Source organism: Faecalibacterium prausnitzii (assembly GCF_003287405.1).
Taxonomy (GTDB): domain Bacteria; phylum Bacillota; class Clostridia; order Oscillospirales; family Ruminococcaceae; genus Faecalibacterium; species Faecalibacterium intestinale.
This window is the reverse complement of sequence record NZ_PRLD01000008.1, coordinates 57,194-114,864: the sequence shown is the minus strand read 5'-3', so window position 1 is coordinate 114,864 and position 57,671 is coordinate 57,194. Positions and strand designations below refer to the sequence as shown.

The following is a 57,671-nucleotide window of genomic DNA, read 5'->3' as shown; positions in this document are numbered from 1 at the left end:
CGGATAAACGGAGGAACACCGATGAACACAGACTGGAACAGCCCGCAGGGCGATTTTGATACTGCTGAAAAGCAGGGGGAACTGCTGATGCTGCTCAGCCGACAGCAGGTCACCGTGCACACATGGGACGACCCGGACTTTGACTATATGGAAGAGCAGGATCTGGCGCTGGTGGTGCAAAGCCCCTCCGGCACAGAGGATCTGCTCATTGAGCTGTGCGGGGAGTTCTCGGTGTTTTTTGAAAAGTGGCATGGCGAGTACGCCGCCACCGCCGAGGGCTACGCGCAGCTGCAGCAGGACATCACCGCCATTCTGGACGGCAAAGCGGGCGCGCTGAGTCTGTACACGGAGAACGGCTGGCAGGGCACGGTGCTGTGCACCGAGCTGCCCGGCGCAGAGGACGCCGGAGCCGCTGCGGTGCTCAAGCGCTGCTGGCAGACGGCAAAGCCGGACACCGCCCTGCCTGCGGGCAGTCGGCTGGAACTGGTGTGCTGGGACCCGGCACAGAACCGGAAAGCGCAGCTCCCGGCGGAGGAATAATTTTAAGTGGGACGATTTGGAATATCCGCCGCTTGTGCTCTGGATATTTTCAGCGGAAAAATTATTATAAAATAGAACAAGCCCGGAAAGTCTGCGGACTTTCCGGGCTTGCATTTTCACAGGAGGGGTCGCAGAGGGAAACGGCAGTTGCAATAAAAGACATACGAATTTTTATACGATTCGTTGTTTCTCTTTGTGATTCGCCACATAGTTTGCGATTGCGGAAGCCGCAGCGCCCAAAACGATGCCCAGCACTGCGCCGCCGAGGATATCGGTGGGGAAGTGCACATAGAGGTACAACCGGGTAAAGGCGATAAAGGCTGCCAGCACCAGCGCGGGTGCGCCCAGCTTCCGGTTTTGCAGCCAGAGCGCGTAGGCTGCCGCCACCCCGGAGGCAGTGTGCCCGGAGGGGAAGGAGTGCCCGTGCGGACGCGCCACCAGCATGGTGATGGAGGTGTTGAGATCACAGGGGCGGGGGCGGGCGAACAGCGGCTTGAGGAAGAAGTGCCCCGCCGCCATGTACAGCACCAGCGCCACCGCCATGGCAAAGCCCGCTTTGCGGGTGCGCCGGAAGAGCAGAAGCAGCAGGGTGAACGCGATCCAGATCTCGCCGTGAGCACCGGCGTAATCAAAAAAGATGGAAACTGCGTTCATTACCGGGTTGCGGAACTGGTACAGCCAGTCCAGAAAAGCAAACTCAAAGGGCATGGGTTCCTCCTTTTGGGCGGTGAAAGAGCGGATTTTTTATACAATATAGCATATAAATATTAAAAAATACAGAATGCGCTGTAAATTTGCCTTTATGGCAGGGAAAAATCGGCCTCCGGCTGCTCCATCTGCTCCAAGGTGGGGTAGCTGTCGATGGCGCCGTGGTGCTGCACGCTGATAGCGCAGAAGCGGTTGGAAAAAATCAGATACTCGGTCAGGCGCTTGCGGGAAAGCTTTGGCAGCTCGGCGGCGGTCACGCCGTCCCGCTGCAGCTGCCACAAAAACGAGCCGATAAAGCCGTCTCCCGCGCCAGCGGTGTCCACCGCCGCCACCTTGGGGCTGCGGGCATGGGCGCTGGCGGTGCGGGTATAGGCGCGGGCACCCTTGCTGCCGCAGGTGTACAGTACCAGCTGCACATCTCCGGTAAAGAGCGCGGGCAGCGCGGCTTCAATATCCTCCGTGCCGGTGAGGAAGGGCAGCTCCTCGTCCGAAAGCTTCAGGATATGGGTCAGGGGGAGAAACTGCCACACGGTCTGGCGCAGCTGCTCCCGGTCCGGCCAGAGAGGGAAGCGGAGATTGGGGTCAAAGCTGAGGATGGCTCCCGCCTCCCGCGCGGCAGTAATGGCAGCCAGATGGGCGTAGCGCATGGGACTGTCCACCAGCGAGACGCTGCAAAAATGCAGGGCAAAGGCCTGCGAGAACCAGCCCGGATCGATCTGCTCCGGGGCGTACAGCAGGTCTGCGGAGGGCTTGCGGCAGAAGCTGAAGGTGCGCTCGCCGTTTTCTGCTAAGCTGACGAAGGCCAGCGCGGTGCTGGCTTTGCTGGTAAATTCCAGATGGGAAAGCTCCACGCCGCATCCAGCCAGCGCCCGGGCAATCTTGTGGCCAAAGGGGTCGTCGCCCAGCTGGCTCAGCAGCGCACTGCGCCCGCCCAGCCGGGCAGCGGCGGCACAGACATTGGCCGGAGCGCCGCCCACCCGGGGGCTGAAGGCGGGTACTTCGTCAAAGCTGCACCCCACCCGGGAGGGGATCATATCGATCAGCGCTTCGCCGATGGAAAATAAGATCCTGTCGGACATAGGGCTTCTTCCTTTCTGCATACAGGTGTGCCGCAAGGTGCGGCAGTGTACAGTATACACCCGCAGGGCGCTGTGCGCAACTGCTTCTTTTATACGGTAATGGGCGGGTTTTGCGGTTGACTTGCAGCGGCAGATATGCTACAATTTCCAGACGTATGCAACAACAGGAAAAGGAAAAAGTGTATGGATCTGACAAAACAGTTCTTTAAATATGTCTCGCAGAATATTTTCGGCCTGCTGGGCACTTCGTGCTATATTCTGGCCGATACCTATTTTATTGCGCAGGCTGCCGGCACAGACGGCGTTACCCTGCTCAACCTCTGCCTGCCCATCTACAACTTTATTTTTGCCATTGGCTCCATGATCGCGCTGGGCTCGGCGACCCGCTACGCCATTGCCAAGGCACAGAACGATGCCCGGGGACAGCGGTATTTTTCCAACGCCATCCTGTGCGCTGTACTGGCGTCCATCCCGTGGATGCTGGCGGGTGTCTTTGCGCCCGGGACGCTGCTGCGGCTTATGGGCGGCGATGCGGGCATCGTGGCACTGGGCATCCCCTACGCCCGCATTTTTCTGCTGTTCACCCCGTTTTTTATGTGCAACTACATCGTGTCGGCCTTTGTCCGCAACGACGGCGACCCCTCCCTTGCCATGGTGGCGACGTTGAGCGGCAGTCTGTTCAACGTGGTGTTCGACTATATCTTCATGTTCCCCCTAGGGCTGGGGCTGGCCGGTGCGGCGCTGGCAACGGCGGTGTCGCCTATCATCAGCATCACCATTTGCAGTCGTCACTTCTTTAAAAAGGAGAACACCCTGCAATTCGTGCGGCAGCTGCCCTCGGCAAGGCTGCTGGGGCAGAGCTGTCAGCTGGGCATCTCCGGCTTTGTGGGCGAGCTTTCCTCCGGCGTGACCACCACGGTGTTCAACTTTCTGCTGCTGGGGCTGGCGGGTAACGTGGGCGTAGCAGCCTACGGCGTGGTGGCAAACTTTGCGCTGGTGGCTACCGCCATCTTCAACGGCGTGGCGCAGGGCGCACAGCCGCTGGTGAGCCGCTGCTACGGTCAGAACGACCACGCCGGGGCGCGGAAGCTGCTGCTGCTGGGCAGCGGCACTGTGCTGGTGCTGGCGGCGGTGCTGTACGCTGCGGTGTTCGGCCTGACCGATACCTTTGTAAGCTGGTTCAACAGCGAGAACTCGGCGCAGATGGCGCAGTACGCCCACACCGGGATGCGGATGTACTTTGTGGGCTACTTCTTTGCGGGCTTCAACATCATGGCGGCGGGCTATCTGAGCGCCATGAACCGCCCGGCGGAGGCTTCCATCACCTCCATCTGCCGGGGCATGGTGGCCATCGTGGCCTGTTCGCTGGTGCTCAGCGCGGTGTTTGGGATGCCGGGCGTATGGGCGGCATTCCCGGCTTCGGAACTGCTCACCGCGCTGCTGACCCTGTTTCTGCTGCGCAGAAAAGAGAGCGGAAAAGCTTAAATATACATCTCCTGTTCCCGCATGGTCTCCTCGGGTGTAAGCCCGGCCTGTGCGGCGCGACCGGTCAGTGCCCGCCATTGTGCAGGGGACTGGCCGGTTTCTTTTTTGAATACCCGGCACAGGTAGTTGGCCCCGGAAAAGCCGCACAGGCTTGCCACCACGTCCAGCGTGTACTCCCGGTGCAGCAGCAGCCGCTGTGCGGCTTCGATGCGCACGGTGGTCAGGTACTTGCCCGGCGGCACGCCTACGGCGGCGGTAAAGGTGCGCACCAGATGGCTTTTGGAGACGCCCAGCCGCTCGCTGAGCTCCTCCACGCCGTACAGCCCGGCATAGTTGGCGCGGATATCCTCAATGGCGGCCTGCACCAGCGGCGGCAGGGCTGGCGCGGCGCTGTCGGCATCCGCCAACTCACACAGCAGGGCAAAGGCCAGCTGGCTGCGGGCACGGCTGTGGGTGGGCTTTTCCTCGGCAAGCCGCCCCATCAGCTCAGCGGCGGCAGGGCAGGTCTCGCCTTTGGCAAGGTAGGGCAGCTCCCGCAGGCCGTTTAAAAACTGCGTGCTGGCCTGTCCGGTCAGCTGGACGCACAACAGGTGGCAGTTGTCCTCCGGGGTCAGGGTGAGCGGGGCACGGCTCAAGATCAGATGCCCCGCCGCAGCGGACTGCGGCGGCAGCACCAGCACAGAGCCGGCGGGCGCGGCAGACGCCCCGGGCAGGGAAGCCGTGCATCTGCCGCTGGAAACAAGGCAGACCCACAGCCCCTCGCCGGTCAGGGTGCGGGGCGCGGAAAGCTGCACATCCAGCAGCGCAGCCGGTGCGGCGATGGTGTTCCAGTCAAACAGCAATATCTGACACCTCTAATCAATAAAATGCTATTTTATATCACAAAATTATCTGTTATTATAGTACCAACGAAACAACACGCCGTCAAGGGCGTGAAACACCAAATATTTACGGAGGATAACGATTATGGCTTCCATTAGCTGCCAGCACATCTACAAGATCTATCCGGGCGCAACTGCCCCGTCTGTTACCGACTTCAACTTGGAGATCCAGGATAAGGAATTCATCATCTTCGTCGGCCCTTCTGGCTGCGGCAAGTCCACCACCCTGCGTATGATCGCCGGTCTGGAGGAGATCTCCAAGGGCGAGATGTACATCGGCGGCCGTCTGATCAACGACGTTCCCCCGAAGGATCGTGATATCGCCATGGTGTTCCAGAGCTACGCTCTGTACCCCCACATGACCGTTTACAAGAACATCGCTTTCGGTCTGGAACTGCGCAAGACCCCGAAGGACGAGATCGACAAGCGCGTGCACGAGGCTGCTAAGATCCTGGAGATCGAGCACCTGCTGGACCGCAAGCCCAAGGCTCTGTCCGGTGGTCAGCGTCAGCGTGTTGCTCTGGGTCGTGCAATGGTTCGTAACCCGGCAGTCTTCCTGCTGGACGAGCCCCTGTCCAACCTGGATGCTAAGCTGCGTACCTCCATGCGTACCGAGATCATCAAGCTGCACAAGAAGCTGGCTACCACCTTCATCTACGTTACCCACGACCAGACCGAGGCTATGACCATGGGCGACCGTATCGTTGTCATGAAGGACGGCATCATCCAGCAGGTCGATACCCCGCAGAACCTGTACGATATGCCCTGCAATATGTTCGTTGCAGGCTTCATCGGCAGCCCCCAGATGAACTTCCTGGACGGCACCCTGATCAAGAAGGGCGATCTGTACGGTGTTGATCTGGGCGGCGACGTGATCCCCCTGCCCAAGGAAAAGACCGCCGACGGCAAGCTGGATTCCTACGTTGGCAAGAAGATCAAGATGGGCGTCCGTCCCGAGGATATCGACGACGAGCCCGAGTTTATGGCAAAGCACACCGACTGCCAGCTGGATGCTCAGGTCGATGTTTCCGAAATGATGGGCGCTGAGATCTACCTGTATCTGGAGTACAAGGGCAACAAGATGACCGCCCGCGTTGCTCCCACCTCCAAGGCTCGCAACGGAGACACCGTCCGCGTCGCTTTCGATCCCCACAAGATCCACCTGTTCGACATCGAGACCGAGCTGACCATCCTGAACTAAGACTTAGCAAAGATCATTTTTGATCCTCCTATCATACGAAAGACCGCCGAAGGGAAACCGTCGGCGGTCTTTTGTTTCGGTGCAGCCTGCCTGCCCCAAAACCTTGCGCTGTCCTCTTGACAATCGGTGCGGGCACGGTTAAAATATGTACTGTATCAAACAGTTTCACATCGAACAACTTGAACAGAGGAAAAACATTATGTGTACACAGCACCCTATTGAAGAGCACTGCAAGCTGGACCCGCCGTGGGATGGGCCGCAGGTCATTCCCGCCCAGCTGCGCCGGGTGGATAACCTGATCTTCCGCAGGCTGAACCAGTTTTCCCGCGCCAACGGGGTAGAGCAGACCACCCCCATGCACGGGTGGATCATCGAGTATCTCTACCGCCACCGGGACGAGCCGGTGTTCCAGCGGGACATCGAGCGGGAGTTTTCCATCACCCGCTCCACCGTGACCAACATTTTGCAGCTGATGGAGCGCAAGGGCTACATCCAGCGGCTGAACGTGCCGCAGGATGCCCGGCTCAAGCAGCTGGTTTTGACCGAGGAGGGCATCCAACGGCACGAAAAGACCCTGCTTTCCTTCCACCAGACCGACGATTATGTGGCCGGACTGCTGACCGAGGAGGAGAACGCAGAGCTGCTGCGGCTGCTGAACAAGCTGCGGGAGGCGTTAAAATAACGACCTTTTCCGTCAAAGCGCCGAAAAAAGGCTTGTTAGATTAGTAATTATGAACATTTTACGAAACGTCTTGACATTTAAATTGTTTTGTATAAAATTGTTTTGTAACAAACAAATAAATTCAAACAGGAGGGAACTCAGATGATCAAAAAGCTTGTGTCGCATCTGGGCGAGTATAAAGCCGCCTCGATCAAGACACCGCTCTTTGCGGCTCTGGAAGCCATTATGGATGTGCTGCTGCCCACCATCATGGCCTTTATCATCGACCAGGGCATTGAAAAGGGCGATATGAACGCCATCATCCGCTATGGCCTGCTTACCTTTCTGGTGGCAGCCATTGCGCTGGTGCTGGGCGTGCTGGCGGGCAAATACGCCGCCGAGGCATCCACCGGCTTTGCCGGAAATCTGCGCGATGCCATGTATGAAAATATCCAGCATTATTCTTTTTCCAACATCGACAAATTCTCCACGGCAGGTCTTGTCACCCGCATGACCACCGACGTGACCAACGTGCAGAACGCCTTCCAGATGATTTTGCGGATGTGCGTGCGCGCTCCGGTGCATCTGGTGTTTGCCATGTTCATGGCCGTGGTCATCGGCGGCCCGCTGTCGCTGGTGTTCGTGGTGGCGGTGGTTTTTCTGGTGGCGGTGCTGGCTGCCATTATGATCCCCACCTTCCACATCTTTGACCGGGTGTTCAAGAACTATGATAACCTCAACGCCTCGGTGCAGGAGAACGTTTCTGCCATCCGCGTGGTCAAGAGCTTTGTGCGCGAGGGCTTTGAAAACGAAAAATACACTGCCGCCTGCGAGAGCCTGTATAAGCAGTTCGTCAACGCGGAAAGCCGCCTGAGCTTCAATAACCCCGCCATGCTGGTGGCAGTGTACGGCTGCAACATCGCGCTGAGCTGGTTCGGCGCAAAGTATGTGCTGCACGGTGCCATTACCACCGGCCAGCTGAATGCCCTGTTCGGCTATATCATGAACATCCTCATGGCACTGATGATGCTGAGCATGGCCTTTGTCATGATCGCCATGTCCGCCGCCTCTGCCAAGCGTATCGTGGAGGTGCTGGACGAGCACACCGACCTGCCCCCGGCAAAGCAGCCGGTGCAGCAGGTAGCAGACGGCAGCATCCAGTTTGACCATGTTACCTTCAAGTATAAGCACGGCAGCGGCCAGCCGGTGCTGAACGATATCAGCTTTACCATCCAACCCGGCGAGACGCTGGGCATCATCGGCGGCACCGGCAGTGCAAAATCCAGTCTGGTGCAGCTGATCCCCCGTCTGTACGATGCCGAGAGCGGCACCGTGCGGGTGGGCGGCGTGGACGTGCGGGATTATAACCTTGACGTGCTGCGCCGCGAGGTCTCCATGGTGCTGCAGAAGAACGTGCTGTTCAGCGGCACCATTCTGGACAACCTCCGCTGGGGCGATGCCAACGCCACCGAGGAAGAGTGCATCCGCATGGCAAAGCTGGCCTGCGCGGATGAATTCATCCAGCGCTTCCCGGATAAGTACAATACATGGATCGAGCAGGGCGGCTCCAACGTGTCCGGCGGCCAGAAGCAGCGCCTGACCATCGCCCGCGCCCTGCTGCGCAAGCCCAAAGTGCTGATCCTTGATGACTCCACCAGCGCCGTGGACACCGCGACCGATGCCAAGATCCGCAAGGCCTTCCGGGAAGAGATCCCCGGCACGACCAAAATCATCATTGCACAGCGTATCTCCTCGGTGCAGGATGCAGACCGCATTCTGGTGCTGGATAACGGCCAGATCAACGGTCTGGGCACCCATGCGGAGCTGCTGGCGACCAACGCCATCTATCAGGAGGTCTACAACAGCCAGACGCAGGGCGGCGGCGATTTTGACAAGCAGGGAGGTGCGCAGTAATGGCAGTAAAAGAAGTACATGGCCCCGGCCCGCGGGGCGCACGGGGGCCGCGCCCCAAGGTGGAAAACCCGGGCAAGCTGCTGAAGCGCATTATGGATGAGGTGTTCCGCAACTATCTGCCCCACTGCATCCTTGTGCTGATCTGCATTGTGGTCAGCGCGCTGGCCAATGTGCAGGCCAGCCTGTTCTTGCAGACTTTGATGGACGATTACATCGTGCCCATGACCCGCCAGCAGGACCCCAGCTTTGCACCGCTGGCCGGTGCACTGGTGCGGATGTGCTGCATCTACCTTGTGGGCATTCTGGCCGCATGGGCCAACGCCCGCATCATGGTCAACGTAACGCAGGGCACGCTGCGCAATCTGCGCACCAAGCTGTTCACCCACATGGAAAGCCTGCCCATCCGGTATTTTGACACCCATCCCCACGGCGATATCATGTCCGTGTACACCAACGATGTGGATACCCTGCGCCAGATGCTCAGCCAGAGCATCCCGCAGCTGGTGTCCAGCGTCATCACCATCGTGTCGGTGTTCTTCAGTATGTGTATGCTCAGCTGGCAGCTGACCATCGTTACCATGCTCATGGTGGCGCTGATGCTGTTCTGCTCCAAGCAGATCGCAAAAAGCTCTTCCAAGTACTTCATCCAGCAGCAGCGGGATCTGGGCAAGGTGAACGGCTACATCGAGGAGATGATGGAAGGCCAGAAGGTGGTCAAGGTGTTCACCCACGAGCAGCAGACCCTTGCCGGCTTCCGTGAGTTGAACGACCAGCTGAAGGAAAGCGCCAAGCAGGCCAACGCCTTCTCCAACATTATGATGCCGGTCAACGCCCAGCTGGGCAACATCAGCTATGCCATCTGCGCACTGACTGGTGCAGCCATGGCTGTGGGCGGCGTTAGCGGCATGACCCTTGGCACCGTGGTGGCTTTCCTCAGCCTGAACAAGGGCTTCAATATGCCCATCAGTCAGGTGTCCATGCAGGCCAACAGCGTCATCATGGCACTGGCCGGTGCCGAGCGCATCTTCAAGATGATGGACGAGCCCAGCGAGACCGACGAGGGCTATGTGACGCTGGTGAACGCCAAGTACGACCGCAACGACCAGCTGGTGGAGACGAACGAGCGCACCGGCATCTGGGCGTGGAAGCACCCCCACCACGATGGCACTACCACCTACCACAAGCTGGCGGGCGATATCACCTTTACGGACGTGGACTTTGGCTATGTGCCGGAAAAGACGGTGCTGCACGACATCAACCTGTACGGCCGTCCGGGGCAGAAGATCGCCTTTGTCGGCTCTACCGGTGCGGGCAAGACTACCATCACCAACCTGATCAACCGTTTCTACGATATTCAGGAGGGCAAGATCCGCTATGACGGCATCAACATCCATAAGATCAAAAAAGCCGACCTGCGCCGCTCACTGGGCATCGTGCTGCAGGACACCCACCTGTTTACCGGCACGGTGATGGAGAACATCCGCTACGGACGGCTGGAGGCCACCGATGAGGAGTGCATCGCCGCCGCCCGTCTTGCCAACGCCGACGGCTTTATCAAGCGTCTGCCGGAGGGCTATAACACCATGCTGACCGGCGATGGCGCCAACCTCTCACAGGGACAGCGCCAGCTGCTTGCCATTGCCCGCGCAGCCGTGGCAGACCCGCCGGTGCTGATTTTGGACGAGGCGACCTCCTCCATTGATACCCGCACCGAAGCGCTGGTGCAGCGCGGTATGGACGGCCTGATGTACGGCCGCACCAGCTTTGTCATCGCGCACCGCCTGTCCACCGTCCGCAATGCAGACTGCATCGTGGTGCTGGAGCAGGGCCGCATCATCGAGCGCGGCAGCCACGATGAATTGATCGCCAAAAAGGGCAAGTATTACCAGCTTTATACCGGTAATCTGGCCGAAAACTAAGCAATTTCCAACCTTCTCACAAAGCCGCCGCACAGCTATGCCGCCGTGTGGCGGCTCTTTTTATCTCCCGTGAAAATGTTTTTTTTAGCGTGCTCGCCCTCTCCGTCATCGCTATGCGATGCCACCTCTCCCAAAGGGAGAGACCTTGGCAAAGAGATGAAGTTTGCGAGGACTGCCAAAGGCTCTCCCTTTGGGAGAGCTGGCGCGTAGCGCCTGAGAGGGCGAGGATGCTTCACACCGCGGCGGCCATTCAAAATCGTCCGCTCCCCGGTATACAAACGCCCCGGGCTGTGCTAGAATGGAGCAAACGAGTAGAAAAGGCTGGTGAGTGTATGCACCCTCTGACGGAATATCCCCGCCCGGCCATGCGCCGGGACAGCTACGAGAACCTGAACGGCCCGTGGCAGTACGCCATCACCGCTTCGGCACAGCGCCCGGCGGGCTGGGACGGTGAGATCTTAGTGCCCTACGCGCCGGAGTGCCGCGCCTCCGGGGTGGGGCGCATATTGCAGCCTGGGCAGTGGCTGCACTATCACCGGTACTTTGCGCCGCCCGCCGGGACGGGCGGACGGGTGCTGCTGCATTTCGGTGCAGTGGACTACGCCTGTGCCGTGCAGGTGAACGGCCATCTGGTGGGCGGTCACCGGGGCGGCTACTGGCCCTTTACGCTGGATATCACCGCGCAGCTCAACGGCACAGGCCGCAACAGCCTGTGGGTGGCGGTGCAGGACCCCACCGGCCACGGCACACAGGCGCGGGGCAAGCAGACCTTGCAGCCCGGCGGGATGTTCTACCCTGCGCAGAGCGGCATCTGGCAGACGGTCTGGCTGGAGCGTGTGCCGGAAAATTACATCCAGTCTCTCACCGTTACGCCGGACTACGATGCCCGCACCGTGACCGTGAAAGCCCATACCTCTGCGCCCGGCGGCGCGGTGAACCTGTGGGCGGTGGTGCGCGCCGGGGGTGTGACCATTGCCGAGGACTGGGGCAGCGACGAGGCCGACCAAGACGGCACGGTGACGCTGCATATTGCGGACGAGTATTTCTTCCCATGGAGCCCGGACACACCCTTTTTGTACGATTTGACCGTGGGCACCACGCAGGGAGAGGAAGAGCAGTTCGACACTGTGCACAGCTACTTTGCCCTGCGCAAGTGGAGCTGCGCACCGGACGCAAGGGGCGTGCTGCGCTTTTGCCTGAACGATAAGCCCATCCTGCTCAACGGCCTGCTGGATCAGGGCTACTGGCCGGAGGGGCTGTACACCCCGCCTTCGGATGCGGCGGTGGAGCGGGAGCTGAGCGAGGTAAAGGCGCTGGGCTACAACCTGCTGCGCAAGCACGCAAAGCTTGAGCCGCAGCGCTGGTACTACCACTGCGACAAGCTGGGTCTTGTGGTATGGCAGGATATGGTCAACGGCGGCAGCAAGTATAACCTGTGGTTCGTCACCTACCTGACCAATGTTTTGCAGCCGCTTATGCGCCGCCTGCCGGACAAGGCGGCGCTGTGGGGACTACTGAGCCGGGGCAGCGAAAGCAGCCGGGAAGAATACCGCCGGGAGCTGGCAGATACGGTGCAGGCGCTGCGCTGCCACCCCTGCGTGGGCTGCTGGGTGCCCTTCAATGAGGGCTGGGGACAGTACGATGCCGCCGGGGCAGTGCAGGCAATCCGTACGCTGGACGACACCCGCCTTGTAGACGAAGCCAGCGGCTGGTACGATCAGGGCGGCGGGGATGTATACTCCCTGCACAACTACTTCTACCCTTTGCGGGTGCGCCCGCAGACACGCACCGTGGCGCTGAGCGAGTACGGCGGCATTGCGTGGCCTATGCCCGGGCACGAGCCGCCCCGCAGGACCTACGGCTACGGCACAGCCAAAAGCCGGGAGGAGCTGACCGCCCGGTACAAAAAAATGCAGCTGGGCACGGTGCTGCCGCAGCTGCAAAAGGGGCTTTCGGCGCTGGTATACACCCAGCTGACCGACGTGGAGGACGAGGTGAACGGGCTGTTCACCTACGACCGCACCGCCATCAAGCCGGACGCTAACGCCGTCCGCTCGGTGAACGCCGCCCTTGCCGCAGAGTTTGCAAGGGTAGTAAAATAAAAGCCTTTGGCGCGGGACGATTGGAAATGGCCTCAGCTATCGGGTTGCGGCACCCAGCATCCGCTTCGTGCCTTGGGTGGCACTTGCGTCTTGCTGGCCGCTGCCCCAACAACTCCTCCCTGTTTCCGCCACTGGCGGCGGTCGTTGTCGTTGCACTCTGGCAATCTTCAGCGGAAAATATATTCTTATGTTTGGGGCTGTTGCAAAATAAAAATGCGATAGCAACTAGCACAAAGAAATAGTGCAAAAACAGAGACCCGGAACCCTTTTTGAGCCATTTTGGCCCTGAAAAGGTTCCGGGTTTTGTGCATATTTTTTCAGAGAGCTATTTTACAACGGCCCCTTTTTGGCAGGATGGACTTCGTCATTTTTGACAAACCCCGACAGCCCGGCTTAGAGCCTTCTCCAAAGTTTTTGGCGCATTCTTGACAGTGCTTTTCTGATATATTAATATATTAACGACAACTCTCATCTGATATGGTGAGGGATTTCCGTACGGCATTCACAAACTGTATTCATTTTTTCGACTAAGAAAAGGAGAAAAGACCATGGAACTGAGCAGACGTGACTTTATGCGTAGCACCGCCGCCTTTACAGCTGTTGCCAGTGTGCTGGGCACCAGTGGCATCGCCTTTGCCCAGGACGCCGACCAGAACTGTCTGGTCAAGGTGGACAGCCCCGACCGCAATGCGCTGGCCAAGCGTTTCAAGGCCGGCAGTGCTGCCGGGGTGGAGTACTATGCCTACAACCCTCGCCGTTACGCCCCTGCCCTGAAGGGGAAGCTGCCCCTGATCGTTTTCCTCCACGGTGAGGACGGTGTGGGCCCCAACGGCACCCAGCTTACCGCCAACGACGGTGCCACCTTCTACATTTCTGACGAAATGATCCAGAAGAACCCCACCTACCTGTTTGCACCCCAGTGCCCCGGCAAGAACTGGACCGACCCGGACACCGTTACGGCCTTGAAGTCTGCTATCGACAGCTATGTGGCTGCCCACCGCATCGACCCGGACCGTATCTACATCGAGGGTATGTCCATGGGCGGTACCGGTGTCTGGAACATGATCCTGGCCTACCCCTACTACTTTGCCGCTGCCATCCCCATGTGCGGCATGGTGCCTGCCCAGTGGTACAACGTCCCCGGCGCCTTTGAGGCCATCAAGAACACCCCTGTCTGGGCCTACCACTGCAAGGATGACCCCGAGATGCCCGAGGCTGAGACCGCCAAGGCTGTGCAGGCCCTGAAGGATGCCGGCTGCTCCTGCGTGAAGTACGAGGGCTTTACCGCCGGTTCCATGCCGGAGCCCCACAAGGTCTGGGAGCGGGTGTACAGCATCGGCACCCCCTATAACTGGATGTTCACCCAGTCCCTCACCCGGACCCAGCACGGCAAGCTAAACCCCAACATGATGTTCAGTCACTACCCGGTAAAGTACAACATCACCCGTGTTATGGACTTTGGCATGGACACCCTGTGGGTGCTGGATCTGGGCAAGGAAGCCCTGGTCATTGACACCGCCATGGGCGGCTCCGGCGCAGCAGACCTCTACGCCTACCTGCGGGAGAACGTGCTGACCAACCCTGACGCAGAGCTGGATATCCTGCTGACCCATAAGCACGGCGACCACATTCTGGGCATTCCCTCCCTGCTGAAGTCCGGCAAGGTCCGCCGCACCTATATCCACCCCGATGACCGGGAGGACCTGATCTCCAGCATGCAGAAATTCTTCGGTCTCACCGCCGAGGACCTGAAGCTGGTGAACATCGTAGATGGTGACACGGTCCGCATCGGCTCTGAGGAGCTGGAAGTGGTGGACGTGCCGGGCCACACCAAGGGCTCTGTGGTGTTCTTCTACAAGGACTACATCTTTACCGGTGACGCCGTTGGTTCTGGCGACCTGTTCATGATGGAAGCTGCCACCGACACCTATCTGCCGAGTCTGGAGCACTTCATGGCAGAGGTGCTGCTGCGGAACGAGGATGTGGACTACGAGCTGCTGACGGGCCACTGGGAGAACCTGAACCCCTTCAGCGTGGAGTACCTCCGCCATATGCTCATTCTGGTTAAGGGCGTCATCCGGGGCGATATTCCCATCGGCTACTACACCCGCAAGCCCGGCCGCTGGGCAGGCTACTTGGATGCCAACATCTTCTACCCCTACGCTGTCCTCAGCTACGAGAACGAGAAGTGATGTACGCTAAGACTCTGTTTCCTTGGCGGCATTCCCTGACTTTCTAACATATAAAGCAGACCCGGCACCGGCTCCGAAAGAGCCTGCCGGGTCTGCTTTGTAGTTCTATAATAAAAAATGGGGTCGGGATTTTTCCCGACCCCATTTTGCGATTTTTATACTGTTATCAGCTGTTGGCGCTGGTGGCGTTCACGATCTTGGCGGCGGGCAGTTTGCTCATGGCAGAGCTGCTCAGGGTGCTCGCCAGCTGGGCACCGTAGGCGGCAAGGGCGTCGTCCAGCTCCTCGCCCTTCAGGTCGCTCAGGATCTGGCTGCGCAGAGCATCCAGCGTGGAAACGCCCAGCGGGTCCAGACGGACGGCCAGCATCAGGGCATAGCCGGAGTACTGGATGGCGGCTGCCTGCCCATAGGCAAGGCCGCGCAGGGTATCGGCGGCACCCTCCTGTGTAAAGGCGTCGGTCAGGTCGCTTTCGCTCAGCAGGTCGGTCTGCAGGGTGCTGGTGGAGGGAACCTCTGCATCCAGCACAGCACAGATCCCGGTCAGTGCGCGGCTTGCGATGCTGTTAAAGGCGGTCAGCTGGCTGGAAGTGTCCTCCGGGGCGCTGGCGTTGTAGCTGTCCGCAGCTTTCTGGGCAAGGGAGAGCATCTCGGCCTTCTGGTCATCGCTGGCAAAGGCGAAGGTGCTGGTGTTGTACAGCGGTACGGTGATAAAGCCGATCTCGTACATGGTGCTGTCCAGATGCTCGGTCAGCTCGCCGTCCTCCACAGGGGTCTCGCCGTTTTTACCGTAGACAAGATCCAGCAGCAGGGTGTGCTTGTACTGCAGCTGCTGGAACAGCTTCAAAGTCTCCAGCCCGATGCCGTTGGCGGTGTAGGTGTCGCCGTAGTTATCCATCAGCTGCTGGGCGTAGCTGTCGGCGGCGGACTTCTGCTCCTCGGTCAGCTCGCCGCCCAGCTCGGTAAAGCGGGCATCCACAGCGGCAAGGGTCTGCAGGGTCTCAAGGGTCTTTTGCGCCACATAGTCCTTTACCACGGCGGTCTCGCCGGTGTCGGCATCGGTGGTGATGGTGGCCTTAAGGAAGGACTTTACCTTGCTGGCGTCCTGCTCAGAGCCTGCCAGCTGTGCAGCCTGCTGATAGGCATCGTACTGCGCCAGCAGATATAAGCCGCTGGTCACCTCAAAATCGCCGATCTTGCCCACGGTGTCCGGGGTGGAGAATACACAGCCTACAAGGCTGACGGTCAGTGCAAGTGCGCATACCAGCGCAAGCAGTTTCTTTTTCATTGGTTTGGCTCCTTGTTGTTCAAAATGGCATCCATGGCTTTCAGGATGCTTTGCAGCAGTTCCAGCGGCTTTTCGTCCGGCTGCAATACCACCGAGAGATAGGGCTTTGTGCCCGCTCCGGCGGTGACACGGCCATTGAAAGCCTGCAGCAGGCCGCGGATCATGGCAAGTTCCAGCGTTTCCAGATTCAGCACGAGGGTGTCCTTCTTCTGAGTCACCTCATACACGCCCACGGCGGCGGCCTGCACGCGGACGAGGGAGACGTTGACCAGATCGCTCACTGAGGGCGGCGGGTCACCGTAGCGGTCAATGAGCTCGTCCAGCACATCGGCGGCGTCCTCCGGGGTCTGGATGGCGGCAATGCGCTTGTAAGCTTCGATGCGCCCCGCGCCGTCCGGGATATACTTTTCCGGGATGAAGGCGTCCACCCGCAGGTCCACAAGACAATCGCTCTTGTCCCGCTGGACAGGCTCGCCCCGTGCCCGGGAGATGGCCTGTCCCAGCATTTTGACGTAGAGGTCGTAGCCCACGGCTTCCATGTGGCCGTGCTGGCTGTGCCCCAGCAGACTGCCCGCGCCGCGGATCTGCAGATCCCGCATGGCGATGCGGAAGCCGGAGCCGAAAGCGGTAAACTCCCGGATGGCGGAAAGCCGCTTCTGGGCGATATCGGTCAGGGTCTTGTCCCGGCGGAAGGTGAAGTAGGCGTAGGCCTTGCGGCCGGAGCGTCCTACCCGCCCGCGGATCTGGTACAGCTGCGCCAGACCCATGCGGTCGGCATCCTCAATGATGAGGGTGTTGCAGTTGCGCACATCAATGCCGGTCTCGATGAGGGTGGTGCAGACCAGAATGTCGATCTCGCCGTTCAGCAGGTGCTGCCACACGGGGTTCAGCTCTTCTTCGGTCATCTTGCCGTGGGCAATGCCTACCCGCGCACCCGGCACCATCTGGCTGACATGGGCGGCGCAGGATTCAATGTTGTCCACCCGGTTGTGCAGGTAGTACACCTGCCCGCCCCGGGCAAGCTCTTTCTTCATGGCTTCGGCAAGGATAACGTCGTTATATTCCAGCACAAAAGTCTCCACCGGCTGCCGCTCGATGGGCGGCTGCTCGATGGTGGAAAGATCCCGGATGCCGCTCATGGCCATGTTCAGGGTGCGGGGGATGGGGGTGGCCGACAGGGTGAGCATATCCACCCCGATGAAGTTCTCCTTCAGCTTTTCCTTGTGCTTCACCCCAAAGCGCTGTTCCTCATCAATGATGACAAGGCCGAGGTCGTGGAACTTTACGTCTTTAGAGAGCAGCCGGTGGGTGCCCACCACGATATCCACGCTGCCGGCCTGTAAGCCGCGCAACGTCTCCTTTTGCTGCTTTGCGGTGCGGAAGCGGGACAGCATCCCGATCTTCACCGGAAAAGCCTCCATGCGGGAGAGCAGGGTGTTGTAGTGCTGCCACGCCAGCAGGGTGGTGGGTGCCAGCAGGGCGCACTGCTTGCCGCCCATGATGCACTTGAAGGCGGCGCGCAGCGCCACCTCGGTCTTGCCCACGCCCACATCGCCGCAGAGCAGCCGATCCATGGGGTAGCCTTTTTCCATGTCCTGCTTGATCTCGGCGGTGGCGTGCAGCTGGTCGTCGGTCTCGTCGTAGTCAAAGCGGGTCTCAAAGTCCCGCTGCCAGTCGCCGTCCGGCGGGAAGGCGTAGCCCGTGGCCTGACGGCGGCGGGCGTAAAGCTCGATCAGCTCCTGCGCCATCTCCTCGGTGGCCTTTTTCACCTTGGCGCGGGTGCGCTGCCACTCGGTGCCGCCCAGCTTTGCAAGCTTTACCTTTTCCTCGTCGCCGGGGGCGGTGTAGCGGCTGAGCAGGTCCAGCTGGGTCACCGGCACATACAGCACGTCCGAGCCGGAATACTGCACCTTGAGGTAGTCCTTGGTAGCGCCCTGTACCTCTAACCGCTGGATACCGGCGTACATCCCGATGCCGTGGCTCTGGTGCACCACATAGTCCCCGGGCTTGATATCCGAAAGGCTGGACAGGGCGTTTTTATTCTTCTTGCGCTTTTTGGCTTCGGCGGCGGCTTCCTCGTCCAGCCCGTGGCGGCGGCTGGAAAGCACCGCTGCGTGGGCAAAGGGGAAGGTACACCCGGCGGTCAGGTGTCCGGGCAGCACCTGCAAAATGCCCTTGGCGGGGCGCACATCCCGGCTCATGCTCACGGAATAGCCCTTGTCGGCAAGGTCGCGGGTCAGGGCAGCTGCGCCCTTGGGCGTACCGGCAAACAGGGTAACGGCGTAGCCTTGGGCGATGAGCGGGTCGAGATCCTCCCGCAGGGAGGCAAGGTCGCCGTTCCAGTTGGGGGCGGCAAAGGCTTCGGCGTTGATGAGATCCTTCAGCTTGAACTCGTTCATCCCGCGCAGGAAATTCTCGCACAGCAGGGTGCTGTGGTTCTGGGCGGCAATGACAAGATCATCCATGGTCTGGTACAGCACATCCAGCCCGGGGCAGAGCACGCCCTCCTCCAGCAGCCCGGTCAGCTCCTCGCTGCGGCGGAACTCGGTGGCTTTCTGGGCATCCCGGATGCCGCCCACTTCGTCCAGAATGAACAGCGGTGCGTCCAGATGATCCAGCAGCGTGGCCGGGGCAGGGTAGCGGATGCCGTAATATTTATCCATGGATTCCGGCATCATGCCGGAATCCAGCTGGGAAAGGTCGGCTTCGGTGGCCTTTTCCAGCGCGGTGCGGCGCTTGCCGCGCGCCTTTTTGATGGCATTGCGCAGCGCCTCGGCGGTCTCGGCAGTGCTGCCGAACAGCACCTCGCGGGCAGGGGAGAGGTATATTTTTTCCAGTGCGCCGTCCCGCCGCTGGGTCAGCAGGTCAAAGGAGGACATGGAGTCGATCTCGTCGTCCCAGTACTCCACGCGGGCGGGCTGACGCATATCCGGCGCGTAGATATCCACGATATCGCCGCGCACGCTGAACTGCCCCGGGCCGTCCACCTGACTGCGCCGCACATACCCGGCGGCAAACAGCCGCGCCACCAGCGCTTCGCGGTTATACACCATGCCGGGCTTTAAGGTGAGGGTGTTCTGGATGAATTCTGCCCGGGGCACGGTGTACTGCAAAAGGGCTTCGGCGGGCACGCAGACGGCCTGCAGCCGCCCGCCTGCCAGTGCACCCAGCACCGAAAGGCGGCGGTACTCGTATTCGCGGCCTGCACCCTCCACCGGGCGCAGCATAAAGTCCCGGGGCGGGAACACCGCAGCAGTAAGCCCCAGCGCCTTGAGGTCGTCCGCAAAGTGGGTGGCTTCGGCCTCGCCGGGGGTCACGATGCAGAGCGTGCGCCCAAGGTCCTTTTGCAGGGCGGCATACAGCAGCGCCCGGCCTGCGGGCGGCAGACCGAACAGCGCCGCCGGCCCTGCCGAGCCAAAGCTTGCGGCGACCTTCTGATATTCCGGTGTGGCTTTGAGTAAGGCTTCGTACATGGAAAAACCTCCTTTCCTGCTAGGATGACCATTAAAAATGCGCTCCGCGTTTCTCTGCGCATAATCAGCGGAAAAATGATTTATATTTTGCAATTCAGGAAAATCTGCGGATTTTCCTGAATTGCTTTTTCACGGGTGGGGTCGTAAAGGCAAACGGCAGCTGCCGCGCTGGTTTCCTGCGGAAACAGTCGCGCGGCGATTAGCGGGCTCGCCCTCTCCGTCACGGCTTACGCCATGCCACCTCTCCCAAAGGGAGAGGCCTTGGCAGGCCGGTATAGTTCCTGGTTCAAGAGCAAAGTATACGGTTTCGCCAGAGGCTCTCCCTTTGGGAGAGCTGGCAAAGTCGTCAGGCTTTGACGGAGAGGGCGAGGACGCTTGCGGGAAGCAAACCATCTCAAGGAGAGATTTTACCCGTTATACTTGCTCTGTGCCAGACTGAGCTTACCGTCCATGATAAGCTTTGCGGCGGCTTCAAGGTCGGGGTAGCGGTCGGTGATGGCCTTGGCGTCCTCCGGCGGGAACTTGCCCAGAACCCATGCGGCAAGGTCGTAGTCCGGGTGGGGCTTTGCGCCGATGCCGATGCGGATGCGGGGGAAGTTCTCCCCGCCCAGCCGGGCAATGATGCTTTTCAGGCCGTTATGCCCGCCCGCAGAGCCGGAGGGACGGATGCGCAGCTTGCCGGGTGCCTGCGTAATGTCATCGCACAGCACCAGCACATGGTCGGCGGGAATCTTGAAAAAGCCTGCCATGGGGGCGATGGAATCGCCGGAGAGGTTCATGTAGGTCAGGGGCTTCAGCAACACCACCTTGTGGCCGTCCACCTCGCCCTGTCCCCACAGACCTTGGAACTTGGTCTTGCCCACAGAGATGTTCCACTTATCAGCCAGCGCGTCCAGCGCGGCAAAACCGGCGTTGTGGCGGGTGCCATCGTACTTTGCTTCGGGGTTGCCCAGCCCTGCAATGAGCCAGATATCGTTTTCATTCATGATATGATAATACCTTTTCCTGATAATAGTGTGATACAACATCTAAGTATAACATACGCGCGCGCAAAAAGATATACATTATAAGCAAAAAATGCCCCCGTGCCGCAGGGCACAGGGGCAAAAGGGCTTGTTACAGGTTCAGCGTGATGGCAGCAGCCTTCCAGCGGCCGTCCTCCTTCACCATGGTGATGGTGCCGGACACCTGCGCGGCGGCAGTGCTGTCCGTGGCGGTCAGCAGGGCGGCGGAAAAGTCGTAGCAGTTTTCTGCCCCAGCGCGCTTTTTCAGGGTGAGGTCAGCAGGTGTCAGCTTGCCGCCGGACTGCCCGGCCAGCGCAGTGATGCGGGTGGGCAGGCGGTTCGCCATGACCTTGTCAAGGCAGTCGGCTGTCATGGCATCGCCCAGCTGCGCCTGAAGAAAGGCGTACAGCCCATCAGTATCTACCGCAACAAGCCCCGGTTCACTGCCGGCGGGCGCGGCGGCATCCACGGCCTGCTCCACGGCAGAGGAGCAGGAGAGCAGCTGCTGCACCACGAACTCCGCCTGCTTTTTGGCGGGGTCGCTGCGCAGACGGGTCAGGGCGAACACGGCGGCAACAGCCGCGAAGAAAAGGACAAGGCTCAGCGCCTGCTTGCGAAAACTTTCAGATTTCATACGTGGCTCCTTTCCGGCAGAGGGTTACTTGCTCTGCTCGTTTTCCAGCTTCTGCTTTTTGGCGATGTAGGCTTCCATCTTGGGCTCTGCCCAGCCGTCCAGATTGGTCTGGCGCTCCCGGGCGATGCCCAGCGCCTGTGCGGGCACGTCCTTGGTGATGGTGCTGCCGGCGGCGGTGTAGGCACCATCGCCCACCTTGACCGGAGCCACAAGGTTGGTGTTGCAGCCGATGAAGCAGTAATCGCCGATCTGGGTGCGGAACTTATCCTTGCCGTCGTAGTTGCAGGTGACGGTGCCGCAGCCGAAGTTGCAGTACTTGCCCACATCGCTGTCGCCGATGTAGGTCAGGTGGCTCACGGTGTTGCCGCGGGCAAAGTTGGAGTTTTTGGTCTCCACATAGGCGCCCAGATGCACGCCGTAGTCGGTGACGGTGTTCACCCGCACATGGGTGAAGGGGCCGATGTTGTTGTGGGGGCCGATGTGGCTGCCGTAGATCTGGCTGGCATTCACGGCAGTGCCCTCGTCCACGGTGCTGTCCTCGATGAGGGTGTTGGGGCCGATGACGCAGCCCGCGCCGATGACCGTCTTGCCCCGCAGGATGGTGCCTGCAAGGATCACAGCACCCGGGGCAATGACCACCTCCGGGTCGATCTGCACGGTGCGGCTGTCAATGACCACGCCGTTTGCAATGTGCTGCACAAGGATGTCCTCACGGGCAGCTTCGGCGGTGTCCAGCTGTGCCAAAGCAGCGGCGCGAGCCTGTTCAGAAATAGGATTCGGCATGAAAAAATCTCCCTTCCCACCAAAGCGCGCGGCGGAAGAGAGACAGAAAAGGCGACCGGAAAATTGTTGCCTGTCCGCCCCAGCATACCCGCTGCGGAAAGCTTTGTTCCGACAAAATAGAATTTGAAAAGTTACAAGGATAGAAAGTTGTATCCAACAGGACGAGAAATCGCGTGTATAAACAAAAAAACTCTCGAACTTTCTCCCATTCTATACTACCTTAAAACTTGGCAAATTTCAAGGGATTTGCATAAAAAATAACAGACAAATTCGGGATTTTGCATGGTGGAAAGGAATGGATTTTCTGGTATAATAGTTTAGCATTCACAAAACAATGTTCATCGTACGTAAAAGACAAGGCAAACGATGAGACCACGGCTGCCATGCCGCCGGTCACGAATGGGAGGTAAACAACGCATGAGCAAAAAGTATCTGTACTACTTCAGCGAAGGCAATGACGCTTTCGGCGGTGACAAGGTCACCATGAAGAACACGCTGGGCGGCAAGGGTGCCGGTCTGGCCGAGATGACCGCAGCCGGTATGCCGGTGCCGCAGGGCTTCACCATCACCACCGACGCCTGCACCCAGTACTATGCAGACGGCCGTCAGATCAATGCCGACATCACTGCTGACATTTTTGAGCACCTCAAGGGTCTGGAAGAGATCACCGGCAAGAAGTTCGGCGACAACACCAACCCCCTGCTGGTCTCCGTCCGTTCCGGCGCACGTCAGTCCATGCCCGGCATGATGGACACCATCCTGAACCTGGGCCTGAACGATGAGGCTGTTGAGGGTCTGGCAAAGAAGACCGGCAACGCCCGTTTTGCATACGACTGCTACCGCCGCTTTGTGCAGATGTTCGCTGACGTCGTTATGATGGTTCCGAAGAGCCTGTTCGAGGTCGAGATCGACAAGATGAAGGAAGCCAAGGGCGTCAAGAACGACGTTGACCTGACTGCTGACGACCTGAAGGAACTGGTCGGCACCTTCAAGAAGATCTACGAGGAGAATGAAGGCCGTCCCTTCCCGCAGGATCCCCGTGATCAGCTGATCGAGGCTGTCAAGGCCGTGTTCCGCAGCTGGGATAACCCCCGTGCAAACGTCTACCGTAAGATGAACGAGATCCCCTACGAGTGGGGTACCGCTGTCAACGTGCAGCAGATGGCCTTTGGTAACTCCGGCGACCGTTCCGGCACCGGCGTTGCATTCACCCGTGACCCCGCCACCGGCGCTAAGAAGCTGATGGGCGAGTACCTGATCAATGCACAGGGCGAGGACGTTGTTGCCGGCGTGCGCACTCCTTCTCCCATCAGCCACCTGAAGGATCAGATGCCTGAGGTGTACGATCAGTTTGTCGAGATCGCTACCCGTCTGGAAAACTACTTCCGCGATATGCAGGATATGGAGTTCACCATTGAGGACGGCCACCTGTATATGCTGCAGACCCGTAACGGCAAGCGTACCGCACAGGCTGCTCTGCAGATCGCCTGCGATCTGGTGGACGAGGGCATGATCACCGAGCAGGAGGCTGTTCTGCGCGTGGAGCCCAAGCAGCTGGATACCCTGCTGCATCCCCAGTTCGACGCTGCTGCCCTGAAGGCTGCAGAGGTCGTCGGCAAGGGCCTGGCAGCTTCTCCCGGTTCTGCCTGCGGCCAGATCGTCTTTACTGCTGAAGAGGCAGAGGAGATGGTCAAGTCCGGCAAGATGAAGAAGGTCGTTCTGGTGCGTCTGGAGACCAGCCCCGAGGATATCGTGGGTATGCAGGTCTCTCAGGGCATCCTGACCGTCCGCGGCGGCATGACCAGCCACGCAGCCGTTGTTGCCCGTGGTATGGGCACCTGCTGTGTTTCCGGCTGCGGCAACGACAACGAGGTCAAGATCGATGAGGAGGCAAAGACCTTCGAGATCAACGGCCACAAGTTCGTCGAGGGCGACTGGATCTCCATCGACGGCTCCACCGGCAACATCTACGGCGAGCAGGTCGCAACCGTGGCCGCTACCGGCAACAAGAACTTCAACCGCTTCATGGGCTGGGCAGACGCAGCTCGTCAGCTGCTGGTCATGACCAACGCTGATAACCCGCGTGACGCACAGCAGGCAGTGGATCTGGGTGCTGAGGGCATCGGCCTGTGCCGTACCGAGCACATGTTCTTCGCTGAGGACCGCATCAAGGCTGTCCGCGAAATGATCTGCGCACGCACCGTGGAAGAGCGCGAGGCTGCTCTGGCCAAGGTCGAGCCGTTCCAGCAGGGTGACTTCGAGGCCATGTACCGCATCATGGGTGAGCGCCCGATGACCATCCGTTATCTGGACCCGCCCCTGCACGAGTTCCTGCCCACCAAGGACGAGGACATCAAGGAGCTGGCTGCCGATATGGGCATGACCTACGAAGACCTGAAGAACGTGGTTGCTTCTCTGCACGAGTTCAACCCCATGATGGGTCACCGTGGCTGCCGTCTGGCTGTTACCTACCCTGAGATCGCTGCTATGCAGACCCGCGCCGTGATCAAGGCTGCTCTGAACGTCTCTGCTGAGACCGGCCATGTGATCACCCCGCACATCATGATCCCGCTGGTCGGCGAGGTCAAGGAGCTGAAGTTCGTCAAGGACGTTGTTGTCAAGGTTGCTGACGAGCTGATCGCTGCTGCTGGTGTTGACATGAAGTATCAGGTCGGTACCATGATCGAGATCCCCCGTGCAGCTCTGACTGCCGGCGAGATCGCTAAGGAAGCTGAGTTCTTCAGCTTCGGCACTAACGACCTGACCCAGATGACCTTCGGCTTCAGCCGTGATGACGCTGCCAAGTTCCTGGGCGCATACTACGAGAACAAGATCTACGAGAGCGATCCGTTCCAGCATCTGGATCAGATCGGCGTCGGCAAGCTGGTCAAGATGGCTGCTCACGACGGCCGCGAGACCCGCCCCGATCTGGGTCTGGGCATCTGCGGCGAGCACGGCGGCGACCCCACGAGCGTGGAGTTCTGCCACAACGTCGGTCTGGACTATGTCAGCTGCTCTCCCTTCCGTGTGCCTATCGCACGTCTGGCTGCTGCTCAGGCTGCTATCAAGAACCCCCGCAAGTAATTGCGTGAGCGCTTGAAAAAGCACAAATAAAGCAAACGAACCGCCCCGGTTTCCACAGCAGGAAGCCGGGGCGGTTTTTGCATTGCGGCATCCACCCGTGCGGGCGTTTATTTGCAAACTGTTCAAAATTACCACAAAGAATTGCCACGATTATCTGGCATAATAAGGGTGCACTCAGGGAGAACGGAACGGACATCCCCCATAACCTCCGAAAGGTTCTCCCTGCAAATGCCCATGCAGGCACATTTCCCTGCGGGTGCAGCCGCAGCAGCGGTGCACAGCAGGCCCATAAAAACTGTCTCCCGTTTCTATGCGAGGCAATAGCCAGAACGGCGGACAGACTACCAAATCCCTCCTGATCAAGCCGCAATGTTCAGGGGTTCCTAATACAGCAGGCAGTGTCGCTTTCCTCCTCCTTTCCACGACACTGCCTGCTTTTTGTTTGTATATTTATATCGACAAAACGAAAATACCGGAGCATCTGCAGATGCTCCGGTATTTTATATTGCTTGGTCGTTTTGATCTGTTACTGCCCGGCGGGGAGTTCCTTCTCCCGCTCTTCTTTCAGGATGGCGGTGGCGCGCTGCATGGTGGCAGCGGCGCGGCGCAGTTCTTCATCCCCAAGCTCGGCGCGCATCCGGCGGTAGCAGCGCTGCAAAAGCGCCTGCTCCTCTGCCATCAGCTCCACCGCCTTGCTGGAAAGTTCCACATAGGTGCGCCCGGCCTCACGGTCGGTCTTCCATGTCACAAAGCCGCTGTCCTGCAGCTTCTCAATGCCCTTGGAAAGCTCGGTCATCCGCACTCCCATAGCGGCGGCAAGGTCCGCAAGATAGAGCTTTTCGCCGGGGTGTTCCTCCTGCTCTACCTTGATATAATACAGGATGAGATAATCTGCCCGCTGGATGGTGCTGAACACCTTATCCACGTTGAGCTCGTGGAGGAAGAACCACTCCCCCTGATGCTGCTGCATTTTTTCCATGCCGATGCCCTCCCTTTATGCCCGCTGGCTGCGCGGGATATAATCGTGGGTGCCGCCAAGGCTCTTGTAGGCCGGGCGGATGATCTTGTTGGCGCTGAGCAGCTCCTCGATGCGGTGGGCGCTCCAGCCCATGACGCGCGCGACGGCAAACAGCGGAGTGTACAGTTCCATGGGGATGCCCAGCATCTCGTATACAAAACCGCTGTAAAAGTCCACGTTGGGGCTGACGCCCTTGAAGATCTTGCGCTCCTGCGCGATAAGCTGGGGTGCCATGCGCTCGATGCGGGTGTAGAGGGAAAGCTCCTTGTCCCGGCCCTTTTCGTGGGCCAGCTGCTCCACATAGCCCTTGAACACCACCTCGCGCGGGTCGCTGAGGGAGTAGACGGCGTGACCCATGCCGTAGATCAGCCCCTTGCGGTCAAAGGCTTCGCCATGGAGCAGCTTTTTCAGGTAGGCTTCCAGCTCCTCGTCGTCCTCGATGTCGTGGAGGTTGTCCCGGATGTTCTGCATCATATGCATGACCATCAGGTTGGCACCGCCGTGGCGCGGACCCTTGAGGGAGCACAGCGCCGCCGCCATGGCCGAGTAGGTGTCGGTGCCGGAGGAGGTGACCACGCGGGTGGTAAAGGTGGAGTTGTTGCCGCCGCCGTGCTCGGCGTGCAGCAGCAGCGCCACGTCCAGCACGCGGGCCTCCAGCGGGGTGTACTGCATATCCGGGCGCAGCATCCGCAAAAAGTTCTCTGCAGTGGAAAGGCTGGGGTCCGGGCGGTGGATATACATACTGGCGTCTTTTTCGTAGTGGTTATAGGCGTGGTAGCTGTACACCGCCAGCATGGGGAAGATGCCCGCCAGCTGGATGCTCTGGCGCAGCACGTTGGAGGTGTCCAAGTCCGCCGCCTTGGGGTCGTAGGACGCCAGCGTCAGCACGCTGCGCGCCATGCTGTTCATGATATCATGGCTGGGCGCTTTCATAATGACATCGCGGGTAAAGTTGGTGGGCATGGTGCGGCACTCGCCCAGCACCGCGCAGAACTGTTCCAGCTGCTCCGGGGTGGGCAGCTGGCCAAACAGCAGCAGATATCCCGCCTCCTCAAAGGCAAAGCGGCTGCCGCGGCTGCCGTTGATCAGGTCTTTTACGTCATAGCCGCGGTACAGCAGCTGACCGTCTGCCGGGTGCTTGACCCCATCCACATACTGGAACGCCCGGATATCCGAGATGTTGGTCAGACCTGCCAGCACGCCCTTGCCGGTCTCATCGCGCAAGCCTGCCTTGACCCCGAACTCCCGGTAGAGGTCCTTGGGGATGCGGTCGTGCTCTGCACAAAGGGGCTGCTGCTGGTCGAAGTAGCTTAATATATTCTGCAAATGATCCATGTGTCTGGCTGCTCCTTTCCTGTTCGTTCGTATCAGTTTCTCGTTTTATAATAACTTTTATATTACAGAACGGATATTTCAGTGTCAACCAACCATTTGTAAACAAAAATAAAACAATTCAGCCGTAGGGGTCGTACAGATCGTACTCCTCGGTCTCCTGATGCTTTTCTTCCAGCACCCGGATGGCCTGTTCCAAGGCGCTCTGAGAGCAGCCGCTCTCGCTTACCAGCGCATGGACGGCGGCGGCAAGGTCGCCATCAAACAGGGTGTCCAGCCGCTGCCGCATACAGTACACGCCGTACGCCCGCCGGGTGACCAGCGGCACATACACATTGCAGTTGCCCTGCTTTGCCGACCTGACCCAGCCTTTTTCCTCCAACCGGTAGAGAAAATTCAGCACCGTAGCTGCTGCCCAGCCGGTAGCCTTGAGTTTCTGGCTGATGTCCCGCCGCGCCGCCGCGCCCGGGCACGCCCACACCGCCAACATCACCTGTTCTTCCGCCGCCGAAAGCGGCCGCAGGGTATCCGGTAAACCGTACATCTGTTGTACCTCCGTAAATTTTACGAACTCCCCCAGTCACGGCTACGCCGTGACAGCCCCCTCGGAGATGGGGCCTTTGGCATAGCGGTAAAGTTTCCAGCTGAAGCGCAAAGTATCCGGTTGCGCCAGAGGCTCCCTCTCCGAGGGAGCTGGCAAAACCGTCAGGTTTTGACCGAGGAAATCTTCTTTTACATTTGTCTTAGTATTCCCAGTATACCGCATTTTCGCTAAAGGTGCAAGGGGGGAAAATCCGCATGAAACCAAGGGATAGTGCATATCTTTTACAATTGTCTCATATTTTGTCCCCGCACGGCGTACATTTGTGTGCTTTGTGCCATCAGGCGGGGTGCAGGGGCAATATCTTTGTGCAAAGATGCTCTTGTTTTCGGCATGGAAAAACCGGTATACTACGGCTACGGAAAGTAACAGACACACCGCAAAAACGGCGGTGCTGCGTGATAGGTGTATCACAGGAAAAGGAGAGGTTGATTATGGCACGAGTATATAACTTCAGCGCAGGTCCCAGTATGCTGCCCGAAAAGGTGCTGCGGCAGGCACAGGCCGAGCTGCTGGAATACGGCGACAGCGGCCAGAGCGTCATGGAGATGAGCCACCGCAGCAAGTGGTTCGACGCCATCATCAAGGACACTGAAGCCACGCTGCGCCGGGTAATGAACATCCCCGATAACTACAAGGTGGGCTTTTTTCAGGGCGGCGCTACCCAGCAGTTTGCCATGGTGCCGCTGAACTTTATGACCACCGGCAAGGCGGACTATATCGTGTCCGGCAACTTCTCGGGTCTGGCTGCCAAGGAAGCCGCCAAGTTCGGTGAAGCCAAGATCGTAGCGTCCAGCAAAGATAAAAACTTCACTTATATCCCGGATGTAAACGCCATTGACTACGACAAGGACGCCAGCTACATCCACATCTGCCAGAACAACACCATTTTCGGCACCCAGTTTGTAGAGCTGCCGCAGGTGGAAGGCGTGCCGCTGGTGGCAGATATGAGCTCCATGATCCTTTCCAAGCCCGTGGATGTCAGCAAGTACGGCTGCATCTACTTTGGCGTGCAGAAGAACGTAGCCCCCGCCGGCATGGCCATTGCCATCATCCGGGACGACCTGCTGGGTCATGCCGCAGACAACGTACCCACCATGATGAACTACACCACCCTGCTGGCGAAGGACAGTATGTACAACACCCCGCCGTGCTGGTGCATCTACATGACCGGTCTGGTGCTGAAGTATCTGGAAAACGACATCGGCGGTCTTGCCAATATGCAGAAGATCAACGAAGCCAAGGCCAAGGTACTGTACGACTATCTGGACGGGCAGGAGTTCTTCACGAATCCTGTGGAGCACCGCTACCGCAGCACCATGAACGTCACCTTCACCAGCCCTAACCCGGACATGGACAAAAAGTTCTGCGCCGAGGCTGCCGAGGCGGGCTTTGTGAACCTGAAGGGCCACCGTCTGGTAGGCGGTATGCGCGCTTCCATCTATAACGCCATGCCTGCCGAGGGCGTGGACAAGCTGGTGGACTTCATGGAGAAGTTCCGCAAAGAGAATGCATAAAGATCAGCATCCTCGCCCTCTCCGTCATCACTTTCGTGATGCCACCTCTCCCAAAGGGAGAGGCTTTGGCAGTCCATGCAAACTTCATCTTTATGCCAAGGGCTCTCCCTTTGGGAGAGCTGGACGCGAAGCGGCCTGAGAGGGCGAGCACGCTTACAATTTACAGCTGGAACGAGGTTTTTTTATATGTACACCATCAAAACGCTCAACGCCATCAGCCCGGTAGGGCTGGCAAAGCTGCCCAAGAACCAGTTCGATGTCTCGGTGGATGCCGATGCTCCGGACGGTATTCTGGTGCGCAGCGCCGACCTTTTGAACACCACCTTCAACGATAATCTGCTGGCTATCGCCCGCGCCGGTGCGGGTGTGAATAACATCCCGCTGGAGCGCTGCAGCGAGCAGGGCATCGTGGTGTTCAACACCCCGGGTGCCAACGCCAACGCCGTGGCAGAGCTGGTCGTCGGGATGCTCATTGCGGGCAGCCGCAACGTGGCAGCCGCCGCCCAGTGGTGTCAGGGATTGGCTGGTGACCCCGCCATGGCCAAGAGCGTGGAAAAGGGCAAAAAGCAGTTTGTGGGCAACGAGATCAAGGGCAAGACCCTTGGCGTCATCGGTCTGGGTGCCATCGGCTCCCGGGTGGCAAACTGCGCCATCGAGCTGGGCATGGAGGTCTACGGCTACGACCCCTACATCTCCATTGAAGCCGCATGGAACCTGAGCAGTCAGGTGCACCACTGCGTAAACCTGAACGATATGCTGCCCCTGTGCGACTACATCACCATCCATGTGCCCTACCTGCCCACCACCAAGGACACCATCAACGCCCAGACCCTTGCCCTGTGCAAGGACGGCGTCAAGATCCTGAACTACGCCCGCGGCGAGCTGGTGAACACCGCCGCCCTGCTGGAAGCCATGGACAGCGGCAAGGTGTCCGGCTACATGACCGACTTCCCCTCCGAAGCCATTCTCGGCCGTCCCGGCATCGTGTGCACCCCGCATCTTGGCGCTTCCACCCCGGAAGCCGAGGACAACTGCGCCGTTATGGCGGCGCAGGAGCTGAGCGACTACCTGCGCAACGGCAACATTGCCCACTCGGTCAACCTGCCGGAGGTGCACCAGCCCCGCGCCGGCGGCAAGCGCATCTGCATCATCCACAAAAACGAGCCGGGCATGATCAGCCAGATCACCGCCCTGACCACCGAAGCCGGCCTGAACATCGAAAACATGGTGAACAAGAGCAAAAAGAACATGGCCTACACCATGCTGGACGCCACCGGTGCCGTGGATGCCCGCCTGAGCGAGAAACTGAGCAGCATCCCCGCCGTGATCCGGGTACGCATCCTGTAAGCGGGAAAGCAGCGGACAGGCTGCGAACCATAGAATAAAGATCCCCCTGCAAGCCTTTAAGTGCCTGCAGGGGGATTTTTGTGCTCCTACTATTCCGCGTTACACCCCAAAGAACTCTTTGGCGATGTCGGCGCTGCGCTTGGCGTCCTTGGCGTACCAGTCCGCGCCGATCTTCTCGGCGTATTCCGGGGTCAGCACGGCACCGCCCACCATGATCTTGCAGTCCAACTGCGCCGCGTGCAGGGCGGCGATGGTCTCCTCCATGCTTTTCAGGGTGGTGGTCATCAGGGCGGAAAGCCCTACCAGATGCACGTCCTTTTCCCGCACCGTGTCCACCACCGTCTCCACCGGCACATCCCGGCCAAGGTCCAGCACCTCAAAGCCGTAGTTTTCCAGAATGACCCGGACGATGTTCTTGCCGATGTCGTGCACATCGCCCTTGACGGTGGCAAGGACGATGCGTCCCTTGCTGGCGCTTCCTTCGCCCTTTTGGGCAATGGCGGTCTTGATCTCCTCAAAGGCGCTCTGGGCGGCGCTGGCGGCCTGCAGCAGCTGCGGCAGGAACAGGGTGCCTTTTTCGTACTTAGCACCTACGATGTCCAAGGCGGGAATCAAGGCTTCGTCCACCACCTCCAGCGGCTGCTTTTCCGCCAGCAGGGCGCGGGTATGGGCGGCGGCGTCACCCTTCAAGCCCTTTTCCACCGCTTTCATCAGGGCAGCGTAGGGGCCGGTATGTTCTGCTTCGGCGGCACTGGCGGCAGGCGCGGCCTTTGCAGCCTGTGCCAGCGCGGTGCTGGCGGGCACACGGTCGGCAAAGCGTGCAATGTACTTTGTGCTCTGCTTGTCCCGGTTGGTCAGCACGTTGTAGGCGTACACCGCCGCCATCATCTCCTCGCTGGAGGGGTTCATGATGGCAAGGTCCAGCCCGGCGTACATGGCCATGGTCAGGAAGGTGGTGTTCAGGTAGGTGCGGCAGGGCAGACCAAAGCTGATGTTGGACACGCCCAGCACGGTGCGCACTCCCAGCTCCTTTTTGCAGGCTTCCAGCGCCTGCACCGTGGCAAGCACATCCTCCTGCTGGGCACTGGCGGTCAGGGTAAGGCAGTCGATGTAGATATCCTCCCGGGGGATGCCCGCTGCCAGTGCCGCTTCGGTGATGCGGCGGGCAATGGCCACGCGGTCTGCGGCCTTGGGCTGGATGCCTTTTTCGTCGATGGCAAGCCCCACGATGGCGGCTCCGTACTTTTTGCACAGCGGCAGGATGGCGGCAAGTTTTTCCGGCTCGCCGTTGGTGGAGTTGACGATGGGCTTGCCGTTGTACACCCGCAGACCCCGCGCCAGCGCTTCCACGTTGGAGGAATCCAGCTGCAGGGGCAGGCTGGTCACGCTTTGCAGTGCCTTGACCACCTGCTCCATCAGCACCGGCTCATCCACGCCGGGTGCGCCCACATTCACGTCCAGGATCTGCGCCCCGGCTTCTGCCTGACTGACGGCCTGTTCCAGCACATAGTTCATGTCGCCCTCCCGCAGTGCCTGCTGGAAGCGCTTTTTGCCGGTGGGGTTGATGCGCTCGCCCACCACCGTGATGCCGTCCACCGTAACGGTGTCCACCGGGGTGCACAGCACTGAGGGCATCCGGTGCGCGGGACGCCCCGGGGTGCAGCCTGCAAAGGTGCCGTTGAGCAGCTTGATGAACTCCGGGGTGGTGCCGCAGCAGCCGCCGGCGGCAAACAGGTGCAGCTCCCGGTAGGGCTTCATTTGCAAGGCGAACAGCTGCGGGGTGATGTCGTAGCCGCTGCCGTCTGCCCGGGGCAGACCGGCGTTGGGCTTGACGAACACCGGGAAGTTGCCGGGCACGGCTTCTGCCAGCCGCTTTGCCATGGGGAAGATCTCCTTGGGACCCAGTGAGCAGTTGATGCCCACGGCGTCTGCGCCCAAGCCCCGGGCGGTGGCGGCAAAGCTTTCCACCGTGCAGCCGGTAAAGGTGCGCCCGCCCGCTTCAAAGCTCATGCTTGCCAGAATGGGCAGGCGGGTATTCTCTTTGGCAGCCAGCAGGGCGGCTTTCAGTTCGTACAGGTCGGTGTAGGTCTCAAAAAAGATCAGGTCTGCCCCGGCGGCTTCGCCCGCCTTTACGATGCGGGCATACTCGGCCACAGCATCCTCAAAGGCCAGCGTTCCGCTGGGCTCCAGCAGCTCGCCCAGCGGGCCTACGTCCAGCGCGGTCAGCGCACCGTAGGGCGCACAGGCGCGCTTGCAGTTTTCGATACCTGCTGTGATGATCTGCTCCAGCGTGTAGGCGCTGCCCGCCAGCTTGTGGGCAGAAGCGCCGAAGGTGTTGGCGTTGACGATGCGGCTGCCCGCCGCAGCGTACTGCGTATGGATGCCCTCAATGAGCGCAGGGTCGGTGATGTTCAGCTCTTCCGGGCGTGCACCCAGCTTGAGCCCGGCGGCTTGCAGCATGGTGCCCATGCCGCCGTCCAGCAGGATAGTATTGCTCTGCTTGAAAAGTTCATTCACTTGCACAGGTCTTTCCCCTCTTTCTGTATTCGCAGCGGGTGCGCAGCACACAATGGCCGCACCCGGCCAGTTGTCCTTTTACCGGGTGGTCGCTGACCCCCAGCAGGGCGGTCACGCTCTTGCGCGGGGTCATCAGGTTGGTGTCGGTGACGCACAGCCCCGCCTTGCGCACCGTGTCCAGTGCTGCTGCCACCAGCGGCTGCACCGCGATGTCCCAATCGCCGTAGCCGGGCGAAAAGCGCCCGGTCAGATACTTTCCCTCAGTGGCCGCCCACTGGCGCAGCTGTGTCTCGGCGGCATCGGCGGTCTGCTCGGCCAGTGCGCTGCCCAAGGCATCGGAGGCCACCCCGGCGGCGATGTCGCCCACGCCCGCCCGGCGGATCTGGGCATCCACCCCGGGGCCCAGCGTTACCGCCAGCAGAATGGCCTGCCCGCAGCCTTTCAGGTGCTTGTGCACGTCCTCGCCGGGCAGAAGTCCGGCATCGGTCAGGGCGGGGGTATCTGCCAGCAGCCACACCGCCCGGGGCGTCGCTGCCGCCAGCAGCGGCACCGCGCACTTTTGCAGCAGTGCCAGCGTGGCAGCGTCCGGCTCGCCGTGCGCGCCGAAATACCGCGCCGCCTGCGCCAGATCTACTGCCTGCGGCTTTTCCAACGCCAGCGGGCGGGGCACACCGATCGCCATGAGCCGCACCTCCTTACTTCTCTTAAATAAAGTACTATTCAGTATACCGCACTTGTGGGCTTTTATCAATCCCGCAAAAAGGGAGAAATAAAAACTCCCTCGGTCATGACCGGGGGAGTGCGCTTTTTATTTGATGCAGCTTGCGCAGGGAGTATAGCCTGCGGCAATGGCTTCGTCATAGCTGGAAAAGCGGATCTGGTTCTTTTCCGCAGGCAGGTTGGCGCAGGTGGGCAGGTGGAACTTTTTGCTGTTCACGTTGCCGATGTAAGCCTGCTGCGCGGTGCTGGAGGACGACGGGTCGGTGGGGTTCAGCTGGCTGTCCGGTACAAAGTGCTCGGTGCCCACGGTGAAGTTCTGACCATCGCTGCCAATGGTGATGGTGCCTTGCAGGTCAGTGCGGTAGACGTCCACCTTTGCGTCCCGCAGGATGCTCAACGTCTCCTCGTGCGGGTGACCGTACTTGTTGCCCGTGCCGCAGGAGATGACGCCCATTTCCGGCAGAACGGCGTTCAGAAACAGGTAGCCGGTGCTGGTGCTGGAGCCGTGGTGCCCCACCTGCAAAACATCGGCTTTCAGGTTGGCACCGCTGTTCACAAGGTCGGTCTCGGCGGTCTTTTCCATGTCGCCGGTCAGCAGAAAGCTGGTGTTGCCGTAGTCGATGCGCAGCACCAGCGAGGTATTGTTGGTGTCGCTGTACTGCGTTACCGGGCCAAGCATGGTGACGGTGGCGCTGCCCAGCGGCCAGACCGTGCCCACGGAGGGCACTTCCAATTGCAGACCCTGCTGCTGCGTATACTTGACAAAATCGTTGAAGCATTTGGTGCTGCTCTCGGTCACCGGGCTGTAAGCGTGCTGTGCCGGGAACTTTGCCATCACGGCGGCAAGCCCGCCAACATGGTCCTCGTGAGCATGGGAGCAGAACACATATTGCAGCTGCTGCACCCCCTGCTTTTGCAGGTAGGAGACTACCAGACTGCCGTCGTCCACGTTGCCGCCGTCGTAGAGCATGAACTGTCCGTCACACTCTACCAGCACGCTCAGTGCCTGCCCTACGTCAATGAAGTGCATCTCAAAGGGCTGGCTTGACCCGGTGGATGGCTTGACGATATGGCCGCCGTCGCCGGGCAGGCTGTCACAGGCGGTAAGTCCCAGCGCCAGCACAGCGGCCAGCGCCAGCGCAGCCAGCCGCAGGAACAGGCGGCGGGGGAACAGGGTTACTTTTTCTTCTTTCCAGTTTTCCACGTTGCGTTCTCTTTCTGTTGATTATTCTTAGGTTTATGGCCGGGCGCAGAGTTGGGCGCAAAGCGTGCGCCCGGGCTGGGCTGACGGCCTGCCGGGGCGGCGGTGCGGGCATTTTTGCCGGTGCTGCGCCCCTTCTGACTGGAATGTACGGTATAAGTGCCGTCATTGTGGATGGTCACCTCGGCGCTTTCTGCCCGGCGTGCGGTGCGCTGCACGGCGCGGCGGCCTGCGGCGGGCACCAGCAGGGGGATGAGGTCCTCCCGGTGGGTCAGCTGCAAGGCCTTGACCACCTTTTCGGCGTTGCGGGGCTCGTAGTATTGCAGCAGTGCACGCTGCAAAGCCTTGCCCTCGGGGGTCTTTTCCACAAACACCGGCTTGAGGGTGTAGGGGTCAAGGCCGGTATAGAACATACAGGTGCTCACCGTGCCGGGGGTGGGGTAGAAGTCCTGCACCTGCTCCGGGCGCATATGGTTCTTATAGAGGTACTCGGCCAGATAGACCGCGTCCTTCAGGGTGCTGCCCGGGTGGCTGGACATGAGGTAGGGCACCAGATACTGCTTTTTGCCCGCCTTCTTGCTCAGCTCGTAGAACTTATCCTTGAACTTGTTGAAGGTCTCGATGGGCGGCTTGCCCATGTAGGCAAGGGTGTTGGGGGCGCAGTGCTCCGGGGCGACCTTCAGCTGGCCGGACACATGGTACTCCACCAGTTCCTTAAAAAAGGTATCGTCCGGATCAGCCATCAGGTAGTCGAACCGGATACCGCTGCGGATGAACACCTTTTTCACGCCCGGCAGCTCCCGCACCCGGCGCAGAATTTTAAGGTAGTCGCTGTGATCCACGATCATGTGGGAGCAGGTAGTGGGGGCAAGGCAGTGCTTGCCGCCGGTGCACATCCCGCGCAGCATCTGCTCGCGGCAGGAGGGAAAGCGGAAGTTTGCGGTGGGGCCGCCCACATCGTGGATGTAGCCCTTGAAATCCGGCTCGTGGGTCATGCGCTCGGCTTCCTCCACGATGCTGTCGGCGCTGCGGCTGGTGACCCGCCGCCCCTGATGCAGCTGGATGGCGCAGAAGTTGCAGCCGCCGAAGCAGCCGCGGTTCTGGATGATGGAGAACTGCACCTCGCGGATGGCGGGCACACCGCCCATGCTCTCGTAGATGGGGTGGTAGCGGCGGGTGTAGGGCAGGGCGTACACCTTGTCCAGCTCTCCGCGCACCAGCGGCTTTGCGGGGATGTTCTGCACCAGATACTTTTCGCTCTGCTTCTGTACAATGATCTGGCCGCTGACCACGTCCTGATTGTCCATCTGGATGCGGCAGGCCTTGGCGTAGGCTGTCTTGTCGGCGGCAACCTTTTTAAAACCGGCGCACTCCACATACCGCTGAGGCAGGTGGTCGAAATCGGTCAGGTAGCAGGTGCCGTTCACGTCCGTGATGCTCTCCACCGGCTCCCCGGCGGCCAGACGGCGGGCGATCTCCACGGTCTGGTGCTCGCCCATGCCAAAGCTGATGATATCCGCGCCGGAGTCCTCCGCGATGCTGGGCAGCACGGTGTCCAGCCAGTAATCGTAGTGGGCAAACCGGCGCAGGCTGGCTTCCAGACCACCTAAGATCACCGGCAGGTCGGGGTAAGCCTGCTTGGCAAGCTTTGTGTACACGGTGGCGCTGCGGTCCGGGCGGGCACCGGACTTGCCGCCGGGGGAGTATTCGTCCTCGGCGCGGGGAATTTTTGCCACGGAATAGTGGCTGACCATGCTGTCCACGTTGCCGCCGCCGATGAAAAAGCCGTACTTGGGCTTGCCGAACCGCTTGAAGTCCTCGCAGTCGGTGTAGCGGGGCTGCGCCAGCACGCCCACCTTGTAGCCCTCGGCTTCCAGCAGGCGGCTGATGATGGCAGTGCCAAAGCTGGGGTGGTCCACATAGGCGTCACCGCCCACCACCACAAAGTCCAGCTGCTCCCAGCCCCGGGCTTCCATGTCCGCCCGGCTGATGGGAAGAAATTCGGTGTAGATCTGGGGAGAAGTGTTGTCCATTTACTGATATCCTCATTCTTGGTTGAACACGGGCAGCGTCCTCGCCCTCTCAGTCCGCTTCGCGTCCAGCTCTCCCAAAGGGAGAGCCTCTGGCGAAACCGGAAACTTTGCCGGACTGCCAAGGCCTCTCCCTTTGGGAGAGGTGGCAATGCGTAAGCATTGACGGAGAGGGCGAGCGCGCTTTTGTTTTATTCCTCCGGTTGGTTCATCTGCATTTCCAGCCACTGCTGGCGGCTGATGAGCACGGCGCGGGGCTTTGCGCCCTCGTAGGGGCCAATGATGCTCTTTTGCTCCATCTCGTCCATGATGCGGGCGGCGCGGGCGTAGCCCAGCTTGCAGCGGCGCTGCAAAAGGCTGGTGGACGCCTGACCGGCGTCGATGACCACATCCACGGCCTGCTTGAACATGGGGTCGGAGCCTGCGTCCTCCTCGGCGTCGGCACCGCCGCCGCCCTTTTTGCCGTCCTGAATGGCGTGCTTTTCCATGGCCTCGATCATGGCTTCGTCGTACTGCACGGTGGCGCTGGACTTGATGAAGTCCAGCACACGGCTGATCTCTTCATCCCGCACAAAGGTGCCCTGGATACGGGTGGGCTTGGGTGCGCCCACGGGCATAAAGAGCATATCGCCCTGACCCAGCAGCTTTTCTGCACCGGCACCGTCCAGAATGGTGCGGCTGTCCACCTGACTGGACACCGCAAAGGCGATGCGGCTGGGGATGTTGGCCTTGATCAGGCCGGTGATCACGTCCACGCTGGGGCGCTGGGTGGCAACGATCAGGTGCATACCGGCGGCACGGGCTTTCTGAGCGATGCGGCAGATGGAATCTTCCACATCCTTGCCCACCACCATCATCAAATCGGCCAGCTCATCGATGATAATGGCGATGTAGGGCATCTTTTCCAGCTCCGGCTGCTCGGCAGCCAGCTTGTTGAAGGACTTGATGTCGCGCACGTTGTTCTCTGCAAACAGGCGGTAGCGGCGCTCCATCTCCTGCACCGCGCTGCCCAGTGCACCGGCGGCCTTGCGGGGCTCGGTGACAACGGGCATCAGCAGGTGGGGGATGCCGTTATACTCGGCCAGCTCCACCACCTTGGGGTCGATGAGCAGCAGCTTCACGTCCTCCGGGCTGGAGCGGAACAGCAGGCTCATGATGATGCTGTTCACGCACACGGATTTACCGCTGCCGGTGCTGCCCGCGATGAGCAGGTGGGGCATCTTGCACAGGTCGGTCACCTGCGCCACACCGGCAATGTCCTTGCCAAGGGCGATGCCCAGCGGCGAGGTCATGCGCAGAAAGCTCTGGCTCTCAAAGATGCTGCGGATGGAAACGGCGGTCTTTTTGTGGTTGGGCACCTCGATGCCCACGGCGGGCTTGCCGGGGATGGGGGCTTCCATACGCACGTCAGCCACCGCAAGGTTCAGGGCGATATCGTCTGCCAGCGAGGTGATGCGGCTGATCTTCACGCCTGCCATGGGCTGCAGCTCGTACCGGGTGACAGAAGGTCCGCGGGAGATATCCAGCACCCGGGTGCGCACGCCGAAGCTTTCCAGCGTGTCCACCAGCTTCTGGGCGTTGGCTTTCAGCTCCTCCTGTGCGCCGGGGTCGCTTTCCTCCTGCGTTTTTTCAAACAGCTCGATGGGCGGGTACTGGTACTCGTAGCTGTCCACCGGCTCGGCTTCCTCGGTGGGGGCAGTAGCGGCTGCCTGCTCGGAGACGGCGGGTTTTTCCATGGCCGCTGCCACCAGCGAGTTGATGTCCTTTTCCTCCACCGGTTCGGCGGTGATGCTGATCCAGCCGTCCTCGTCCGGCGCAGAGCGGAACGCCACGGCGTTCTCGGCGCTCACCCGGGGCACGGCGGGCTGGATGGGCGCAGCTTCCGGCTGCGGCGGCATCTGCGGCTGCACTACCGGCGCTGTCGGCTGGACGATGGAAGTATCAAAAGCGGGGGCAGGGGCAGGCTCTTCCGGCTGGGGGGCATCTTTGGCAAAGAAATCTGCCGCAGCGGTGACTACCGGGTCTGCCACGATGGGCGGCGGCGTGGGTTTGGGTGCAGGGTGCAGCGGATCCTGCCCGAAGGTGCCGCCCGGCCCAACGATCAGCGGCTCAATGGGCTCGCTGCCACCCTCGGAGAGAGCAGTGTGGTCGGGGCCAAGGTCTACGTCAAAGGCGGCGCGGGGATGCGCAATGCTGACCCGCACCGGGGTGATGGGCGGTGTGGCAGGTTCCGGCTGGGCAGGGGCGGCGGGCGCAGCTTCGGTGTCCGCCGCGTCTGCTTCCATCTCCTGCGTTACCTTATGCCCCCAGCGCAGCACGCCGGACATCCAGTCCGGCACCCCCAGATGCAGCACGGCAGGCTCGTCCTCCTCGTCCAGCGGCTCGTCCTCGGTTTCGTCGTATTCCTCGTCGATCTCCCGCTCTGCCTGCCGGATGGCGGCACGCTCGGCGCGGCGGGCGGCGCTTTGCTCTGCAAAGGCAGAGCCGCGGGCGTGGATGCCGCCGGTGACGGCGCACAGCCAGACCCAGACCTCGGCGGGGGTGATATCGAAAATGTACAGGCTGCCGCACAGCAAGAGCACGATCATGATGAGGTTTGCCGCCGGGCGACCGCACAGCAAAAGCAGCACGCCGCCCAGCACAAAGCCTATTGCGCCGCCGGACAGCCATGCGTTGACGCCGTTGGCGTAGCAGGCAGAAAGCATTTGCAGCGCCGACAGCCCCTGCGGCTGGATATCGGAAAACACGATGACCGTGCCGCAGACAAAGACAAGCCCTAGCACCAGCTTGAGGATGCGGGACAGCAGCTCCTCGCCCCGGGTGTACAAAACGGCCAGACAGCACACGGCCGCACCCAGCACAAAGCTGCCGCAGCCGAACAGCCCGAACAGCACATCATGGAGCACCCGCCATACGGAATCGCCCTGCACAAAGGCCAGCACCATCAGCAGCAGGCCGCCAAACAGTGTGCCAAGCCCTGCCGGGAGCCGCTGTTCTGCCTTTTTACGGCGGGCAGCAGTACGCCGTTTCGTTGATTTTCGTTTTTTCGTTGCCATTCTACTCTGTTCCCCAACTTCCCATAGACACAATAATTGATTCTACTATTGTACCACGCAAGGGCAAAAATGGCAAACCATAATGTTGTTTTTCTTGAGGAAAATGGAACGAGCCCAGCCCCTCTCGTGAAAAGGCGTTTGGAGCGCTCCGCAGAGCGCGACAAACGCGAAATAAAAAATAATTTTTCCGCTGTTTCTGCGCAGAGCAACGCGGAGCGCAGTTCAAATCGTCTGGCTGAGGGAAAGCTGCAAAGCTTCACCCCTGCTCAATTTCCTTATACAGCCACGCCAGCGCGTCCGAAAGACCGCCCAGTTCATCGATCAGCTTTTCCTTTACGGCGCGGCACCCGTCCAGCACCGTGCCCATGTCCATGACCAGCTCCCCGGTGTGGAGCATCAGCTGGGTGTAGCGCTTTTCGGGCATACCGCTGTGGGCGGCTACAAAGCCGGTGATGCGCTGCTGCATCTGCTCAAAGCAGTGCATGGTCTGCGGTACGCCCAAGATCAGCCCGGAGTGTCGCACCGGATGCACCGTCATGGTGGCGGTGGGCACAATAAAGCTGTGCCGCGCGCTGACCGCCAGCGGGATGCCGATGGAGTGCCCGCCGCCCAGCACCAGCGTGGCGCTGGGCTTGGAGATGCTGGCAATCAGCTCTGCCAGTGCAAGACCGGTCTCCACATCGCCGCCCACCGTGTTCAGCAGCACCAGCAGCCCTTCGATGCGGGGGTCCTCCTGCACCGCCACCAGCTGTGGGATGACGTGTTCGTACTTGGTGGTTTTTTGCCCCTGCGGCGCTTCGGTGTGTCCTTCGATCTGGCCGATGACGGTCAGGCAGTGGATGACATGACCGCCCCGGCTCAGGGTGACCGTGCCCAGATCCTCGATATCCTCTTTTTCCATCCGGTGCTGCTCTGCGGGGGTGTCTTTTGCCGTATCCATGCGCGTTCTCCTTCCGTAGCGGGGTCTTTGTGGGGTCAGTATCCCCCGGCAACCGGGGAAGTATACAGGAGAAAAGAAACAAAAAACTTTGTGAATTTTTTGCTTTTTTATAAATAGGTATTTGACATTCGCCTTTCATGCTGTATACTTTAAATAATATAATAGGATAAAATGGAACATCTCTCTGCGCGCAAAGAAGCCCCTTGCATGGCGGCAGAAGCTGCAGCGCGTTGGGCAGAAAGGAGAATTTTGCTATGAACACCCCCCAAAAAGCATCGATCCCTGTGATCAAGCGTCTCCCCAAATATTACCGGTATCTGCGCTCCTTGCAGGCCGACGGCATTACCAGCATCTCCTCCCGGGAGCTGGCCTCTCAGATGGGCACCACCGCCTCACAGGTGCGGCAGGACTTCAACTGCATCGGTGACGTGAACGGCCGACAGGGCATCGGCTACTCGGTGGAGAACCTGCTTTCCATTCTGGAAAGCCTGCTGTTCGGCAACGGCGACCGTCTGCCCACCATTCTGATCGGCTGCGGCCGTCTGGGCAAGGCGGTGAGCCGCTTTATCACCACCGATACCAACGGCTACAAGCTGATCGCGGCCTTTGACGTGGCCGAGAGCGAGGTGGGCAAGGAGATCAGCGGTATCCGCATCCGGCACATTGACGAGCTGGAAGCCTTCTGTGAGGAAAACAAGCCCAAGGTGGCGGTGCTCTGCGTCCCCCGCGATGGTGCACAGCAGGTCAGCGGACGGCTGGTGGATCTGGGCATCGAGGGCTTCTGGAACTTCTCCCACTATGACCTGTCGGTGTCTTACCCCAATGTGGTGGTGGAAAACGTCCATCTGGGCGACAGCCTGATGAGCTTGGGCTACCGTCTGCGCAATCAGGAGTGACGGCATGGCAAAATTGTATTTCCGCTACGGTGCCATGAACAGCGGCAAGAGCACGGCGCTGATGCAGGTGGCACACAACTACGAAGAGCAGGGCATGAAGGTGCTCATTTTAAAGCCGCAGGTGGATACCAAGGGCGGCGGGGAGCTGGTGAGCCGTCTGGGCGTGCGCCGCAAGGCAGACCTGCTGATCCCGCCGGAGCTGAACGTGTTCGAAGCCGTGAAGGCGGCAAACGATGCTTCTGGCCCGCTGGCCTGTGTGCTGTGCGACGAGAGCCAGTTCTTTACCCCGGAGCAGGCTGAGCAGCTGTTCATGGTCACGGTAGATCTGAACATCCCGGTGATCTGCTACGGTCTGCGGGCAGATTTTTCCCTCAAGGGCTTCCCGGGCTCTACCCGTCTGCTGGAGCTGGCGCACACCATCGAAGAGATGAAAACCATCTGCACCTGCGGGCGCAAGGCCATCTGCAACTGCCGCAAGGTGAACGGACAGTTCGTCTTTGAGGGCGAGCAGGTAGCCATCGACCTTGAAAACGATGTGCAGTATGTCAGTATGTGCCCCCAGTGTTACTTCAAAGCGCGGCGGGCGTTCTACGCTGCAAAGAAAAACTGAGATACTTTTATGTTGTATACAAGCCGCTGCGCCGCGTTGGGTGCAGCGGCTTTTTTGCGTGGATTGCGGAAGAGTTACCCCCTCAGTCTCGCTACGCTCCGCTTCACGGGGGAAGATTCTGCTTGCCGCAAGCGTGCAGGGACGCTCCGCTGGGCCAAAGGTAGGGAGGGGTGTTCCGACTCCCCCCTCCCTACCTCTGGACTCCACCCACCCCGCAACGGGCCAAGGGCTGCTCGCCCTTGACAATCCTAAAGAAGAAGTCGAAGCACAAAAAAGCTAGCGCTGCGCCAGTCGGCGCTATCGCTTTAACGCTTTTTTCGCTTCTCCATCCATAGCCCCTCAGTCGCTGCGCGACAGCTCCCCCAAGGGGGAGCTGGCACGCCCGCAAACTTTACGGTTTAACCGAGAACTTTGCCGCTATGCCAAGGGCTCTCCCTTTGAGGAAAGACTTCCCCCGTTCCGGGGGAAGATGTCGCGCAGCGACAAAAGGGGGAGTCTGTCACCGCAGGTGACTGAGAGGGCGAGGACGCTGCCCTTGGGGAAGGTGGCTGCGAACACAGTGAGCAGACGGAAGGGGTATCCCCAACAGGCTGTATACAGATTGATATATTAATTTGCTGTGTTTCGCGGCCACTGATATATCAACTGGGCGAAATACGCACGTTTTTTGCGCTATTGATATATCAGTTCGGGCTGGGCAATTACTCGACGGAGGGGGGAGGGAGTGGGAAAAGAAGAGAGCAGCGGGGGGCGGCAGAGCATAAAAAATTACAGGCAGAACGGTAAATGTAACAGGAATTATTGAAATTTTTGCCGTTCTTCCCATGTTGCATCCCAGATTTTTATGCAAGTCATTGAAGTATACAAGTTGCACAGTTTTTCAGCGCAAGTTTATTCATTTCGGCAAGGACGTCGAATCTCTTTCAAAAACAAGAGCAATATTTGTACGTTTTTATCCCGTATCACTGTAAATTGCATCTTTCTTTTTTCGGTGGCTTTTGTTATCATAATTGTATACAAGGGGGATATGTGCAGACCCCCTACATGAAGATGTTTTCTATTAGGAGGAGAACAAAAATGAGCAAGGCAATTTCTCGTCGTAACTTCCTGATGGCTACCGGCGCTGTCGGTGCTGCAGGTCTGCTGGCTGCCTGCGGCAGCAAGCCCGCTGCTTCTTCCACCGCTTCTTCCGCTGCTTCTCAGGCCCCCGCTGCTTCCGCAGATGAGAGTCTGGCTCTGTCTGACGGCCCCGTCAACCTGAGCATCAGCTGGTGGGGCGGCGACAGCCGTCACGCTGCTTACCAGAGCGCTCTGGAGGCTTTCCAGGCTGAGCACTCCAACATCACCGTAGAGCCCACCTTCGCCGCATGGTCCGGCTGGGAAGAGAAGATGGCTGCTGCCTTCATCGCAGGCAACGCACAGGATGTCTGCCAGGTGAACTGGAACTGGCTGTACAACTACTCTGCCGACGGCAGCAAGTTCGTGGACCTGAACACCACCTCCAAGTTCATCGACCTGACCCAGTGGGATGCCGCTGCTATGGACGCTTGCTATGTGGCCAACAGCCAGCAGTGCGTGCCCGTCTCCATGACCGGCCGTATCTTCTACTGGAACATGACCACCTTTAATAAGGCTGGCATCACCGAGGTCCCCAAGTCTCTGGACGATCTGATGGCTGCCGGTAAGGCTTTCCAGGAGAAGCTGGGCAACGATTACTACCCCATGCACCTGGGCGCATACGACCGTATGATCCTGATGGTGTTCTACCTCGAGTCCAAGTACGGCAAGGACTGGGCAGATCCCGTTACCTCCACCCTGAACTACACCGAGGACGAGATCGCTGATGGTCTGGCCTTCATCAAGAGCCTGGTGGACAACCACGTCATGATGAACCTGAAGACCTACTACTCTGCAAACTCCGATACCGCTACCCACCAGTCCAACGAGTGGATCACCGGTAAGATCGCAGGCATCTTCGAGTGGGATTCCGCTGCTACCAAGTACGCTTCCGCTCTGGACGACAGCAACAAGGACGGCTTCACCGTCGGCGAGGAGATCAAGTTCGGCGACAACAACGGCGGCTTCTCCAAGGTGTCCATGGGTCTGGCTATCACCAAGACCTGCAAGAACGTTGCCGAGGCTGCTACCCTGATCAACTTCCTGCTGAACGAGGAGAAGGGCGCTTCCATCATGGGTTCTGAGTGCGGCATCCCCGCTTCCAAGGCTGGCCTGAAGTTTGCTCAGGACGCCGGCGCTGTCAAGAGCCTGGTTGCTGACGCAAATGCCAAGGTCATGGCATTCACCACCAACAAGCTGGATCCCCTGTTCGAGAACAACGACCTGAAGGCTTCCGGCACCGGCATCTATCAGGAAGTGTTCGACAACATCGACTACGGCGATCAGACCCCCGAAGAGGCTGTCGAGACTCTGCTGGACGGCATGGAGTCTGTTGGCTACACCGTCGGCTAAGCTTATTGCACTGACAGCAGCCTGAACCGGCAGCGATACTCTGAATGAAATAGGGGCATCTGCCGCCCGTACGACAGATGCCCTTGTTTTATCGGTGAATGGTTATCAAACCTTGAATGAATTGTTGCCGGTCTGTGACCTGCTGCACTGTCTGCTTCAAAATCCTGTAAAAGGAGGACTTCGGATGAAAAAAAGTAATGCGCCCGCAGGCGCACGAACTCCGTTCCAGAAATGGGTCGATAAATATCAGGGCCTGTTTTATCTGATCCCCTGGATCATCGGCTTTCTCGTCTTTAAGGCGTTCCCCTTCGGTCAGTCGCTATATTACAGCTTTACCGATATGAACTTCTTCAAGGACGGCACCAGCTTTGTTGGTCTGGCCAACTACATTACCGCATTCCACACCAAAAAGATCACCAAGGCGCTGATCATCACCTTCAAGTACGCCTTTATCACCGTGCCCCTGAAGCTGATCTTCGCGCTGTTCATCGCCTACATCCTGAACTTCAAGATCGCCTGCGTCAACCTGTTCCGCACCGTGTACTACATCCCCTCCATTCTGGGCGGCTCTGTGGCTATCGCCGTGCTGTGGAAGGCTGTGTTCAGCGTGGACGGTCTGCTGAACACCGTGGTGCGCGCTGTCACCTTTGGTGCGGTGCAGGGCCCCGAGTGGCTGTCTGACCCCAACTACGCACTGTGGATCATCTGCTTTTTGCGTATATGGCAGTTCGGCTCTGCCATGGTGCTGTTCCTTGCTGCACTGAAGGGCGTGCCCGCAGACCTGTACGAGGCTGCTACCATCGATGGTGCCGGCAAGTGGCGTCAGTTCTTCTCCATCACTGTTCCGATGATCACCCCCATCATCTTCTACAACCTGGTCACTCAGATCTGCCAGGCTTTCCAGGAGTTCAACGGCCCCTACATCATCACCAACGGTGGTCCCCGTGGTTCCACTACCCTGATCTCCCTGCTGGTTTACAACTACGCATTCAAGTCCTACGACATGGGCATGGCTTCTGCTCTGGCCTGGATCATGTTCATCATCGTCTGCATCCTGACGATCATTGCGTTCACCAGCCAGAAGAAGTGGGTCTACTACTCGGATGAAAGGTAAGGTGACCAATATGGGAATGAAAGCATCGAATAAGATCGCAACCTTCTTTAAGTACTTCGTGCTGATCCTGGTTGGCATCATCATGATCTATCCTCTGCTGTGGATGATCAGCGCTACCTTCAAGGATAACAGCGAGATCTTTGCAGGCATCAGCCTGTGGATCAAAAAGCCTACGCTGGATGGCTACCGCAACGCCCTGAACAACTTCGGCGGCTCCATCAACATCCTGCAGGCCATGCTCAACACTTACAGCTACGTTCTCCCCAAGGTGATCTGCACTGTGGTGTCTGCCTGTATTGCCGCTTACGGCTTTGGCCGTTTCGACTTCCCCGGCCGCAAGCTGCTGTTCAACATCATGCTGGCCACCCTGTTCCTGCCGCAGGTCGTGCTGAACGTGCCGCAGTACCTGCTGTACAACAAGTTCGGCTGGGTCGACAGCCCCTTCTATCTGGCCATCTGGGTGCACTGCGCATTTGCTACCGAGACCTACTTCGTGTACCAGCTGGTGCAGTTCATGCGCAACGTCCCGCGTGATCTGGACGAGGCTGCCGCCATTGACGGCTGCTCCTCCTTCCAGACCCTGTACAAGGTCATCGTGCCCATGCTGGGACCCGCTCTGGTGTCCTGCGCACTGTTCCAGTTCATGTGGAGCTGCAACGACTTTATGGGCCCGCTGCTTTACGTCAGCACCCCCGGCAAGTACCCCATGTCCCTGTTCGTCAAGCTGTCCATGGACGGTGATACCGGCTTTGCTTGGAACAAGATCCTTGCACTGTCCCTCATCTCCATCCTGCCGCAGCTGATCGTATTCTTCTGTGCACAGGATCAGTTCGTTGAAGGTATCTCCGCAGGTGCCGTCAAGGGCTAATGCGCCATAAGAACATCTGACCAAGACCAACACCCCCTGTGCTGCTCCCAACGGATGGCACAGGGGGTGTTTTGGTAGGTGCATCATTTCTTTTGCTTTTTGCGGTATTGCAGGGGGCTGATATCCGTCACCTCGCGGAACACGCGGCGGAAGTGGGCGGCGCTGGCAAAGCCGGTCTGCTCGGCAATAGCGCTGATGGAAAGCTCGGTGGTCTCCAGCAGCTTCTGCGCAGACTCGATGCGGCGGTTGTTCAGGTAGTCCACGATGGACTGCCCGGTCACCCGCCGGAACAGGCGGCTGAGATAGTAAGGGGAAAGGTAGAACCGCGCCGCTACCTCGGTAAGAGAGAACTTTTGCCGGTAGTTGGCGGCAAGGTAGGCACACACCTGCTCAACGGTCTCGTTGCGGGGGCGCGCCACGGCGCTGCTCTCGGCAAGGCACTCCTGCTCTACATAGTGCAGGATCAGCAGCAGGTACAGCCCGCCGGGGTAGTCCTGCTCCGGCATGGCGGTGCGCATCATCTCCAGCAGGGTGCGCAGGCGGCGGGTCCACGGCACCGGGCCGTACAGCACCGTGGCTTCCCCGGGCACGAACAGCCGGACAAAATCCCGCTGGGCGGTGCTGCGCAGCTCGTGCAGGGCACTGAGCGGGAACCGGCAGCCTACCAGCTCCGGTACGGCTGCACCGGCGGCGGTGAGCACCGCATCCCCCGCACCCAGCAGCAGTGCGCTGCCGGGGTTCAGCAGCAGACTGTTTTCCCCCATTTGCAGGGTGCAGCTGCCCTCGCTTACCAGCAGAAAGGTGCACATCTCCTCGTCTGCCGTCAGCTCCAGCTTGCCGCCGGTCAGCCGCACGGTGTCTGCCTTTACCTTGGCGTTGATCTTTTCCCGTTCCGCTTTCATTTTGCGCATCCTTTCCGGAACAGCCCTCCCGGTCGCCGGGAGAGCGCTTTTCCTCATGATACCACGTCTGCCCCGTGGGGGCAAGACAAACTCACAGGAGGTTATTTCGCATGAATCTGACCCTGATCCGTTCCATGACCCGCAGCGCCGTTTTCGAGCTGGAAAACGAGCTGTGCTACCGTCCGGCACACCCCTTTACCGTTGCCCTGAACGGCAAGACGATATACGAAGCCTGCAACACCAACGTGTTCTCCCTGTTCTCCCTGCTGCCCGGCACCACCTATACGGTGGAGGTGCAGGCAGAGGGCGAGACCCTGAAGCTGGATTTCACCACCGAGGCTGAGACCTTCTTCGTGGATGCTGCCCGCTACGGTCTGGTGGCCGATGGCGAGACCGACAACACTGTGCGGCTGCAGGCGGCGCTGTCTACCTGCCCCAAGGGCGGCACGGTGTATGTGCCCGCCGGCCGTTACCGCACCGCCAGCCTGTTCATGAAGAGCAACACCACGCTGTATCTGGAAAAAGGTGCTGTGTTGCTGGGCGATAACGACCGCACCCATTACCCCATTCTGCCCGGCGTGCTGCCCAGCGAGAACGAGGTGGACGAGTACTACCTGACCGGCTGGGAGGGCAACCCGCTGGACAGCTTTGCCGGTCTGTTGAACATCACGCAGGTGCATGACGTGGTGGTGACCGGCGAGGGCACGCTGGACTGCGATGCCCAGAACGGCGACTGGTGGGTGAACCCCAAGGTCAAGCGCATCGCATGGCGTCCCCGCGCCGTGGCTGCGGTGGACAGCGAGAACGTCTGCCTGCACGGCATCACGGTGCAGAACAGCTTCTCCTGGACCATCCACCCCATCTTTGTCAAGCATCTTGACCTGCTCAACTTCAACATCAACAACCCCTACAACGCCCCCAACACGGACGGCATCGACCCCGAGAGCTGCGAGTATATCCGCATCATCGGCATGAACATCCATGTGGGTGACGACTGCATCGCCATGAAGGCCAGCAAGGTCTTTTTGGGCATGAAGCTGAAGCGCAGCTGCGAGCACACTGTCATCCGCAACTGCCTGCTGGACAAGGGTCACGGCGGCATCGTCATCGGCAGCGAGATGAGCGGCGGCGTCAAGGATATGGTGGTGACCCAGTGCCTGATGGACCACACCGACCGCGGTCTGCGTGTCAAGACCCGCCGCGGCCGCGGCAACACCGCCGTCATCGACGGGCTGGTGTTCCGCAACGTGGAGATGCGGGGCGTCAAGGCACCCTTTGTCATCAATATGTTCTACTTCTGCGACCCGGACGGCCACGGCCCCTATGTGCAGTGCCGCGAGCCGATGCCGGTGGACGAGTACACCCCCAAGCTGGGCAGCCTGACCATGGAGAACATCGTGGCCACCGATGCCCAGTTCGCGGGCTGCTACTTCGACGGTCTGCCGGAGCAGCCCATTGAGCGGGTGACCATGCGGGATGTGAGCATCACCTTCGACCCCAACGCCAAGGAGGGACAGGCCGCCATGGCCGACAACCGTCCGCTGGTGAAAAAGCTGGCCATCTATGCCGAGAACGTCAAGGAGATCGACCTGCACAACGTGAAGATCGAAGGCTACGAGGGCGAGCGGCTGCACTTTGTCAACGTAGGACATTTTGAGGAGGACTGACCCATGACCCATGAAGAGATCCTGTCCATGCTGGGCGACTATGTGGACTACCTGATCGCCAATTCCAGCGCCGAGGCACCGATGTGGAACATCGAAAAGGTGCGCAGCGGCAAGCCCAACAAGTGGAACTACATCGACGGCTGCATGATCACCGCCTGCCTGAGCCTGTACAAGACCACCGGCGACGAGAAGTATCTGGAGTTTTCCAAGGAGTTTATCGACTACTTTGTGCAGCCGGACGGCTCCATCAAGACCTACGACCCCAAGGAGTACAATCTGGACAACGTGAATCAGGGCAAGAACCTGTTCATCTTGTATGACATCTACGGGGACGAGAAGTACCGCAAGGCAATCGACACCATCCGCAGCCAGCTGCTCACCCAGCCCCGCACCAAGGAGGGCAACTTCTGGCACAAGGACATCTACCCGTGGCAGGTGTGGCTGGACGGCACCTATATGGCACAGCCCTTCTACATGGAGTACGAGACCCGCTTTAACAAGATGCAGGGCTGTATCGACAGCTACAAGCAGTTCATGAACATCAAAAAGCATATGCGGGACGAAAAGACCGGCCTATACTACCACGGCTACGACGAGAGCCGCCAGATGTACTGGGCAGACCCCGAGACCGGCTGCAGCCCCAACTTCTGGCTGCGCGCCATGGGCTGGTTCCTTGTGGCGATGGTGGACGTGCTGGAGCGCATGGACGAGCAGCTGTACAACGAGTACCGCGGCATTATGGCCATGCTCAAGCAGACTGTGGAGGATATGCACAAGTTCCAAGACGAGCAGAGTGGGATGTTCTGGCAGGTCATCGACCACCCGGAAGCCGAGGGCAACTATCTGGAGACCAGCGGCACCGCCCTGTTTGCCTACGCAGTGCTCAAGGGCGTGCGTCTGGGCTACCTGCCTAAGCGGATGGCTGCATGGGCAGAGAAGGCCTTCTACGGCACCTGCGACCGGTACCTGTCCAAGAACCCGGACGGCAGCTTGCAGCTGGACGGCATCTGCCTTGTGGCAGGTCTGGGCGGCAAGGATCACCGTGACGGCTCGCTGGCCTACTACTTCAGCGAGCCGGTAGTCTGCAACGACGCCAAGGGCGTAGGTCCGCTGGTGCTGGCCTATACCGAGATGATCGCACGGAAGTAAACCGAATCACAACCGTACCAAAATATAAAGGGGCTGCTGTAAAATACAGCGTCCCTCATCGCTGATAATATGGCGCGGCGATTTGCGCTGAAATCTCACATAAAGAAAAGCAAGTGCAACACGTTCTCTCAAAAACCAAAATTTTTGAGGGAGATGTGATGCACTTGCTTTTTTTGGAATATTCGATCTTCCGTTCCGTTTTGAAAGCGCTATAGATATTTTGCTGCCGGAAAAGCTTTTGCAAAGTCAGGAGTCTATGGCCTGCAGCACGCAGGCACAATACCCCGGTTCAGGCTGGTAACAATGGATGGTCAGGTATTTGTCCACCTCCGGGCTGTAATCGTGGAGGGTGTGCCTTGTGCCGTTCAACGCCACATCTGCATACGATACAAGCCACTTTTTATCACCATTGGGGAACACCTCGTAAAAAGAGCGGTTCAGCATTTCTTCTACCGGCACCCCTTCGATCGTTGCCATCTCCGCATTGCAGTAGCGGAAGATAAAATCCACGCCATGCCCGGATTCATTGAATACCAGCTCGATGACGCAGAACGCCAGCGGCATATCGTCCAGCAGGCTGCACTTTTCCAGCAGACTCATGCTCATGGGGCGGGGCTGTGTGTCCGCCAGCCCGATCTCTGCACGCAGGCGGCGGTGGTCGCTCAGGCCGCGCTTGCGTCCCTGAAAGGTGCGGCCGTCAGACATGGTGTAGATCCCATCGTTGCTGATGTTTACGATCTGGCTGCGGCACACCGCAATTCCCTTGCTGATGTTCAGGAACAGATTTTCCGGCAGCACAGACAAAACGCTGTGCAGCGGCGCATACAGCGCAGCTTCCTCGCCGTCCATGCGGTGAACGACTGTTTTACGGTCGCTGCGGTAAAGATACAAAATGTTTTCCGGACAAAGGTCATTTTTTTGAAACCATTCATGCAGATCGTTCATCGCCGTGCTCCGTTGTCAATTGATGTGCTTAGTATAGCACATTATCGTGCAGAGTACAAGATTTTAATGGTGTTTGCGTCAAATTTTATCGGGCTTTTTTGTTGAAACTTACGTTTTTGTTACGGAAAATGCAAAAATCATTGACTTTTAATCATTGTCCGTGTATCTTGAACACAGAAAGCCAAATGGTTTTTTCCCATAAGGCGCATAAAGCAAAAGACATAACAGGAGGTCTCATGTTATGAAAATGACCCGCCGTGATTTTTTGAACGTTTCTACTGCGGCTGCGGTGGTTTGCGCAGCTACACTTTTGCCCGTAGAGAAAGCCGCAGCCGCACAGCAGACGCTGGCTGCACAGAACCTTCTGGAGCAGGCGTATCTGTACGCCTTTCCGCTGGTGATCATGGATGCTACGCGGACGGCTTCCACAAACACCCGCACAGCTACAAGCAACAAGGCCCCCATCAACCAGTTCATCCATGCGGAAAAGCTGGCAGATGCAACGACCCGTGCGGTGGTTACGCCGAATGTGGATACCATCTATACGCAGGCGTTTCTGGATGTCGGCGCAGAACCAATGATCTACGGCGTGCCGCAGACCGACCGCTTTTTTAATGTACAGGTGCTGGATGCGTGGACAAACACCGCCGCTGTGCTGGAAACGCCGGGGCTTTATGCCATTACCCGTGCAGACTGGCAGGGCGAACTGCCGGAAGGGGTGCAGCGCATTGATGTGCCTACCACGATGGTCTGGACCATTGCCCGCATCGTGCTTTCCGGACAGGAGGACCTGCCCAACGTCCGGGCTATTCAGGATAAGATGCAGCTGATGCCGCTTTCCGCCTATCAGGCGGGTGGATGGACCGCCCCCGCAGGCAGCTATGACCCTGCCAATGACTTTGTGCCGGTAAAGCACGTTCTTGCTATGGACGCAAAGGAATTCTTTGATACCGCTAACCAGCTGATGGAAACCAACCCGCCCGCTGCGGCAGATGCGCCGGTACTCCGGGAGCTTGCAGCACTGCATGTCGGCCCCGGTGAGAAGTTCGATGACAAGGCGCTGGGTCTGTTCAGCGGGCTGCGCTGGAAGCTGATGCTGCTCCAGCTGAAGAAAAAGCTGCAAAGCGAATCGGAGCGCTATACACGCCAGATGGGTCAGTGGATCTATTTCGGCGACCCCATCGGCAACTTTGGCACAGCATATACCTACCGTACCATGGTGGCGCTGCGGGGTCTGGGTGCCAACACCACCGATGTTGCCATCTACCCTAAAACAGATGTGGACAGCACCGGCACAGTCCTGACCGGCAAAAAGACCTATACGCTGCATATCGAGGCAGATCCTCCCACACTGGAAAAGGGCTTCTGGTCGGTGACCGCCTACGGGGAGAGCGATTTCCTCATTGAAAACCCCATTGACCGCTACTGCGTCAACGACCGCTCCGGTCTGCACCGTAATCCGGACGGCTCGATCGATATCACCCTTTCCAAAGAGGCACCGGCGGACACGACCAACTGGCTGCCGGTAGGAGAGGGAGATTTCCACCTCTTCCTTCGTATCTATAAACCGGATGCCGCCGCACTGACAGAATGGCAGCCGCCGGTCGTCCGCACAAACTGATCCGTAATAAGGAGGAACCTGCTATGAAAATGACCCGTCGGAATTTTATTTCAGCTTCGGCTGCTGCAATGCTGGCGTGCGGCGCATCTCTGTCTGCCCATGCTGCGGAAAATACCACAGAAAACGGCCTGAATTTTATCACAGACATTTTCAAGGATCCCACCCAGCCGGGCGAGACCGAAGGCGCAACGACCATCACAGCAGAGGCCAACGCCGAATGGTATGAAAAGCTGGATTTTTCTGACCGGCGGGAGTTTGCCAACGCCGAGCGCGGCTGGCTGGACAACGCGGAAGGCAGGATCATCGATGGTGATGATAACAGATCTGCATGGGATCTGCAGAGCTACGGCGATTTGAACCGGGATGCTCCAGACACTGTAAACCCCAGCCTGTGGCGGAATACCCAACTCAACGCCAAAGCTGGTCTGTTTGAAGTGTGCGACGGCATTTATCAGGTGCGCGGCTTTGATATGGCCAATACGACCTTTATCCGCACCGACCACGGCTGGATCGTGTTTGATGTGCTGATGTGCAAGGAAAACATGAAGGCTGCCAAGGAGCTGATGGAGAACCGCTTCGGCCCGCTGGACATCAAGGCGGTGCTGTACAGCCACTCTCATGTGGATCACTTCGGCGGCGTGGAAGGCGTTATTACCCGGGAGCAGGTAGCGGATGCAAAGCTTTCGCTTAAAAAGCAGCTGGCTTCCGGCAAGACCCTTGTGCTTGCGCCGGCGGGCTTTCTGAAGCACGCCATCAGCGAAAATGTCTATGCAGGCATCGCCATGGCGCGGCGCGCACAGTTCCAGTACGGCACGGTGCTTGACAAGGGCGAAAAGGGTGCGCTGAGCGTGGGCATCGGCATGGGACAGTCCACCGGTACGGTGGCCCTCATCGCTCCTACTTACGAGATCGGGGAAGATGTTCCGAAGCTGACCATCGACGGGCTGGAGATCGAATTTCAGCTGACCCCCGGCACCGAAGCCCCTGCCGAGATGAACGCCTATTTCCCGAAATACCGTGCCCTCTGGATGGCGGAAAACTGCACCGGCACGCTGCATAATCTGTACACCCTGCGCGGCGCAGAGGTGCGCGATGCCAACGATTGGGCAAAGTACATCATCGAGGCAGACCAGCGCTTCTGCGACAAGACCGATGTGGTGTTCCAGAGCCACAACTGGCCGCACTGGGGCGAGGAGATCCATGATTATCTGCTGAATACGGCAGCCATCTATAAGTTTATCCACGACCAGACCCTGCATTACATGAATCAGGGCTATACCTCCACTGAGGTCGCCGCCATGCTCACCCTGCCCGAAAAGCTGGAAAAGGTCTGGTACACCCGGCCGTATTACGGCACACTGGCGCACAACGCCAAGGCGGTCTACCAGAAGTATCTGGGTTGGTACGATGCAAACCCGGTCAACCTGAACCCGCTCCCGCCCAGCGATACCGCCAAGAAGCTGGTAGAATATCTGGGCAGCACGGATGCCGTTCTGCGCAAGGCACGGAAGGATTTTGAAAAGGGCGATTATCAGTGGGTGGCGCAGATCACCAAGGAGTTGGTCTTTGCAGACCCGTCCAACCAGAAGGCGCGCAACCTGTGCGCCGATGCGCTGGAGCAGCTGGGCTATCAGGCAGAGTCCGGCGCATGGCGCAACGCCTACCTGATGGGCGCTGCCGAGCTGCGCAAGGGCAATCTGTCCGGTCTGGCACGCACCGCCAATGGTCTGGGCTCCGCCATGAAGGAGATGACCGTGGATATGCTGCTGGATTACATTTCCATCCTGACCGACGCCAACGCCGCCCAGAACGACGACGTAACGCTGAACCTGATCGTGACGGATGTGAACGAAAAGTTTTATGTGACCCGAAAAAACGGTATTCTGCTGTCCTATTCGGGAGAGAACCGCCCGGACGCGCAGGCCACGGTCACCTGCAAGCGGCTGCAGCTCCTTGCCCTGATGCAGGGGCAGCAGGCCGGTCAGGTGCAGGTAAGCGGCGATGCCACTGCCCTGAAGCGTCTGCTGGCGTATGCGTCCAAGTTTGAAAAGACCTTCAATGTGATCGAGCCGTAAAAACGATTCCAATACAGCAGGGCTGAGCACCTGAATCACAGCAAAAAAGGGATACCGGAACATCTGCGGATGCTCCGGTATCCCTTTTGGTATAAGATGAGAACAAAAAAACAGGTTGAATTTACAAAATTCAACCTGTTTGGTGGTTGCGGGGGCCGGATTTGAACCAACGACCTTCGGGTTATGAGCCCGACGAGCTACCAGACTGCTCCACCCCGCGATATTTACTTTTTGCTTTTCAGCGGCTCTCGCTGACTGCTCAAGTATAATACCACAGGTCGGGCAGAATGTCAACCCTTTTTCGAAAAAACTTTTACTTTTGCTTTTTGCTGCGCTTTCTGCGCCATGCAAGCACCGCAGCAACGGCGGCGCACGCCAGCACTGCCAGCGGCCAGACACAGGCCAGTGCCACCACCAGCTGCTGCAAGCCGTTCACAAAGTTGCCCCAGCCGGAGGTAAAGGCGGTGCCGATGCGGGAGAAAAAGCCCTCGTCCGCAGGGGTGTAGGTCTGCACCTCGTTCAGGTCGATATACACGGTGCACTGCTGCACCTGATCGCTGTACCAGTCCAGCTGGCTCTGCCAGCTCTCGATCTGGGACTGCACCTCGGTGAGGGAGTCCTCGATCTGCAGCAGGTCGGAAAGATTTTCGGCCTTTGCCTGCAATTGCTGTAAGCGGGTGCGCTGTGCCTGCAGGTTAGAAAGCCGCGCGGACACGTCCATATACTGAGTGGTCACGTCATCGGCCTGCTGGCTGCGGTAGGTCACATTACCGGCAGCGGCCACAGCTTCCAGAAAGCTCTGGTAGTTGGCCTGCGGTACCCGGTAGGTCAGGTTGACCGAGCGGCTGGAGCCGCTGCTGGAATACTCACTGCTGGATTCCAGATAGCCGCCCGCTTCGGCAAGAGCGCTGTCCAGCGCACTGCGGGCTGCTTCGTAGTCCTTGCTTTCCAGCGTCAGGTTGGCAGTGTAGATGATCTTGGCGCTGTCCACCGCAGGGGCAGCAGCTTCGGTGCTGCCGGTGCCGCTGTACTCCGTTTCCAGAGAGCGGTCGTCTGCCTCCAGACTATAATTCACCGCCTCGGGGGTGCTGTCCAGCGCGGCGTGCTGGACAGCAAAGCTGTCCGATGCCACAGAAGCGGCAGAGCTGTTGGCAGCGCCTTCGGCTGCGTACAGGGCGGGCGCGCTGCTTTTGGCGCTGCCCATCCCGATGCCCAGATGCAGGGTGCTGTAACCCAGCACACACACAGCCAGACAGGCGGCCAGCGTGCCCAGCTGCTTTACCGGGAAGTGGATGGGCTTTTTCTTCTTGGTTTCGGTGTTCAGGGGTGCTGCGGGTGCAGCGGTCTGCGGGGCAGGGGCGGCCATCATGGGCTCAGCCTTTTCCTCTGCAGTCAGGGTGTCGGTCATGGCCAGCAGTTTTGCCTTCAGATCGTCCGGGGCAGTCAGGTCATCGACCTCCATCTTGTATTCATACCACCTCATCTTCGATCTCCTCCTTCAGCATCGTATGTAACTGTGCCCGTGCGCGCCGCAGCCAGCTTAGTACCGTGTTTGTGGGCACCGCCATCATCCGCCCGATCTCTGCCGCAGTGTATCCTTCGTAGTAATGCAGATAGATGGCATTGCGGTAGTTTTCCGGCAGCGTGCGGATGGCATCCAGCACACTGCCGTCCTCCGCAAGGACATCGGGGGCGGGCAGGTTCTCGTCCAGCTCGGTGTCCTTTTGGTGGGCGGCGCGGGTCAGGTCCCGGCAGCGGTTGATGGCCACCCGCAGCAGCCATGCTTTGAGATGCTCCTCACTCTCAAAGATGCCGTTGTAGTGCAGCAGCTTTTCAAACACATCCTGCACCACATCCTCAGCATCGGCTGTGCAGCGGCAATTATGCACCGCAGTGCGGTAGACGGTGTCGCTGTAACGCTGCACCGCCAAGGTAAAAACTTCGTTTCTGGTCAGCTGTCCCATTGTATAAACTCTCCTTGGATGCCCGGAAGCGGGCTTCTCGATGGAATGTTTGTGGTTCTCACGGGGACGTTCACTCAATATACGGCTCAGCATCCCCGATTATTGCAGAACAAAACCCGGTTCCTTCCATTTTTTGTGTGCCGGACGCACCGGACCGCAAGGTGTGT

Annotated in this window: 41 protein-coding genes and 1 tRNA gene; 20 read left to right on the top strand and 22 right to left on the bottom strand. The window is 59.3% G+C overall.

Translation table 11 applies throughout. The features are described 5' to 3' along the window. Nucleotides 1-21: 21 nt before the first annotated feature. Nucleotides 22-540, top strand: coding sequence for a hypothetical protein (locus tag C4N24_RS09410; protein ID WP_112091195.1), 519 nt, complete (start codon nt 22-24; stop codon nt 538-540). A gap of 171 nt (nt 541-711) precedes the next feature. Here the strand turns inward: C4N24_RS09410 and C4N24_RS09405 are convergent, their stop codons facing one another. Continuing rightward, nucleotides 712-1,248 (bottom strand): phosphatase PAP2 family protein, encoded by a 537-nt coding sequence (locus C4N24_RS09405; protein WP_112091194.1) that lies wholly within the window; start codon nt 1,246-1,248, stop codon nt 712-714. Nucleotides 1,249-1,340: 92 nt separating this feature from the next. Next, on the bottom strand, nt 1,341-2,327 hold the full coding sequence (locus C4N24_RS09400) for a carbohydrate kinase family protein (RefSeq protein WP_112091193.1): 987 nt from the start codon (nt 2,325-2,327) through the stop codon (nt 1,341-1,343). Between the two features lie 183 nt (nt 2,328-2,510). On the opposite strand from C4N24_RS09400, the gene C4N24_RS09395 reads away from it, so the two are divergent. Next, nucleotides 2,511-3,812 carry an MATE family efflux transporter gene (locus C4N24_RS09395; RefSeq protein ID WP_112091192.1) on the top strand — a complete coding sequence of 434 codons (1,302 nt, stop codon included), beginning with the start codon at nt 2,511-2,513 and terminating at the stop codon, nt 3,810-3,812. On the opposite strand, the gene C4N24_RS09390 is transcribed toward C4N24_RS09395, so the two are convergent. Beyond that, nucleotides 3,809-4,654, bottom strand: a complete 846-nt coding sequence (locus tag C4N24_RS09390) for a helix-turn-helix domain-containing protein (protein WP_112091191.1) — start codon at nt 4,652-4,654, stop codon at nt 3,809-3,811. The genes C4N24_RS09395 and C4N24_RS09390 overlap by 4 nt on opposite strands. A gap of 124 nt (nt 4,655-4,778) precedes the next feature. Between C4N24_RS09390 and C4N24_RS09385 the strand changes: the two genes are divergently transcribed. From C4N24_RS09385 to C4N24_RS09355, 6 genes are all read left to right on the top strand, one after another. Then, on the top strand, nt 4,779-5,894 hold the full coding sequence (locus C4N24_RS09385) for an ABC transporter ATP-binding protein (RefSeq protein WP_112091190.1): 1,116 nt from the start codon (nt 4,779-4,781) through the stop codon (nt 5,892-5,894). A 199-nt stretch (nt 5,895-6,093) separates the two neighbouring features. After that, complete coding sequence (locus C4N24_RS09380; protein WP_112091189.1) at nt 6,094-6,576, top strand: MarR family winged helix-turn-helix transcriptional regulator; 483 nt, start codon at nt 6,094-6,096, stop codon at nt 6,574-6,576. 141 nt (nt 6,577-6,717) lie between these two features. Beyond that, a complete protein-coding gene (locus C4N24_RS09375; RefSeq protein ID WP_112091188.1) occupies nt 6,718-8,469 on the top strand; it encodes an ABC transporter ATP-binding protein in 1,752 nt (583 codons plus the stop codon). Then, nucleotides 8,469-10,388, top strand: coding sequence for an ABC transporter ATP-binding protein (locus tag C4N24_RS09370; RefSeq protein WP_112091187.1), 1,920 nt, complete (start codon nt 8,469-8,471; stop codon nt 10,386-10,388). Before C4N24_RS09375 ends, C4N24_RS09370 begins: the two co-directional genes overlap by 1 nt. Before the next feature lie 332 nt (nt 10,389-10,720). Then, complete coding sequence (locus C4N24_RS09365) at nt 10,721-12,490, top strand: glycoside hydrolase family 2 protein (protein WP_112091186.1); 1,770 nt, start codon at nt 10,721-10,723, stop codon at nt 12,488-12,490. A gap of 548 nt (nt 12,491-13,038) precedes the next feature. Next, on the top strand, nt 13,039-14,682 hold the full coding sequence (locus C4N24_RS09355) for an MBL fold metallo-hydrolase (RefSeq protein WP_112091184.1): 1,644 nt from the start codon (nt 13,039-13,041) through the stop codon (nt 14,680-14,682). 166 nt (nt 14,683-14,848) lie between these two features. On the opposite strand, the gene C4N24_RS09350 is transcribed toward C4N24_RS09355, so the two are convergent. The 5 genes from C4N24_RS09350 to C4N24_RS09330 form a co-directional block, all read right to left on the bottom strand. Further along, on the bottom strand, nt 14,849-15,967 hold the full coding sequence (locus C4N24_RS09350; RefSeq protein ID WP_112091183.1) for a foldase: 1,119 nt from the start codon (nt 15,965-15,967) through the stop codon (nt 14,849-14,851). Continuing rightward, entirely contained in the window at nt 15,964-19,440 is a 3,477-nt protein-coding gene (gene mfd / locus C4N24_RS09345; protein WP_112091182.1) for a transcription-repair coupling factor, read from the bottom strand. Before mfd ends, C4N24_RS09350 begins: the two co-directional genes overlap by 4 nt. A 407-nt stretch (nt 19,441-19,847) precedes the next feature. Continuing rightward, nucleotides 19,848-20,426: an aminoacyl-tRNA hydrolase gene (pth, locus tag C4N24_RS09340; RefSeq protein ID WP_112091181.1), complete on the bottom strand. Its 579-nt coding sequence runs from the start codon at nt 20,424-20,426 to the stop codon at nt 19,848-19,850. Between the two features lie 130 nt (nt 20,427-20,556). Then, nucleotides 20,557-21,078 (bottom strand): hypothetical protein, encoded by a 522-nt coding sequence (locus C4N24_RS09335; protein ID WP_112091180.1) that lies wholly within the window; start codon nt 21,076-21,078, stop codon nt 20,557-20,559. Nucleotides 21,079-21,102: 24 nt separating this feature from the next. Continuing rightward, nucleotides 21,103-21,861: a DapH/DapD/GlmU-related protein gene (locus tag C4N24_RS09330; RefSeq protein WP_112091179.1), complete on the bottom strand. Its 759-nt coding sequence runs from the start codon at nt 21,859-21,861 to the stop codon at nt 21,103-21,105. A 417-nt stretch (nt 21,862-22,278) separates the two neighbouring features. Here C4N24_RS09330 and ppdK point away from each other — a divergent pair, with 417 nt between their 5' ends. Next, nucleotides 22,279-24,945: a pyruvate, phosphate dikinase gene (gene ppdK / locus C4N24_RS09320; RefSeq protein WP_112091178.1), complete on the top strand. Its 2,667-nt coding sequence runs from the start codon at nt 22,279-22,281 to the stop codon at nt 24,943-24,945. A 526-nt stretch (nt 24,946-25,471) separates the two neighbouring features. Here the strand turns inward: ppdK and C4N24_RS09315 are convergent. From C4N24_RS09315 to C4N24_RS09305, 3 genes are all read right to left on the bottom strand, one after another. Continuing rightward, complete coding sequence (locus C4N24_RS09315) at nt 25,472-25,924, bottom strand: MarR family transcriptional regulator (protein ID WP_112091177.1); 453 nt, start codon at nt 25,922-25,924, stop codon at nt 25,472-25,474. 15 nt (nt 25,925-25,939) lie between these two features. Beyond that, on the bottom strand, nt 25,940-27,298 hold the full coding sequence (locus C4N24_RS09310; RefSeq protein WP_112091176.1) for a citrate/2-methylcitrate synthase: 1,359 nt from the start codon (nt 27,296-27,298) through the stop codon (nt 25,940-25,942). Nucleotides 27,299-27,416: 118 nt separating this feature from the next. Then, nucleotides 27,417-27,839: a BlaI/MecI/CopY family transcriptional regulator gene (locus C4N24_RS09305; RefSeq protein WP_015536612.1), complete on the bottom strand. Its 423-nt coding sequence runs from the start codon at nt 27,837-27,839 to the stop codon at nt 27,417-27,419. A gap of 491 nt (nt 27,840-28,330) precedes the next feature. Here C4N24_RS09305 and serC point away from each other — a divergent pair, with 491 nt between their 5' ends. Both serC and C4N24_RS09295 read left to right on the top strand, forming a co-directional pair. Continuing rightward, complete coding sequence (gene serC, locus C4N24_RS09300) at nt 28,331-29,413, top strand: 3-phosphoserine/phosphohydroxythreonine transaminase (RefSeq protein WP_112091175.1); 1,083 nt, start codon at nt 28,331-28,333, stop codon at nt 29,411-29,413. A gap of 186 nt (nt 29,414-29,599) precedes the next feature. Beyond that, nucleotides 29,600-30,760 carry a phosphoglycerate dehydrogenase gene (locus C4N24_RS09295; RefSeq protein ID WP_112091174.1) on the top strand — a complete coding sequence of 387 codons (1,161 nt, stop codon included), beginning with the start codon at nt 29,600-29,602 and terminating at the stop codon, nt 30,758-30,760. A 99-nt stretch (nt 30,761-30,859) separates the two neighbouring features. Here C4N24_RS09295 and C4N24_RS09290 read toward each other — a convergent pair whose 3' ends face one another. The 6 genes from C4N24_RS09290 to C4N24_RS09265 all read right to left on the bottom strand — a co-directional run bounded on the left by C4N24_RS09290 (nt 30,860) and on the right by C4N24_RS09265 (nt 41,224). Then, entirely contained in the window at nt 30,860-33,283 is a 2,424-nt protein-coding gene (locus C4N24_RS09290) for a homocysteine S-methyltransferase family protein (RefSeq protein WP_112091173.1), read from the bottom strand. Beyond that, nucleotides 33,270-33,959 carry a methionine synthase gene (locus C4N24_RS09285; protein ID WP_112091224.1) on the bottom strand — a complete coding sequence of 230 codons (690 nt, stop codon included), beginning with the start codon at nt 33,957-33,959 and terminating at the stop codon, nt 33,270-33,272. Before C4N24_RS09285 ends, C4N24_RS09290 begins: the two co-directional genes overlap by 14 nt. 126 nt (nt 33,960-34,085) lie before the next feature. Continuing rightward, nucleotides 34,086-35,201 carry a ComEC/Rec2 family competence protein gene (locus tag C4N24_RS09280; protein WP_112091172.1) on the bottom strand — a complete coding sequence of 372 codons (1,116 nt, stop codon included), beginning with the start codon at nt 35,199-35,201 and terminating at the stop codon, nt 34,086-34,088. Beyond that, nucleotides 35,174-37,231 carry a YgiQ family radical SAM protein gene (locus C4N24_RS09275; protein WP_112091171.1) on the bottom strand — a complete coding sequence of 686 codons (2,058 nt, stop codon included), beginning with the start codon at nt 37,229-37,231 and terminating at the stop codon, nt 35,174-35,176. Before C4N24_RS09275 ends, C4N24_RS09280 begins: the two co-directional genes overlap by 28 nt. A gap of 188 nt (nt 37,232-37,419) precedes the next feature. Then, nucleotides 37,420-40,284, bottom strand: a complete 2,865-nt coding sequence (locus tag C4N24_RS09270; RefSeq protein ID WP_112091170.1) for an FtsK/SpoIIIE family DNA translocase — start codon at nt 40,282-40,284, stop codon at nt 37,420-37,422. Nucleotides 40,285-40,540: 256 nt separating this feature from the next. Beyond that, nucleotides 40,541-41,224 carry a ClpP family protease gene (locus C4N24_RS09265; RefSeq protein ID WP_112091169.1) on the bottom strand — a complete coding sequence of 228 codons (684 nt, stop codon included), beginning with the start codon at nt 41,222-41,224 and terminating at the stop codon, nt 40,541-40,543. Nucleotides 41,225-41,478: 254 nt separating this feature from the next. Here C4N24_RS09265 and C4N24_RS09260 point away from each other — a divergent pair, with 254 nt between their 5' ends. From C4N24_RS09260 to C4N24_RS09235, 5 genes are all read left to right on the top strand, one after another. After that, a complete protein-coding gene (locus C4N24_RS09260) occupies nt 41,479-42,120 on the top strand; it encodes a redox-sensing transcriptional repressor Rex (RefSeq protein ID WP_112091168.1) in 642 nt (213 codons plus the stop codon). Between the two features lie 4 nt (nt 42,121-42,124). Then, nucleotides 42,125-42,730, top strand: coding sequence for a thymidine kinase (locus C4N24_RS09255; protein WP_112091167.1), 606 nt, complete (start codon nt 42,125-42,127; stop codon nt 42,728-42,730). A 1,077-nt stretch (nt 42,731-43,807) separates the two neighbouring features. Then, a complete protein-coding gene (locus tag C4N24_RS09245; RefSeq protein ID WP_112091165.1) occupies nt 43,808-45,199 on the top strand; it encodes an ABC transporter substrate-binding protein in 1,392 nt (463 codons plus the stop codon). A gap of 184 nt (nt 45,200-45,383) precedes the next feature. Next, nucleotides 45,384-46,313: a carbohydrate ABC transporter permease gene (locus C4N24_RS09240; RefSeq protein ID WP_112091164.1), complete on the top strand. Its 930-nt coding sequence runs from the start codon at nt 45,384-45,386 to the stop codon at nt 46,311-46,313. A gap of 16 nt (nt 46,314-46,329) precedes the next feature. Beyond that, a complete protein-coding gene (locus tag C4N24_RS09235) occupies nt 46,330-47,181 on the top strand; it encodes a carbohydrate ABC transporter permease (protein WP_431733129.1) in 852 nt (283 codons plus the stop codon). Between the two features lie 83 nt (nt 47,182-47,264). Here the strand turns inward: C4N24_RS09235 and C4N24_RS09230 are convergent, their stop codons facing one another. Continuing rightward, on the bottom strand, nt 47,265-48,083 hold the full coding sequence (locus C4N24_RS09230; protein ID WP_242983229.1) for an AraC family transcriptional regulator: 819 nt from the start codon (nt 48,081-48,083) through the stop codon (nt 47,265-47,267). Nucleotides 48,084-48,193: 110 nt separating this feature from the next. Here C4N24_RS09230 and C4N24_RS09225 point away from each other — a divergent pair, with 110 nt between their 5' ends. Together C4N24_RS09225 and C4N24_RS09220 are read left to right on the top strand one after the other, a co-directional pair. Then, complete coding sequence (locus C4N24_RS09225; RefSeq protein WP_112091161.1) at nt 48,194-49,750, top strand: glycoside hydrolase family 28 protein; 1,557 nt, start codon at nt 48,194-48,196, stop codon at nt 49,748-49,750. A gap of 3 nt (nt 49,751-49,753) precedes the next feature. Next, nucleotides 49,754-50,899, top strand: a complete 1,146-nt coding sequence (locus tag C4N24_RS09220; protein WP_112091160.1) for a glycoside hydrolase family 88/105 protein — start codon at nt 49,754-49,756, stop codon at nt 50,897-50,899. Nucleotides 50,900-51,145: 246 nt separating this feature from the next. Here the strand turns inward: C4N24_RS09220 and C4N24_RS09215 are convergent, their stop codons facing one another. Further along, nucleotides 51,146-51,844 carry a LytTR family transcriptional regulator DNA-binding domain-containing protein gene (locus C4N24_RS09215; protein ID WP_112091159.1) on the bottom strand — a complete coding sequence of 233 codons (699 nt, stop codon included), beginning with the start codon at nt 51,842-51,844 and terminating at the stop codon, nt 51,146-51,148. A 241-nt stretch (nt 51,845-52,085) separates the two neighbouring features. On the opposite strand from C4N24_RS09215, the gene C4N24_RS09210 reads away from it, so the two are divergent. Continuing rightward, the gene (locus C4N24_RS09210) at nt 52,086-53,465 is read left to right on the top strand and encodes a DUF1254 domain-containing protein (RefSeq protein WP_242983228.1); all 1,380 of its coding nucleotides are present in this window, start codon (nt 52,086-52,088) and stop codon (nt 53,463-53,465) included. 23 nt (nt 53,466-53,488) lie between these two features. Next, entirely contained in the window at nt 53,489-55,540 is a 2,052-nt protein-coding gene (locus C4N24_RS09205; RefSeq protein ID WP_242983227.1) for an alkyl/aryl-sulfatase, read from the top strand. A 143-nt stretch (nt 55,541-55,683) separates the two neighbouring features. On the opposite strand, the gene C4N24_RS09200 is transcribed toward C4N24_RS09205, so the two are convergent. The 3 genes from C4N24_RS09200 to C4N24_RS09190 all read right to left on the bottom strand — a co-directional run bounded on the left by C4N24_RS09200 (nt 55,684) and on the right by C4N24_RS09190 (nt 57,504). Then, nucleotides 55,684-55,760 (bottom strand) — tRNA-Met (locus C4N24_RS09200). 93 nt (nt 55,761-55,853) lie between these two features. Continuing rightward, complete coding sequence (locus C4N24_RS09195; RefSeq protein ID WP_112091158.1) at nt 55,854-57,023, bottom strand: DUF4349 domain-containing protein; 1,170 nt, start codon at nt 57,021-57,023, stop codon at nt 55,854-55,856. After that, nucleotides 57,010-57,504, bottom strand: coding sequence for an RNA polymerase sigma factor (locus C4N24_RS09190; RefSeq protein ID WP_055186376.1), 495 nt, complete (start codon nt 57,502-57,504; stop codon nt 57,010-57,012). The genes C4N24_RS09195 and C4N24_RS09190 overlap by 14 nt, the downstream gene beginning before the upstream one ends. Nucleotides 57,505-57,671: the final 167 nt, after the last annotated feature.

What these genes read in the sequence shown, in the direction of transcription:
- C4N24_RS09365 (WP_112091186.1), top strand. Translation starts at nt 10,721, where the DNA reads ATGCACCCTCTGACGGAATATCCCCGCCCGGCCATGCGCCGGGACAGC.
- C4N24_RS09195 (WP_112091158.1), bottom strand. Translation starts at nt 57,023, where the DNA reads ATGAGGTGGTATGAATACAAGATGGAGGTCGATGACCTGACTGCCCCG.
- C4N24_RS09295 (WP_112091174.1), top strand. Translation starts at nt 29,600, where the DNA reads ATGTACACCATCAAAACGCTCAACGCCATCAGCCCGGTAGGGCTGGCA.
- C4N24_RS09235 (WP_431733129.1), top strand. Translation starts at nt 46,330, where the DNA reads ATGAAAGCATCGAATAAGATCGCAACCTTCTTTAAGTACTTCGTGCTG.
- C4N24_RS09285 (WP_112091224.1), bottom strand. Translation starts at nt 33,959, where the DNA reads ATGGCGATCGGTGTGCCCCGCCCGCTGGCGTTGGAAAAGCCGCAGGCA.
- serC (WP_112091175.1), top strand. Translation starts at nt 28,331, where the DNA reads ATGGCACGAGTATATAACTTCAGCGCAGGTCCCAGTATGCTGCCCGAA.
- C4N24_RS09230 (WP_242983229.1), bottom strand. Translation starts at nt 48,083, where the DNA reads ATGAAAGCGGAACGGGAAAAGATCAACGCCAAGGTAAAGGCAGACACC.
- C4N24_RS09275 (WP_112091171.1), bottom strand. Translation starts at nt 37,231, where the DNA reads ATGGACAACACTTCTCCCCAGATCTACACCGAATTTCTTCCCATCAGC.
- C4N24_RS09410 (WP_112091195.1), top strand. Translation starts at nt 22, where the DNA reads ATGAACACAGACTGGAACAGCCCGCAGGGCGATTTTGATACTGCTGAA.
- C4N24_RS09380 (WP_112091189.1), top strand. Translation starts at nt 6,094, where the DNA reads ATGTGTACACAGCACCCTATTGAAGAGCACTGCAAGCTGGACCCGCCG.
- mfd (WP_112091182.1), bottom strand. Translation starts at nt 19,440, where the DNA reads ATGTACGAAGCCTTACTCAAAGCCACACCGGAATATCAGAAGGTCGCC.
- C4N24_RS09370 (WP_112091187.1), top strand. Translation starts at nt 8,469, where the DNA reads ATGGCAGTAAAAGAAGTACATGGCCCCGGCCCGCGGGGCGCACGGGGG.
- C4N24_RS09265 (WP_112091169.1), bottom strand. Translation starts at nt 41,224, where the DNA reads ATGGATACGGCAAAAGACACCCCCGCAGAGCAGCACCGGATGGAAAAA.
- C4N24_RS09350 (WP_112091183.1), bottom strand. Translation starts at nt 15,967, where the DNA reads ATGAAAAAGAAACTGCTTGCGCTGGTATGCGCACTTGCACTGACCGTC.
- C4N24_RS09245 (WP_112091165.1), top strand. Translation starts at nt 43,808, where the DNA reads ATGAGCAAGGCAATTTCTCGTCGTAACTTCCTGATGGCTACCGGCGCT.
- C4N24_RS09310 (WP_112091176.1), bottom strand. Translation starts at nt 27,298, where the DNA reads ATGGATCATTTGCAGAATATATTAAGCTACTTCGACCAGCAGCAGCCC.
- pth (WP_112091181.1), bottom strand. Translation starts at nt 20,426, where the DNA reads ATGAATGAAAACGATATCTGGCTCATTGCAGGGCTGGGCAACCCCGAA.
- C4N24_RS09355 (WP_112091184.1), top strand. Translation starts at nt 13,039, where the DNA reads ATGGAACTGAGCAGACGTGACTTTATGCGTAGCACCGCCGCCTTTACA.
- C4N24_RS09315 (WP_112091177.1), bottom strand. Translation starts at nt 25,924, where the DNA reads ATGGAAAAAATGCAGCAGCATCAGGGGGAGTGGTTCTTCCTCCACGAG.
- C4N24_RS09240 (WP_112091164.1), top strand. Translation starts at nt 45,384, where the DNA reads ATGAAAAAAAGTAATGCGCCCGCAGGCGCACGAACTCCGTTCCAGAAA.
- C4N24_RS09260 (WP_112091168.1), top strand. Translation starts at nt 41,479, where the DNA reads ATGAACACCCCCCAAAAAGCATCGATCCCTGTGATCAAGCGTCTCCCC.
- C4N24_RS09190 (WP_055186376.1), bottom strand. Translation starts at nt 57,504, where the DNA reads ATGGGACAGCTGACCAGAAACGAAGTTTTTACCTTGGCGGTGCAGCGT.
- C4N24_RS09405 (WP_112091194.1), bottom strand. Translation starts at nt 1,248, where the DNA reads ATGCCCTTTGAGTTTGCTTTTCTGGACTGGCTGTACCAGTTCCGCAAC.
- C4N24_RS09215 (WP_112091159.1), bottom strand. Translation starts at nt 51,844, where the DNA reads ATGAACGATCTGCATGAATGGTTTCAAAAAAATGACCTTTGTCCGGAA.
- C4N24_RS09255 (WP_112091167.1), top strand. Translation starts at nt 42,125, where the DNA reads ATGGCAAAATTGTATTTCCGCTACGGTGCCATGAACAGCGGCAAGAGC.
- ppdK (WP_112091178.1), top strand. Translation starts at nt 22,279, where the DNA reads ATGAGCAAAAAGTATCTGTACTACTTCAGCGAAGGCAATGACGCTTTC.
- C4N24_RS09335 (WP_112091180.1), bottom strand. Translation starts at nt 21,078, where the DNA reads ATGAAATCTGAAAGTTTTCGCAAGCAGGCGCTGAGCCTTGTCCTTTTC.
- C4N24_RS09270 (WP_112091170.1), bottom strand. Translation starts at nt 40,284, where the DNA reads ATGGCAACGAAAAAACGAAAATCAACGAAACGGCGTACTGCTGCCCGC.
- C4N24_RS09210 (WP_242983228.1), top strand. Translation starts at nt 52,086, where the DNA reads ATGAAAATGACCCGCCGTGATTTTTTGAACGTTTCTACTGCGGCTGCG.
- C4N24_RS09375 (WP_112091188.1), top strand. Translation starts at nt 6,718, where the DNA reads ATGATCAAAAAGCTTGTGTCGCATCTGGGCGAGTATAAAGCCGCCTCG.
- C4N24_RS09220 (WP_112091160.1), top strand. Translation starts at nt 49,754, where the DNA reads ATGACCCATGAAGAGATCCTGTCCATGCTGGGCGACTATGTGGACTAC.
- C4N24_RS09225 (WP_112091161.1), top strand. Translation starts at nt 48,194, where the DNA reads ATGAATCTGACCCTGATCCGTTCCATGACCCGCAGCGCCGTTTTCGAG.
- C4N24_RS09395 (WP_112091192.1), top strand. Translation starts at nt 2,511, where the DNA reads ATGGATCTGACAAAACAGTTCTTTAAATATGTCTCGCAGAATATTTTC.
- C4N24_RS09385 (WP_112091190.1), top strand. Translation starts at nt 4,779, where the DNA reads ATGGCTTCCATTAGCTGCCAGCACATCTACAAGATCTATCCGGGCGCA.
- C4N24_RS09305 (WP_015536612.1), bottom strand. Translation starts at nt 27,839, where the DNA reads ATGTACGGTTTACCGGATACCCTGCGGCCGCTTTCGGCGGCGGAAGAA.
- C4N24_RS09330 (WP_112091179.1), bottom strand. Translation starts at nt 21,861, where the DNA reads ATGCCGAATCCTATTTCTGAACAGGCTCGCGCCGCTGCTTTGGCACAG.
- C4N24_RS09205 (WP_242983227.1), top strand. Translation starts at nt 53,489, where the DNA reads ATGAAAATGACCCGTCGGAATTTTATTTCAGCTTCGGCTGCTGCAATG.
- C4N24_RS09400 (WP_112091193.1), bottom strand. Translation starts at nt 2,327, where the DNA reads ATGTCCGACAGGATCTTATTTTCCATCGGCGAAGCGCTGATCGATATG.